The organism is Salmonella sp. SSDFZ54 (genome assembly GCF_004010735.1).
GTDB lineage: Bacteria > Pseudomonadota > Gammaproteobacteria > Enterobacterales > Enterobacteriaceae > Salmonella > Salmonella enterica.
Genome location: NZ_CP034820.1, coordinates 56,546 through 114,216 on the forward strand (window position 1 = coordinate 56,546; position 57,671 = coordinate 114,216).

General features: G+C 42.5%; 45 protein-coding genes and 2 pseudogenes (1 of these 47 cut by a window edge). 18 read left to right on the forward strand and 29 right to left on the reverse strand.

Annotated features, from left to right (window positions below):
• Positions 1-49: 49 nt before the first annotated feature.
• Positions 50-922, forward strand: a complete 873-nt coding sequence (locus EOS97_RS24805) for a hypothetical protein (protein ID WP_000771832.1) — start codon at positions 50-52, stop codon at positions 920-922.
• A 28-nt stretch (positions 923-950) separates the two neighbouring features.
• Here EOS97_RS24805 and trhN read toward each other — a convergent pair whose 3' ends face one another.
• From trhN to parM, 10 genes are all read right to left on the reverse strand, one after another.
• Positions 951-4,139 carry an IncHI-type conjugal transfer protein TrhN gene (trhN, locus tag EOS97_RS24810; RefSeq protein ID WP_000776705.1) on the reverse strand — a complete coding sequence of 1,063 codons (3,189 nt, stop codon included), beginning with the start codon at positions 4,137-4,139 and terminating at the stop codon, positions 951-953.
• Positions 4,140-4,157: 18 nt separating this feature from the next.
• On the reverse strand, positions 4,158-5,213 hold the full coding sequence (gene trhU, locus EOS97_RS24815) for an IncHI-type conjugal transfer protein TrhU (RefSeq protein ID WP_181196458.1): 1,056 nt from the start codon (positions 5,211-5,213) through the stop codon (positions 4,158-4,160).
• A 144-nt stretch (positions 5,214-5,357) separates the two neighbouring features.
• Complete coding sequence (locus EOS97_RS24820; protein WP_001256133.1) at positions 5,358-6,869, reverse strand: TrbC family F-type conjugative pilus assembly protein; 1,512 nt, start codon at positions 6,867-6,869, stop codon at positions 5,358-5,360.
• Positions 6,856-7,368, reverse strand: a complete 513-nt coding sequence (gene trhF, locus EOS97_RS24825; protein WP_001286759.1) for an IncHI-type conjugal transfer protein TrhF — start codon at positions 7,366-7,368, stop codon at positions 6,856-6,858. The genes EOS97_RS24820 and trhF overlap by 14 nt, the downstream gene beginning before the upstream one ends.
• Positions 7,369-7,645: 277 nt before the next feature.
• Entirely contained in the window at positions 7,646-11,950 is a 4,305-nt protein-coding gene (gene rsp / locus EOS97_RS24830) for an IncHI-type conjugal transfer protein RSP (RefSeq protein WP_001232107.1), read from the reverse strand.
• 119 nt (positions 11,951-12,069) lie between these two features.
• A complete protein-coding gene (locus EOS97_RS24835; protein ID WP_000235777.1) occupies positions 12,070-12,624 on the reverse strand; it encodes a hypothetical protein in 555 nt (184 codons plus the stop codon).
• Between the two features lie 8 nt (positions 12,625-12,632).
• The gene (locus tag EOS97_RS24840; protein WP_000836980.1) at positions 12,633-13,058 is read right to left on the reverse strand and encodes a hypothetical protein; all 426 of its coding nucleotides are present in this window, start codon (positions 13,056-13,058) and stop codon (positions 12,633-12,635) included.
• Positions 13,048-13,500 (reverse strand): H transfer determinant A, encoded by a 453-nt coding sequence (hdtA, locus tag EOS97_RS24845; RefSeq protein WP_000952689.1) that lies wholly within the window; start codon positions 13,498-13,500, stop codon positions 13,048-13,050. The genes EOS97_RS24840 and hdtA overlap by 11 nt, the downstream gene beginning before the upstream one ends.
• A 403-nt stretch (positions 13,501-13,903) precedes the next feature.
• On the reverse strand, positions 13,904-14,542 hold the full coding sequence (locus EOS97_RS24850) for a hypothetical protein (protein ID WP_001107537.1): 639 nt from the start codon (positions 14,540-14,542) through the stop codon (positions 13,904-13,906).
• An 11-nt stretch (positions 14,543-14,553) separates the two neighbouring features.
• The gene (gene parM / locus EOS97_RS24855) at positions 14,554-15,591 is read right to left on the reverse strand and encodes a plasmid segregation protein ParM domain-containing protein (RefSeq protein ID WP_000818955.1); all 1,038 of its coding nucleotides are present in this window, start codon (positions 15,589-15,591) and stop codon (positions 14,554-14,556) included.
• Between the two features lie 363 nt (positions 15,592-15,954).
• Between parM and EOS97_RS24860 the strand changes: the two genes are divergently transcribed.
• The 4 genes from EOS97_RS24860 to EOS97_RS24875 are packed head-to-tail and all read left to right on the forward strand — an operon-like array spanning position 15,955 to position 18,635.
• Positions 15,955-16,902 carry a metallophosphoesterase gene (locus EOS97_RS24860; protein ID WP_046788422.1) on the forward strand — a complete coding sequence of 316 codons (948 nt, stop codon included), beginning with the start codon at positions 15,955-15,957 and terminating at the stop codon, positions 16,900-16,902.
• A complete protein-coding gene (locus EOS97_RS24865) occupies positions 16,899-17,735 on the forward strand; it encodes a hypothetical protein (protein WP_042634275.1) in 837 nt (278 codons plus the stop codon). The genes EOS97_RS24860 and EOS97_RS24865 overlap by 4 nt, the downstream gene beginning before the upstream one ends.
• A complete protein-coding gene (locus EOS97_RS24870) occupies positions 17,728-18,249 on the forward strand; it encodes a hypothetical protein (RefSeq protein ID WP_000598516.1) in 522 nt (173 codons plus the stop codon). The genes EOS97_RS24865 and EOS97_RS24870 overlap by 8 nt, the downstream gene beginning before the upstream one ends.
• Entirely contained in the window at positions 18,246-18,635 is a 390-nt protein-coding gene (locus EOS97_RS24875) for a hypothetical protein (RefSeq protein WP_001572421.1), read from the forward strand. Before EOS97_RS24870 ends, EOS97_RS24875 begins: the two co-directional genes overlap by 4 nt.
• Before the next feature lie 61 nt (positions 18,636-18,696).
• Here EOS97_RS24875 and EOS97_RS24880 read toward each other — a convergent pair whose 3' ends face one another.
• The 13 genes from EOS97_RS24880 to EOS97_RS24960 form a co-directional block, all read right to left on the reverse strand.
• A complete protein-coding gene (locus EOS97_RS24880; protein WP_032192066.1) occupies positions 18,697-19,701 on the reverse strand; it encodes a ParB family protein in 1,005 nt (334 codons plus the stop codon).
• A complete protein-coding gene (locus tag EOS97_RS24885; RefSeq protein WP_032084678.1) occupies positions 19,698-20,951 on the reverse strand; it encodes a ParA family protein in 1,254 nt (417 codons plus the stop codon). The genes EOS97_RS24880 and EOS97_RS24885 overlap by 4 nt, the downstream gene beginning before the upstream one ends.
• A gap of 3,836 nt (positions 20,952-24,787) precedes the next feature.
• Positions 24,788-27,469 (reverse strand): TraC family protein, encoded by a 2,682-nt coding sequence (locus EOS97_RS24905; RefSeq protein WP_000387412.1) that lies wholly within the window; start codon positions 27,467-27,469, stop codon positions 24,788-24,790.
• An 8-nt stretch (positions 27,470-27,477) separates the two neighbouring features.
• Complete coding sequence (trhV, locus tag EOS97_RS24910) at positions 27,478-28,428, reverse strand: IncHI-type conjugal transfer lipoprotein TrhV (protein ID WP_001022587.1); 951 nt, start codon at positions 28,426-28,428, stop codon at positions 27,478-27,480.
• Positions 28,429-28,437: 9 nt separating this feature from the next.
• A complete protein-coding gene (gene htdT / locus EOS97_RS24915; protein ID WP_183079335.1) occupies positions 28,438-29,190 on the reverse strand; it encodes a protein-disulfide isomerase HtdT in 753 nt (250 codons plus the stop codon).
• A 118-nt stretch (positions 29,191-29,308) separates the two neighbouring features.
• The gene (locus EOS97_RS24920; RefSeq protein ID WP_000377633.1) at positions 29,309-29,791 is read right to left on the reverse strand and encodes a hypothetical protein; all 483 of its coding nucleotides are present in this window, start codon (positions 29,789-29,791) and stop codon (positions 29,309-29,311) included.
• Positions 29,792-29,798: 7 nt separating this feature from the next.
• Positions 29,799-31,154: an IncHI-type conjugal transfer protein TrhB gene (gene trhB, locus EOS97_RS24925; protein WP_000351841.1), complete on the reverse strand. Its 1,356-nt coding sequence runs from the start codon at positions 31,152-31,154 to the stop codon at positions 29,799-29,801.
• A complete protein-coding gene (gene htdO / locus EOS97_RS24930) occupies positions 31,144-31,605 on the reverse strand; it encodes a plasmid transfer protein HtdO (protein ID WP_000521240.1) in 462 nt (153 codons plus the stop codon). The genes trhB and htdO overlap by 11 nt, the downstream gene beginning before the upstream one ends.
• A 1-nt stretch (position 31,606) precedes the next feature.
• Complete coding sequence (locus tag EOS97_RS24935; protein WP_000592090.1) at positions 31,607-32,878, reverse strand: type-F conjugative transfer system secretin TraK; 1,272 nt, start codon at positions 32,876-32,878, stop codon at positions 31,607-31,609.
• The gene (locus tag EOS97_RS24940) at positions 32,878-33,666 is read right to left on the reverse strand and encodes a TraE/TraK family type IV conjugative transfer system protein (protein ID WP_000783153.1); all 789 of its coding nucleotides are present in this window, start codon (positions 33,664-33,666) and stop codon (positions 32,878-32,880) included. The genes EOS97_RS24935 and EOS97_RS24940 overlap by 1 nt, the downstream gene beginning before the upstream one ends.
• Before the next feature lie 11 nt (positions 33,667-33,677).
• Positions 33,678-33,995, reverse strand: a complete 318-nt coding sequence (locus EOS97_RS24945) for a type IV conjugative transfer system protein TraL (protein ID WP_000043357.1) — start codon at positions 33,993-33,995, stop codon at positions 33,678-33,680.
• A gap of 50 nt (positions 33,996-34,045) precedes the next feature.
• Positions 34,046-34,399: a hypothetical protein gene (locus tag EOS97_RS24950; protein ID WP_000423602.1), complete on the reverse strand. Its 354-nt coding sequence runs from the start codon at positions 34,397-34,399 to the stop codon at positions 34,046-34,048.
• A 1,148-nt stretch (positions 34,400-35,547) separates the two neighbouring features.
• Entirely contained in the window at positions 35,548-36,423 is an 876-nt protein-coding gene (locus tag EOS97_RS24960) for a RepB family plasmid replication initiator protein (RefSeq protein WP_000594612.1), read from the reverse strand.
• Positions 36,424-36,899: 476 nt separating this feature from the next.
• On the opposite strand from EOS97_RS24960, the gene EOS97_RS24965 reads away from it, so the two are divergent.
• The 4 genes from EOS97_RS24965 (at position 36,900) to EOS97_RS24980 (ending at position 39,975) form a co-directional block, all read left to right on the forward strand.
• Positions 36,900-37,955 carry a hypothetical protein gene (locus tag EOS97_RS24965; RefSeq protein ID WP_001065779.1) on the forward strand — a complete coding sequence of 352 codons (1,056 nt, stop codon included), beginning with the start codon at positions 36,900-36,902 and terminating at the stop codon, positions 37,953-37,955.
• 17 nt (positions 37,956-37,972) lie between these two features.
• Positions 37,973-38,173, forward strand: a complete 201-nt coding sequence (locus EOS97_RS24970) for a hypothetical protein (protein ID WP_000594931.1) — start codon at positions 37,973-37,975, stop codon at positions 38,171-38,173.
• On the forward strand, positions 38,170-38,886 hold the full coding sequence (locus EOS97_RS24975; protein ID WP_046788421.1) for a zinc finger-like domain-containing protein: 717 nt from the start codon (positions 38,170-38,172) through the stop codon (positions 38,884-38,886). Before EOS97_RS24970 ends, EOS97_RS24975 begins: the two co-directional genes overlap by 4 nt.
• A gap of 255 nt (positions 38,887-39,141) precedes the next feature.
• Complete coding sequence (locus tag EOS97_RS24980; RefSeq protein WP_001426339.1) at positions 39,142-39,975, forward strand: hypothetical protein; 834 nt, start codon at positions 39,142-39,144, stop codon at positions 39,973-39,975.
• An 8-nt stretch (positions 39,976-39,983) separates the two neighbouring features.
• On the opposite strand, the gene EOS97_RS24985 is transcribed toward EOS97_RS24980, so the two are convergent.
• The gene (locus EOS97_RS24985; RefSeq protein WP_001121575.1) at positions 39,984-40,796 is read right to left on the reverse strand and encodes a Dam family site-specific DNA-(adenine-N6)-methyltransferase; all 813 of its coding nucleotides are present in this window, start codon (positions 40,794-40,796) and stop codon (positions 39,984-39,986) included.
• Positions 40,797-41,165: 369 nt separating this feature from the next.
• On the opposite strand from EOS97_RS24985, the gene EOS97_RS24990 reads away from it, so the two are divergent.
• The 5 genes from EOS97_RS24990 to EOS97_RS25005 all read left to right on the forward strand — a co-directional run bounded on the left by EOS97_RS24990 (position 41,166) and on the right by EOS97_RS25005 (position 45,213).
• Positions 41,166-42,329, forward strand: coding sequence for a hypothetical protein (locus tag EOS97_RS24990; RefSeq protein WP_000114859.1), 1,164 nt, complete (start codon positions 41,166-41,168; stop codon positions 42,327-42,329).
• Between the two features lie 247 nt (positions 42,330-42,576).
• Positions 42,577-44,268, forward strand: coding sequence for a DUF4942 domain-containing protein (locus EOS97_RS24995; RefSeq protein ID WP_042634269.1), 1,692 nt, complete (start codon positions 42,577-42,579; stop codon positions 44,266-44,268).
• Entirely contained in the window at positions 44,265-44,441 is a 177-nt protein-coding gene (locus EOS97_RS26830; protein ID WP_000070863.1) for a hypothetical protein, read from the forward strand. Before EOS97_RS24995 ends, EOS97_RS26830 begins: the two co-directional genes overlap by 4 nt.
• A 60-nt stretch (positions 44,442-44,501) precedes the next feature.
• Positions 44,502-44,951 (forward strand): hypothetical protein, encoded by a 450-nt coding sequence (locus EOS97_RS25000; protein WP_094875903.1) that lies wholly within the window; start codon positions 44,502-44,504, stop codon positions 44,949-44,951.
• Entirely contained in the window at positions 44,932-45,213 is a 282-nt protein-coding gene (locus EOS97_RS25005; protein WP_000535422.1) for a hypothetical protein, read from the forward strand. The genes EOS97_RS25000 and EOS97_RS25005 overlap by 20 nt, the downstream gene beginning before the upstream one ends.
• 57 nt (positions 45,214-45,270) lie before the next feature.
• On the opposite strand, the gene EOS97_RS25010 is transcribed toward EOS97_RS25005, so the two are convergent.
• Positions 45,271-45,897 (reverse strand): hypothetical protein, encoded by a 627-nt coding sequence (locus EOS97_RS25010; RefSeq protein ID WP_000966519.1) that lies wholly within the window; start codon positions 45,895-45,897, stop codon positions 45,271-45,273.
• 396 nt (positions 45,898-46,293) lie between these two features.
• On the opposite strand from EOS97_RS25010, the pseudogene EOS97_RS25015 reads away from it, so the two are divergent.
• From EOS97_RS25015 to repHI2, 4 genes and pseudogenes are all read left to right on the forward strand, one after another.
• Positions 46,294-48,300 (forward strand): annotated as a pseudogene (locus tag EOS97_RS25015) (Ig-like domain-containing protein); the annotation flags it as partial.
• Positions 48,301-48,326: 26 nt separating this feature from the next.
• A pseudogene (locus EOS97_RS25020) lies at positions 48,327-49,127 on the forward strand (transposase); the annotation flags it as partial.
• 130 nt (positions 49,128-49,257) lie between these two features.
• The gene (locus tag EOS97_RS25025) at positions 49,258-49,674 is read left to right on the forward strand and encodes a hypothetical protein (protein WP_063101697.1); all 417 of its coding nucleotides are present in this window, start codon (positions 49,258-49,260) and stop codon (positions 49,672-49,674) included.
• Between the two features lie 1,107 nt (positions 49,675-50,781).
• Positions 50,782-51,870, forward strand: coding sequence for an IncHI-type plasmid replication initiator protein RepHI2 (gene repHI2, locus EOS97_RS25030; protein WP_000159529.1), 1,089 nt, complete (start codon positions 50,782-50,784; stop codon positions 51,868-51,870).
• A gap of 1,917 nt (positions 51,871-53,787) precedes the next feature.
• Here the strand turns inward: repHI2 and EOS97_RS25040 are convergent.
• From EOS97_RS25040 to EOS97_RS25055, 4 genes are all read right to left on the reverse strand, one after another.
• Positions 53,788-56,208, reverse strand: coding sequence for an Ig-like domain-containing protein (locus EOS97_RS25040; RefSeq protein ID WP_000681217.1), 2,421 nt, complete (start codon positions 56,206-56,208; stop codon positions 53,788-53,790).
• Between the two features lie 464 nt (positions 56,209-56,672).
• On the reverse strand, positions 56,673-57,284 hold the full coding sequence (locus EOS97_RS25045; RefSeq protein ID WP_001572415.1) for a hypothetical protein: 612 nt from the start codon (positions 57,282-57,284) through the stop codon (positions 56,673-56,675).
• A gap of 20 nt (positions 57,285-57,304) precedes the next feature.
• Positions 57,305-57,568 carry a hypothetical protein gene (locus EOS97_RS25050; protein WP_000149861.1) on the reverse strand — a complete coding sequence of 88 codons (264 nt, stop codon included), beginning with the start codon at positions 57,566-57,568 and terminating at the stop codon, positions 57,305-57,307.
• A 93-nt stretch (positions 57,569-57,661) separates the two neighbouring features.
• Positions 57,662-57,671, reverse strand: the final stretch of a protein-coding gene (locus EOS97_RS25055) for a methyltransferase (RefSeq protein ID WP_001167416.1). 752 nt of this gene lie beyond the right edge of the window; only the last 10 of its 762 coding nucleotides appear in the window; its start codon lies off the right edge, out of view; it ends in the stop codon at positions 57,662-57,664.

A 57,671-nucleotide genomic window follows, 5' to 3' on the forward strand; every position in this document is an offset into this window, starting at 1 on the left:
TATGGAATAATGGTTCCATCTCCAAAAGACATTACAAAAAGGGCTTTAAATGAAACTTTTACGTTTAGTATCTCTGGTCTCTTCTGTCGTCATTGGTTTTTCCCTATCGGGTTGTGCCGGTGACACCGGCACTACGCCAGGCACCGCTCTGAATGCGTACAGTCACGGCCAGTACTGGCATGCTAAAGCAAATGATTCTGTCGCCAAGAATGCCTATTCGTTTGCTGGTTTCGACGTTAATTTTAAGGAGCAAGAGGTTACTCCTGGAGGGGATGCCGACAACTTTCTTTCTAAGTATCTCATCAATAGTTCGATGGGCTACGTAACAGGCGGTCTAAAAGGTTTTGGGATCATGAGCCTCGGCTCTTTGTACAGTTCTTCTGACGCCGAATACATCCAGGTCAATCAATACCTAGTGTTCGTCCCCAATCCAAAAAAATTGCCTTACAATGATGAAAGTTTGGTACGTGAAGGAGCTAAGTATGTTTTTGAGCATACAAAAGCAACTCAGGCCTCATTTGGATACAACCCTGAAAAACAGAAAGCAGCTCTGGCCACATGTAAAATTGATATGGCAGTCGTCAATAAATGGAGTACCTGTGATCTGCCCTCTAAGCCTGATGCTGATGTTTTCCCTACAGATTCAATGTACAGCTTTCAGGCGATTCGCCCCGCAACAGGAACCGAAATTCCTCAGCTAAACCTTCCCGCTGGTGATTACGCTGTAATTCGTTATGTGTTCATCCCATTTAAAGGAAACGAAACAAGCGCTGATTTTTCGGGTATCATTTTCCGTTCTGATAGCCCAAATACAACAACTCCAGGGGGTGTTGCAGCCTCCATCAACGGAAAAGATTATTACCTCTTTACCGGTGAATACGGTAAAAAAGGCTTCCCAGAAAAAACATTGAAAGCCAAGTAATTAAAAAAGGGGCCTAACGGCCCCTTCTTCAATATTTCGGCAACTGCTTGCCCGTAACCGGATCCAGCGTAGTTGAACCTACCTCACATATGGCCGGTCGAGGTAAATAGCTACAATCTACATTTTCCTCTTTTATAGCCTGAGCATTTTCTTGTCTGGCCTTTATCATATTTTCTTCACCGCCCATTGCTTCCTTGGTACGTTCTGATGGAAGTTGATAGTTCTCATTCTGGAATGGTAAGTTTTCCACAATTGATTCTTCGGAGAATTTTGAATATTGATCAGGAACTTCTCCTACCTGAACTGCATCATTAATCCACTCCGTCAGATCAATTTTATCGAAATCCAGTTGCTGTATTTGCTTTATTGATAGCCCCACGCAATTAGAGGCGACAGGGTCTATTCCTAATTGCGGATAAGCTTGTTGCATAATAACGCGTGACAACATGGAATTATAACAGCACATGTCTGTTGCTTTTTTAACGCATTTCTTTGTGAAACCAACATTCAGATATTTGACGCATCGTTCCGTATCTAATGTAAAACAGGATTTTTGATTCTTATGAATAGAAGCTTCCATCTCTTTCTGGTCGCATGCTACCAACATTTCTAAAAGCATTTTAGTGACCTGATAGGCTGTATAAATCCAACCGATCACGTTTAATGCAAGCATAAAGTTTTGAACCGCAGCCGAGAAGACAACCTCTCCTCCGGTAGTAGCAACGTTCTTAAAGACAAAGTCTCGAACTGTATCTGGTAGCAATTCGTAGGCTTTCTTCATTGCCATCTGCTTAAGCTGACCTATACCGAAGCTGGACATTGTTTCCTGTGCCAACTGGCCAGCACCTCCTGCCCCTCCAGAAGTTGCGGAAGACCCAACTGCCCTGCTTAGATTACCAGCGACGTTTTCATATACGCTCGTTAAGGAGCTCGTGACATTGTTCCACATTTGCCCTACTGTTTTACCAGCTGATGCAGTCCACTCACCGACCGCATTGGACATAGAAGCCCATGTACCTGTATCACCGCCGGTCCATTTTATTAGCTGAGCATTAACTCTGGTCCAGTTAGTGTTTCTGATCATAGATCCGGCAAGCATGATACCTTCAAGTGCTCCTGCGGTTCCCTGCGGTGCTTCGCAGCAGTCCGTCTTTGCCAGGCCATTTACAAAGCCTACTGAACGACCACACCATTCAGGTTTTCCTTCAAAGACAGAACAGGAATTGGCATCGTTAGGGTCTTCGCATTTGGCTTCGCCCTGCATGTACTGAACCATGTTTGAATAAGCCGCAACTTTTCCAAAATCGTTGTTCTCTTCCTTTGGCCCAGTTTCGCATGTTCCTCCAGAACATGGGATCATGCCAACACAGGCATTTGTAGAAGATTCAACCTCACGAACTACATCCTTACCTCTGTCACAGGTGTATTTCTGTTCATACATGTAGCAGCTGTTAGTGCCCTCATCGAACCAACCCTCTGCACATGTTTGTTTATCGAGTACACATGCTGCATCATTTTTATAAGAACTACATGCATCAGGCATACTCTTAATTTCTTCGTAGTTGTAACAGAGGTCCTTTCCATTAGCGTCTTTCATAATTTTCCCACTGGCGTCATAAGAGCAAATCTTGTCTTTAGCCAATGGATCACAAAAATAGCCTTCAAGGTTAGTCTTCCAGGTAAGAAAGCCTTTATCGCCTTCATACAGCGGCTTTGCCATAGAAAGCACGCTTTCCGGAAGCCGCTTCGTGCCAACATCCATATCTTTAAACCGATCGAAACGGCAGAATGTATTTGGTGTTTGTACAGCATCGTAACAACCAGCTGGTTCCTGGACGTGCTTATCTTCGAGCTTCATATTTTCAAACGTCAGCTCAACCTCAAAGTACCCTTCACCTCCCCCACCAACCCAGACTCTGGATGCCATTGTCACTTCACGATCAGGTTCTTCATAAACTGATTTTCTGACCTTTTCAGTTACATCGTATACTTTGTCGAGTTTCCACGATTTTTTTAACTCCCAAGATCCCTTTGGAGCCGGATAGTCACTTTCTCGATATGCACCATCTATGTGAGCAAAAATCTGCGTGCCATCAAGTGTTACCCGCATGTGGTCATCCCACTCCGCGTTAACAATCTTTGCTGAGGCCAATTTTGCATCCGGATGGAATTTTAATGTCAGTTCGTTATCAAATACCCCGTCACTCCAGTAGTTGTCATCACGGCGACCAAACCATATACGCACACAATTATCGCCGCACATCGACATGTCTCCGTTTCCGCCTGAAATGTATACAGGAACAGAGAAGTCACGAGTTATCGTGCAGCTGCTGAAGTTATCTTGCTTAGGCGAGTTACAGTAGAACTCTTTGTAATCAGGATAGTGTGTGGTTACTGTTTTTTTGGAGGTCTCAACATTACAGTTCTGAAGCCAGTTTCCAGTACCAGCAACAGCATTGGTTATCTCATTTCTCCCCGCAGTAAACATGGGATCGTTAGGCTTTACAGACGATGCCGGGTTGTCCTTGTTAGCATTTACGAGGGTGCGGTAGGCAACGCCATCATAACTTTGAGCATCAAATAACTGGCTTTTCCGATTCTTTATATCGTTAACAAAGCCATCCTCATCCCCATAACGATCTGCGGCGTTGAACTTTATATCGCTGTGCTTTTGCTCTGAGCTGAAAATCTCTCCCGTATTTGTTTTGGTTCCAGGAGTAGTATTGGGATTACTGCTTATACCAATGTTGCCATTAGCATCACGAGAGAGCAGCTTTGCCCCTTCCTTGGTGTAGTTTGAATTGATTGTCCCTCCAGACATACTCGGCAGTTGTACGGCGCTACCAATAGACTTTCCATCGGATGCGGCATTTTTCATGACACTTTCATTAGAGTTCCCTGCCCCATACTTCCCGAGATTAAGATTAGCGGATTCGGCTTTACCCACGTATTTCTCGGTGATCTTCCCACTGACATTCTCGCCTGAATCCGCGTTCTTGTATTTCTCCACAATGTCCTGAGCACTGGTGGTTGCATTGCGATTTGCGTTAGGATTTGCAAGGTTAAAATTATTTTCGAGCTGGTCAAATATAGCGTCAGCAGCGTAAACACGTGGTGTCATTACCATGTTTATGAGTGTGACATAAAAAGCCCAACTCATAGTATTGGCAACCATTGATGCAATAATCGCTGAGGTGATTGTTTTTCTAAGTTTCACTTATTTTCTCCTTAGAAATCAAACGCCTGGAACGTAGCGAACACAACAGTCATTGTAACGCCACAACATATAGACATAATTATCGTTGCCTATTTTTTTGCGCCCACCTTTAAGGGTTGACCAGTCGTGTACCGAATCACCAAGACGATGACAGCAATCCGGTCCCTTCGCCTCAGGAGTAGGGAAAAGCATTGAAAGCCGATACTGGGAACGTGGTGTAAAGTATTCCCACGTTTTCTCACACATTGCGTCTGCTCCCATCGTTCGCATCAGCATGCCTTGGCGATGTAGTTTTGTCAGAAGACGCTGGGTAATCAGTGAACTCGTCCTTACAGCGTCATCATTTGCGTAAATGTGGCCGGTTAATGGGTAAAGGTTGCCATCGCATCCGGCACAAAAGTATGCAGCGAGATTATCCTTTCCTGCTGTTACTGCTACACAGTCAGCAGCGCACACCATTGAGGCAATTGGGTTTGCAAAAACTACTGCCTCGGGATTCAGGACGAGTGTAAGCAGATCACTTTCCCACATAGGGTCCACTTCGCTTATATAGGTCAGGCTGGCATCTATATAGGGTTCAGCAGTGCACTCGCCAATAATCAGTAATTTGAGCATTGTCATGATTGGGAACTCCCAAAGATGAACATCGTAAAATCCGGCTTCAGTTGCTGTCATTGGCTGATTAGTGTTGCTTTTACCAATATCAAACTGCGATTTTTGAAGCATCGTGCCTTCAAGAAAGGGGCTGCACCAGGGGCTCTTTACAACTTCTACAATCTTCACCGGCTGAAAGAAGCTCAATTGCCAACCTATTTCCGGTACGCCGTTCTGATCTGTGCAGTAGCAACCCGGACGTGAAGGTGCAGCGCCTTCTGGAGCAGCCCCTATGCCCATTATCCTCATGGGAAAAATGCAGCTCCAACAGATATTCTTAATCAAGCCCTGCCACACTCCAGCTGACTGACACATAGCCCCAGGGACTCCAGCATCTGCTGCCATAGCCATACCAGGTATAGAAAGCGAAAGCATAACTGCTACAATGAACTCTAAAAGTAACTTTTTGAATTTTTTCACCATCATGCTCACTTGGATGTAATAAATGTTGCAACACTTTCGATATAGTCGACGGCTTTGGTAAAATAACTTCTCATCTGGTCCGGATAATTTAGCGTCAGCCATGTTGCAAAGAGAGCGCCTATAATAAATCCGAGTTTCATATTATTTTTCCTCTGAAAGATTTGGGGCTCCGATTCCACGGACTTCTGCCTCGCTAAACAGGGTGATCCGGAATTTATCTTGGTCAGTAGTTATAAGCGCAGGTGTATTTTTAATCTGAAAGCGTGAGATAATCTGTTCGTTTACTTTAAACACCTTACCGTTAAATTTTTCACGTAAATCATTTAGGTGATCCCATCCATTATCTTTTTGGATACGGGTAAACATTGGCATTACTTTTCCACTACCCAGACGTTGTCGATACTGCTGCTCAGCCCATACCAGCTGGCCCGGATTGAGTGGATCGAAAATTATCATCGTCAGGTTTTGAGGAAATCTCGAAAGTGGATTAATCAACTCACCGGCGGAAGCTATTACACGGCCCTGCTTATCTTTTACGTCCTGAGTGACCCTCACTGTAGGGTCAATTAAAAATTCTTTGTGTTCCTGGGCAGGAGGGAGATCGACCATCCATTGATTTTTCCAGGTGTCCGCAACGGCCCTTTTTTTTGCACCTTCCCAGTCATATTTTTGTGCGCGTTCTTCCAGTTCTTTAATGATGCTCTTTTCTTCAACGGGATAAATCGTACCAGCAACAGGAAAAATGTCCTGATCGGGTTTTTTAGCAAGTTCTCGCTGAAAAAACTCAACGTTGAAGGACCCTACCATTTTTGCAAAACGAGCTTGCTCCCGAGAAATAATTGTCGGTACTTGAGTTACTTGATACTGACTGAAGCTATCAGGATCAATTGTAATCAAAGGAGATTCAAATTTTCCTTTGACAATCATTTGGTTTATTGCTGCCTGTGTCTCTGGTAGCCGAGTAGTTCCTTTCTTTAGACCATTGAAAACTACACGAGCTTTATGCTCTGAGGCCGTACGTAAAAGGTCTTCCAGTACATAATCCGGTAAGCTAAATGAAGCAAAGATCGTTATACCATTTTCAGTTGATAGTGCTTCTTCACGTGTGCTATCCATTTTTCTTTCGAAGTCAGCAGCTGTGATGCCCGAGGAACCAAACAATTTTTCGATATTTTTAGATTGTCCTCGCATGACTTCCGGCTTATTTTCCACAGCTTTCAGAGCCGCTTCATTAAGGCTGGCGTTTTCCTGAATTTCATCACGTCTTCTAATTATATCGTTGACAGCATCAGAGTTATTACTTTGGGCCCTTATAGCCTGGGTATGGTCTATAACTGCTTGAACACTATCCGCATTCATACCGGGCACGTAACCACGGTTTGTTTGCCTGCTCAGGTCCTGGTTTTTTTTGAGTGCTTCAGCTTGCGCAATGTACTTCTGCACATCTGGTGAATTTAGCGTAGCATCAAGGCTAAGAGCCCCATCTGGCTGCTGTGCACCTTTAGCCTGAGCGCCAAGCCCTTTTGCTTGCTGAGCGATTAGGTCAGCATCATGTTGATACTCAGTGCTTGCATTTGTATTACTTAAAACTGCACATAACGCAAGTCCAGGAAGTATTGGTAAATATTTTTTATTTACATTAAAAGATCGCATATGTTTTCCCAATTACTGAATTCAGCTTTACTGTTCCCCAAAAACGGGAATCCCATGAGTGATCGGTTTGCCCAATTAGGAAAACTTCGCCTTCAGGAATTATCAATTCTTTTTCAATCAAAATGGACGGAATACTGTATTTCTTTGAAATACGACGTGCATTAGCTTCAAAAAATTTGTCCCCGTTATAAACCCCATCCATTGTTACTTTGAGTTTGTCACCGCCCACACCGGCAACAATTTTTATGACTCGTTCATTTTCTGGGATAAAACGAACCGATTTCGGCATGTTGAAAGCTATGAGTTCACCAGTTTTAATAGTTTTATCCGAATGATCAATCATATAAAAATCAGCAGGCAGGCACCCATTCAATAAACCGTATCCAAATGTATAACGGGTGAAAAAGACACACATAACGAGAATCAGCAATAAAATATTAATGGGGACATACCAATCCAGTATAAGCAGCCCTCTCTTTTTAGGTATGTAGTCGCTCATATTTTTCTCACTAGCACTGAAGAATATTTTTACTAAGTAGATACACCTCTATCCAAGTAACTATTATCCATGTTTTTCAACGCTCGGAAGTCTGCAAACTAACCTAATATTAACCTATAAGGATGTTAATTTCTCAGCATGTAGACGCAGCCTTGTTAGCGGCCATGAAAGATACCTTTGTAGCAAAGTTACTTTCCGGTATTAATTTTTCAAAGGTCCAATTGTTGGGCATAAAAAAGCCGGGACAAAATGTCCCGGCTTTATATTTAAAAATTTATTACTCACTGCTTGGTATTGATACAGTGTTTTCAGACTTACTTGCCTCTTCAGCCGGTCCGAAAACTGTCACGTGCTGCGTTGCAAAGTCTCCACTATCATCATAAGCAATTACTTTTATGTCCTGCTTACCACGGTTAAGGTTTTTAGAAAGTGTAGCCGTACTACCGAAAACGTTCCTTAATTCGCCGTTGATGAACCATTCATATCTAACCATTTTTCCATCAGTATCATCACATTTATTGGTAAAGCTCCAGCTTAGGTTGGTTTCCGTGTAGCTCAATGTACAATTAGGCACTGCGTTTTTAACGACATCAAACTCAACAGATGCTGAACCTCTCTGTCCAAGTTTACTAACAACATCAATTGTGATCTCGTATTTCTTTTCTTTTAAACCCGAAATCAGTTGAGCCCAATAATTTTTGCCGCTGGGTATTACCTCACCGTTCACCTTGTATGTGACCGTATCTATCGAGTCCGCCGAATGAGATAGCTTGATGTTTGACCTTAAGGTTACATCGAGTGGAGCTCTCATATATTTGTTAGAGAACTTGGGTGTCATCTCAACGTTCATTGGCGTTTGTTCATCGACAACAAAGGTATTTTCGATACGCTGTTCATTGTTGCGGTTATCTTTGAAAACAACCATCAATGTATATTTGCCAGGATTTTCAATTGTAAATTCTTTGGTGTCACCTTCATCTTTAGTGATTACCAGATTCTCTTTGTCGTAAATCCATTCTCGGGAATAAGTAACACCAGGATAGTCTCCATCCTTAATACCGCTCAACGCAACGCGTAGGGTGGTCGGTGCCATGTCGTATTTAAGTTTGGAGCTTATTTTCATTTCGGGGAATTTATAAACCCACGATTTGACAGAAACTCTACGGGTAGAAACCGTATTCTCCTTATTGTCCGCTAACCATGCACTGTATTCAAAAGCAGCATATCCCTGTTTATCCAACATTTGCTCAGTAAGGGTAACAGACAGTGTAGAGCCTTTAAATGTCTGGCCATCCGGTGTTTTCCATTCTTCAACTACGTTATTACCATTCTGGTACTTACTGTTAGGGTTCGTGAACTTACCTTCCAAAGTAACTTTTTGACCAACCTCTACCTTAGAAACCCCCGTTACCGAGACAGAAAGGCGCTTGGGTTTTGCGGCTGCCAACCGAGCAGACGTTTCCTTCCATGAAGACTCCTCTGCCAGTTCATCGGAATCAAGGTAACGCATCCGGGCATAAATCGTAGACGGTAGGGTATCAGCTGAAGCCACAGTGTAAGTTGTATCTCCCTGCACCCAGTTGACTTTATCCTCTGACCAGAGAACCTCAGCGGTGCCTGCTGGTATAGGCTCATCGTTATCAAGCAGGGTTACAGGTACATCTGAGCCCTGAAGAATGTCTGTCACATCTATACTGAGCTTAGGCTGCTTGTAGGTAACTACCGTTAAGGCATCTGTGTAGGAAACCTTAGATGTGAATTTATTGGTCATTTTTGCCCTATAAAGCCACTTTCCTACTTCTGTCTTTTTGATACTTACACTTCTCTTTCCGGTCATGTCGGAAAGCATATTCCAGGTTTGACCATTATCAGAGGACTGCTGCCATTCGGTGGGGGCAAGTGCGTCAGAGTTAGCAGTACTGGCAGATTTGAAGCTTACCAGAGTACTAAGTGGGATCCTTCCGATAATAAGGCTTTTCGACAGGTTACCCTCCAGTTCCTCACCTTTATAGATTCGAATGCCTACAGCACTGGTCTCACGTTTCATTTCAAAATCAGAGAATGGCGATCTGACCTTAGCCACACCAACCAGACGCATATTACCCAGATCCATATTTTCAATTTTAATCTTGGTTTCGACAATGCCCGCATCATTGACCGGCAATGCTTCAGTCAGCGCAGTTCTTTCGTATGTAGTTTTATAACGGCCTGTTTCTGGATCTTTGCCGTATACACTTTTTTGCGAGTATATCGTGACGTCCCATTCTCCCATTGTTTTACGGTCAAATGCACTTTTACGTGTGGAGTTGTTATAACGCCCCACTGTTACCTTTAAGGGCACTTCAAGAGATGTGGCTGTTTTTCTGTCATCCACTTCCATCGATGCTCGAATATTGAAATCAGGCACCGTATATACGTTGAGTGTGTCTGTAGTTCTTAATTCTGGATCCTTTGAGTATTCTACAGCTATGTCAAAGACGTTCTTTGTCCACAATGGTGCAGCAGCAACCTTAACCCTTTGTACAAAGGTCGTTGCATCGTTGTTTGAGGAACGATTTTTAAATGACGTTTTGACAGCCTCAGAGCCGTTTTGAGAGACGATCATCGTAACGTCAGCTGGTACCACCTTCGCTAATATTCGAGCGGCCTCCCCCCCGGTCGTATAAGCCAGAGCAGTGTTCGGATTGATGCCAGCTATGACTTTATTCTTTTTGTAAGAGATGATCGGGTTGTATGGTAATTGTGTGGTCAGAGTACGGCGATTCCTTGCGGATACCGCTTTAGAGCCCTTCCCGTTAATCATATAGACTTGATAGTCGAGCAGATTCTCACCTGTTTTATTAAAGAATCCAGTTAGACCCGGGGTACGTCCTTTAAAATAGAACTCCAACCCATCAGGGACATTGTTCCACTGAGGGTAGCATGCTGTAACATCTGATTTTTCCCCATACCAGGCGAGGTAAGCATTCGCATTTTCCTCTGTGGTAAACAGAGTGCATTTATCACCAGCTGTTTGACTAAGCAGGTCCGTATACTGACGTACACGCGAGTAAAGAGTTACGTTTTTTTCCAGATTCTTGAGAGTGAATCCAGTAGGTTGATAAGTGAAAACGGTACTGAAATTAACGTTTTTTCCATAAAGGTTTTCAGCCACCACAGTAATCTCGTGATCCGAATTAACTGCTAAATCGTCTCCAACCGGCAGGTAGTAAATACCTCTATAATTTGTAGGTGTTAACGAAACTACTTTGTTGTCTATTGTTACTGATTTTATGTCAGCAACCCCAGCCTGCCCCTGGAAAGCTGCAACGATAATCTCGTTCAGGAAGTATACGGGTGCTCGTTTAGTTAATACCTGCCCATCTTTGAGAACCATAAGCGTTGGGTTATCAGACAGCATCAGTTTGCTTTCAGGCTCAGTGTACGTAGAAGAGTTTTTGCTCGTATTTTCTACTGTAAAAGTCGCTGCGTAGGACCCGTTTATAAGATCCGTTAAGTCGAAGATATAGAGGTACTCATCACCGACTTTTTGAGGTCCACTTACCGGCTGTAAAGTTCTACGTAAAGGGGTTGCCCAGGACTGTTTGAAATCAATCTCAGTGCCATCATCTAAAGTCACTTTAGTCGTCGGTTTAAACACGCCATCCGGAGTCATAGTGAGCGACATAGCTGTTGGGAGCCACCATTCACCTTCTGTTTCTTGCTGGGGTACCTTAACGGCCACAGCAACGGTTTTGGCTCCGGTATAGATGTCCTGGCCACCTACTTTGATTGTTTTAGCCTCATCGGTAAAATTCCAAAGTGTATGGTCTACTACAGGAGGCCGATAATCCCAGTTAACAACAAGCTTTTTGGATTCAGGAGGTGCGAAATAATTATTCTTAGAGTTTGCTGTAATTGTGATATCACGTGAACCCAAAAGTTCATCTGTATCACTGGCCTTAATGCTTCCAACTTCAATGGTACAGGAAGTTCCGCCAATAGGAACTTCACAGGCGGAGCCTGAACCTATTGAGATGTATTGAATATAATTGCGGGGCTCAACAGAAACAGCGATATCTTTGATCGCTTCATCCTTTAAATACGATTTGAAAGAAAAGCCGTCATAGACTAATCCGTTCAGGGATGATTTAAGACCGGTGATAGTAGGTTTTACCGGTGCCACACTTTTGATTGAATATTCACCTTTTACTATTTCAACTTTTTTCCGTTCAGAACCAGAGAAGTAAGAAATCTTGTAAGGTAGTTTTAAATCACCGGTGGTGTTGGGAACGCCTGAAAGAGTGAAACCGTTAGAAGTAAATCCCAAGGTATTGGGTAACCACTCAAAAAAACAAACGAGGTTATCAACAGAGGAAGTCGCTCGATCATCAACCGTTACATTACAGGCTGTGCCTGCACCTGAGGCAGTGATAGTGTTAGAATTAACGTATGCAACAAAGTCGCCCGGCCCCGGGTCAAAGGATACGGCTGGCAAATCAGCCTGTAGCTTTCCTGAAATCATAATCGCTTCGGCATAGACCGCTTTAATCGGAGCAATTAAAGAAAACAACAGGGCTAAACCTAAACCTGATTTTCTCATGACGAATACCTGTTTTTCTGAGCAAAATTAAACTCACTTTACGATGAAAAACAGAAATATCCGTTCGTATAATATTTAAAAAAACCTGTATTTTTCCATGTATTCCGTATGTTAATACGCTATTTTGAATTCTTGGCTTCAGATAAGCGAAGCGCGGTAATTATAGACTCGGAGCTTACCCAAGGCGTTTTTTGAGCAAGATATCCAAGTATGTAGAGGCCAATTTTAACGCAGTCCATTTGTGAGACGGGGACCATGTGCATGAAGGGTTTTAAGCCGTCTTTATCGACTGGAACTATCCCTGCTGATAACAACAAACCGCCCCTCTCGTTTGGGGTAACGCTTATATTTTTGTATACGACGTGGCCATGATGTGAGGTTTTCCTCTTATCAATTTTTAAAGTATGCATGATTCTAAGAAATACAGATGCCATCTGCATAACTTCATTCGTCGACAATTTTAGAAGTACAGAACGGTTTGAGCCCCAGTCATAATCTTTTTTGGCGTTCCTCGGAGCGACGTGCAATGTAAGATAATAATTATCAATCTCATTTGAAAAAGGTGAAGGTTTTGATGAGCTAACATCTTCATTGTTCATCTCAATGACAAGTGCTGCATCCTGACCAAAAGCTTTTACATTATGGTTTTTAAGAGAGAAGTCTGAAGTTGCCATATAAAAAGTCACTTTTGATAAAACCACATACCACCTAATGATTCATCATCGGCAAGATGCTTGAAATTTGAGAGTGTATATCCTGTTTTGGTTTCAGAAATCACCATGCTGTAAGATGCCGTATGTACAAGGCGAGAATTGTTTAGATCAAGATCATCACAAAAACCAGGGCTTTTGACGGGGTCAGCCTTTTCAACAAAAGTTACTTTTGAAGCGATGCCGTTGATCACGATTTTCTCGTTATCAGCAATTTTAATGTTTAAAGAAGGCGAGCTTTTATCACATGGCAGGAAGAGTGATGTCTTTTTAAATGTGTTTCCAGTGAAGTCCAAAAGGTCAGGTTTAACCGGAACATTGTTTAGGATTTTATAAACTCCAGCAAATGCACATATCACAACAAAACCAGATAAAACATATCTAATCTTAGACTTCATCCCCCAGTTCCTCTCCTAAAAGTTTTAACGCACTTACGCACATAAGCCTCAACTGATACAGTAAGTTATCAGCGGTTATTCCACCAACGAAGGTAACTGTACGTCGTATTGATGCTCCGCCAGGCTCGCACTGGATATGGCCGATACCAGAATCACGGAGGAAGTCATTTTCTGCACTTACAAGGTCTGACTCTACAGGTGGAATGATAACTTCAATGAGTATTGTATCAACTGGGGCCCACTCCCAATCGAACTTAAGAGAGGAAATTGGGGATATAGAAACAAGAAGCTCATCAATATTAAAAATTACGGGTTTTATTCCCATAACCTCAGACTGAATGAAGTGGCTTTCTACCATAACTACCGGAAACTCTGAAATAGTCAGAACTCCGATTAACTGGTCTCGGCGTAAACCATGTATTAGTGAGTTGCGAGATAGCATTCGATCAGCCTTTATTATAATAATCAAACATTTGGGACAAGAACAAAAGGGATTACAGAAACGAAGATTCTACATGAACATCGTTGTCAGTGACCTTAGGTCCATCGGGTATAAGGGTATCAAAAAATCCTTACATAACCATTAAAGCACAGAGACTTTATAAGTAAAATAATAATTAAGTACCAGATTTATTAAGATAATTCTTAGGTTTTTTACAAATTTAGGAAAAATCCGCACTTCCTGTAACAGCACCCAAATTAACCTAAAATACCGTTTCATTAACAGTAATTTTACATACCCAGGTGAAGCCTGAAATTATTATAACAAAAAAAAGGCCAGCAAGTATGCTGGCTTTCCTGGTAAGACAAGTTGGAACTCAGAAGTCGATTGTACTGTCTCTCACCTATCTTGCCAAAGTTGCCAGTCGCTTGTTTGCCTTAGCTTTAGATTTTATGCTTATGGAGGCGGTTTGATTTTCATCCGATACTTTTTCTAGCACTGGCACCACAGCGGAAATGGACTTTTCTTTTGAAATTTTGGATGCATCTGAAGAAAGTGGGCTTTCAGATGGTATAGAGGTATCGCTTCCCTCATTTTCAATCTTCACACCAAAGCAGGCATGTTCCTTTTGTACAAGGAAGGTTTCTTTTACAGAAACAGAATCCTGCTTTGAATTATCTAATTGTAGAGGTGTTAAATACTCCTTAAACTTTTGATCTAAGACATTCTCTAGCAATACATTAATAGGAGGCTTAGGTTCAGTATCTATAGTATTTCCATCATTCAGAAACCTATTAAGATCTGCAAGTGTTAATCTTTCGTTTAAACCATTTATAAAATTTGCCAAGTCAGGAAATAAATTATTCAATACCAACCCGGTACTAATAGCCGACCTAATTAAATCCAGTTGGTCACCCCTATGAGAAAGTTCTGTTTTTTTCAAGAAACTATAAACATAGGGTGCTTTTCTTTCGGATATCCAGAAAGACCGGATCTGAATCCGGTCGTTATCTGCCTTATTTGAGATAGGGTTTTTAGCCATGTTCTAGCTCATTATTCTGAATAAATAGTATCAGCAATTGCCAAAGATAATGCGAACTGCGGATTGTCTACCATGATAACTTTAGCCGTTTCAAAATGTTTACGAATAGCTGTTTCGATGAGATATGAACCTCCCCCAACAAGGAAAACATTATGAGGCCTCTCTTCGACTTGTGTAACCGCTCTGATTACTTTACTTTGCAACTTCTGTACCGCAGAGTTTACCGCATCAAAAACACCGTCACGCTTGTCCTCTGCAACCTTCAAAGCTGATTTATCATGACGATTATCAACAAGATGATGAATGTAAGCATTACTCGTATTCAGTTTCTCAGATTCAAGATACCTGCTGATCTCATCGTAAACAATAGAACAACCAATACGGTCAAAACCTTTTACTTTCGAAATCTGTTCTAATTGCCCAGTAATACTTGCAACATCAAGAGTAGTACCACCAAGATCAATTACCAAACTTGATTCAAATGAAGCAATATCCTCAATTTCATCTGCCCGGGTCACAGCTGGTAAAGATTCAGGGAAAACAGTCACAGACAAAACGTTGAAAGAATAGCGTTTACCGTCAAGATAACGCTCAACTGGTTTCATCAGGTTATCTTTTTTTCTCTGAATATTTTCAATATTCGTTTCCCCTAAAGCAGTATAGAACTGGCTAAGAGGTAAAGTAACAAAGAGGTGAACATCCTGAGGAACTAAACCAGAAGCATGAAGTGCATGGTGAACATTTAACCGGCTAATTTCATCGTATTGGTGAGATACATCAGTCGATTCCAGTGAGTTACTAGATTCGCTGTGATGCGAAAACCTTTCCAGCCCATCAATAAGATAGTTAAAAGGATTGAGACCCTCATGGCGAACACGGAAATCTGGAACAAAACTATTTTGTGTGAGCAAGGGAACTAATTCGTTTCTTTCATTAAGACAAACCAGTTTTGCAGCTTTACTTCCATCATCGACAACGATTTTTAAAGCTTCAGTGATATCCTGCAATGATTGTGAAACAGGACTTTCAGATTTTAATAGTTCAGCCATAAAAACTCTCTTTTATTAATAGGACCATATTAGATATTAACTTTATACATTAATGGTGACCTATTATCAACATCAACACTATTAAAAAAATACGTAACTCTATGTTATTTCAGCATCCTTCCATTTTAAATACATTACCGTTAAATATCCTGTATTCATGAAGTAAACATGTTTATAAAGGAGCCAATTATAATCAGAAAGTTACTTTGCATCCTAAGTATGAACTGTTTGAGAGCCAGGACTGGAGCCTTTACCAGTAAGTAACAAAGGTCCTTAGGCTTAGAATCCAAAATGACGCCTTTATGTAAAAAAATCATAGCTCGAAATACCGTATCATCGATGTAAACATACGTAGAGGAATTTATGGCAGCTGAGCACGTCCAAACTATAGACCTTACAAACTTCTCGGGAAGGATTTTCTTTCTGGCAGATCCTCATGGACATTACTCTGCGCTGTGCAACTTGATTCAATCAGTTACAAAGCCAGAAGAAGAGATAGTAATTTTCTCTACTGGAAATTTGTTTGACTATGGGCCGGAACCCATAGAGTTGATGAAGGCGATAAACAGTGGCTTTTTCGATGGACGTTTTGTGAGGCATTTCTCAGCTGCCGGAGCCGGAGAAGAAATGTTAAAAAAATTGTTACCATTAAACAAAGACCGGAGAACATTTTACCCCAGCACATACCTCAATGAGAGATGGTGTGTAATGGGCGGAAAGTGGCATAAAGCTGTAAATCGTTACTATTTAGAGGAAGAGATAAAAAAACTTCTTAATACCCAGCTTGGTACGATGATGCAGATTTTACTCAAAGGCGATATAAAAATTGGGGTTTGCCCTTCTGATTACGCCCCTATCCGCACATCATTCACTGATACTTATAATGCGCTTCAAGCATTCAACTATGCCAATGTGAATATTTTTCAGAGCCAGTTTCTATTCGGTATGGACCATGCCGTAATACCAATGATGATAAATGACGTCAACCTTATGGTCCTAGGTAGGAATCCTGTAAACAGCATTCGAAAAGCCCATGGTCGTACTCAAAACAATCTTCCAGTACTGATCGGTAATTGTTTACATATAAATACTGGATCACTCTATATGTCAAAATTAGAAGACCAGGTAATAGTTGCTCCGGGTATACCGCCAACTGACTCACCAGCACTTACATTAGTAGAAATAATCATGAAGAACAATCCAGTTTTATTGTGTCATCAGCTAATACAAACAACAAACAAGTTTTATTCACTTAAAACCTATCCGTTAGAACTCGATTCGATTGAAAACAACATTGAGGTAACAAGATGAAGATAAAATGGAAGATTATCTCAATTTCAACATTACTTTTGCATCTTCACGCAGCAGCTGCACCACATCAAGAGAAAGAGCAAAGAAAAGATGCTTTTTCTTCTGCCGCTCAGAAAAGTGATTCACTTATATCTGCTAAAGCGGAGCTTATAAACGGAAGGTGGTTTATAAATGGTAAATATAGGCCTGTTCTAAAGACCAGCATGACCAAAACCAATTTCTTAGAAATCATGAATGTTTCAAATAAAGAATCACTTTTTATGGTGATACCGAAACTTGAGTATAATATCATTGCCAAAAATAAAATCTTACTAAATGAAAAAATTGCATTAAGCGAAGGCACATCCGGAAAAAGCATTATTTGGGTCGAGCCTAAATCAAGTATAACTATATCGTTTATAAATGACCTTGCTAATACGCCCCTTCAGGCTATCGTTTCGATCACAAGAAACAACAAAGATGTAATTGCCATCTTTGGACCGGATCAGGGTAAAGGGTTTACTCTTCCCGGAAAGACATCTAATGATCAAGTGTCCGTTCCTGACGATTCTGATCTAAATATAAAAAAACTTAACATACCTCAAAGTGTTGGTAATTCAGTAACCATCAATCCTAAAGAGAAGAATTACCTCTTAGTTGGACAAGTAAAATATAAAATCTTATCTCTTCCGAAATATCAACATTTAGAATTTTCTGAACCGGTTTATATTGAGAAAAGAAAAGATATCCTCGGTGGTTATCGTTATTGGACGAAAGAAACAATTCTCTACCCCGGTGAATCATTATCTTTTATAACCAGCGCCAAAAACAATCTAAGGAAGCGGGATGATTAAAGTTATCACACTTTTATTGTTTGCATTACTGACTGGTTGTCAGTCAGTAGAAAGTAAAATCGAAGAACTCCCGACAGTTGGTTTTGACCCTATTCTATACAATAAAAGTGAGGCCTTTACTGACGGAAAAGTTACTTTACGTGTCGAAAGTTCAGGAACTGATGTTTGGCTTGTCGCCAAGAATGGAACCAGAAGTTTTATTGAGCTTTCAGGCCTAACGCTAGGTGGTAGTCGTTGTGCTTACAATGCCCGTAGTAAGCAACTTTTGCCCCCAGGCAGCGTAAGCACATTCGTAGTTCCTACGGTTGGAATGCTTGGACTTTGCTTCAACAATGAAGATCAACTTATGTTTATTAACCGTGCTTTTAGCAGAATCTCTCCCAAAGCAAAAGGAAAAGATTCTCTTTCTCTTTTATTTTCTGTTAGTTACGATTTTCCCGGAAAAGCGGACCTAATTAATAACCACGATTTTCAAGAGTTATATCTTTTATTTTTGAATGAGGATAATCTATGAAAAAAACATTAATTGTTATTTTATTATGTTTTTGTCACTCAGTTTTAGCATATCCATACCGTATCTATACTGTCCCGGAAGGGGCATTAGTAAAAAACATACTAACTAATGAATATCTAGGAAAAACCCCTGTGGTTGTGGACGTGAGCAATACCGAAGCTGGTTCTACTTTTGGGATTTCTTTATTTAGACATGAAAATGTTGCTATAAAGATTTTTACAGTAATGCCTTCAGCAGAAAATAATTTTGCTGTTTCTGGACCTGACGTTGCAACTATGTCATTGCCGGGCAAAGCACCTTTAAACGTAGTAAATGATGGGAATGGCGCTTCTGTTCATATAGAACTAAGACCTTATATGTCTGAACCTGCGCACACCCCATATTAATATAACAAGAAATTAAAAATATAAATCATATGAACTGCATCATAAAGATGCAGTTCAATATTTATTCTGATACTTTTAATTTTTCTTTTATGAACTCCTCTAGCTCCTTAATAAAACCCGCACTTATCCTATTGAATTCAATGCGAATTTTTCTTCCAGTATTGTTTTTACTGATTCTTGCATACTTATCTTTGTTATCAAAAGTAATAAGATCACTTGTTTCCCATTTTGTGGAATAAGATTTTTCACAAACACTTTCCACAGATTGTGTGATTTTCTCCATTACAACTTTTTGGGCAACTTGGAGATCTCCAATGTCTAAATCTTTTGTTTCCTCTTTAACATTATCTATTACTTCATCTAAAGGAAATAGATTTTTTTGCACATATTTCTGTAAACGAGACAAGCGACTATAATAGGAGTTCGGTATTCCTTCATAATCCGGGAATAAAGAGATCAATGTTTCGTCAATACGTGCCGCCTGGATTCTTTTGGCTACCGATACATGACTAATCCCAAGATATGCTGCGAGTTCTTCATTAGTAGAAAATCCCTTTTCTTCCATTTTCTTGATAAATTGAAACCCAACTTCTCTATATGAAAATTTTCGAGATGTTTGTGCTGCGGATATAATTGAATTTATATCATCTTCGGTTAGTTCATCCGGTAGTACCCACAGGGGGAGATCCTTTTCTGCCTTTATACAGCAGAAACGTCTGCGACTTCCTTCTATTAATAAATAAACCCCATCTCTTTTTACAGCGATCCCTTCGGTATCGACCCCTCTTTCTTCAATCTGCTTAAGAATATCTCTAACAGAATAATCTGTAAGGGCTTCTTGATTTCGTGGGTTTGCTGGATGGACTAAGGTCTCCTTCTCCACTCTCTGGGCTGGAACAATCACATGTTCCGCTTCAAGTCTTCGGCCCTTATGAAGAGTGAATAACTTTTTTATGCGAGGTGCTGTTTTCAAACCCGCAAGACCTGAACGGTGACCGACTTCTGTCCGCTTTGGTGCGTTTAAATATCGAGATTTATCATTCCCGATATGTTGCTCATCGCTCATGCGTTAACTCCTTGCTTAGCTGAAAAACTTTTTATTTCATTTATAAATTGTTGATATACCTGTAATACAGATTCTTCTGCGACATCAAGTTGCTTTGCGGAACAAAGTTCCTCTGATTTTTTGATATCAAGCACTGTACGCCCTTTGGAAGCAGCTGCCTTAAATGCTTCAGAATTTTTTATGTTAGCGGACATCAAAAGGTCCTGAACAGTTCTGATTAATTTATCCAAAACTATTCTTTCATATGGACTTTTGTCATCAACATTGACAGCAAGAACTTTGAACCATTTTAAATTATCGCCCTTACTTGGTGATTGTTTAAACCTTTCACTTATTGTAAGCATGAAGTCTGTAGTAGAGGCGTAATCATATTCACGTGGTGACACTGCGACAAGAATCCCATCGGCCGCTTCGTCAGCAGCCCAGATCAAAGGTGAATCTTCAGGTGGAGTGTCTATAATAATCAAATCATAGTTCTGCTTCAGTACCGGTAAGATAACTTCCTTGAAACGTAGTAACAAAGACGTTCGTTCTTCTCTAGAACATTGCCAGTATTTATCTTTAAAACGAGCATCTGTCGGAAATGCCGTTATCACGTCCAAGTTTGGCAGATGCGTTGAAAAAGGCATATTAGTGATGATTTCTTCTTCAGAGAATCCTGAATCTAAATATTTTTTATACTCAGAATTTTCTTCATAAATTCCAAGGATTGCATCAATTGCTGTAAGGAAGACATCATCTTCTGAGACACTTTGAATCATGCTGCTTCCAATCGAACCTTGTGGGTCCCATTCGATCATTAATACACGTGCATTCAGTTGTAGATCTAAAGCAGCTGCTACTGCTAAAGCTACAGATGTAGTGCTTTTCCCTGTACCGCCTTTATGATTCTGAGTAACAATAGCTCTGCTAAAGTAATGATCGCGGTACTTGGGATAACCCAGGGCATCCATTATTTTTTGAACATCCCAGCGGGTGTAAAGATGATTTTTGTTTTGATAAATAGGTGCACCAACAACTTCTTTTTCTTCTAAGTCCGAAAGTATTTTATTGAACGTTACTCGTGACTTCCCAAAAAAATCAGAGAGATTTTTTTTATTTAAACAGTGGTTGTAGATCAGTCTATCAACACCATCAACACTATCATCAGAAACAGATACTCTTGATGAAGCCATCAGAGATTCCTTAAGAGAAATCTGCTCGCTTTTCATGCGCTGACCAACGAGGGCGATCTTTTCAAGTAAATTCATGGTTATGACCTTTTTGCACTGAAAACCGACTTTTACGCATATATGTAAACTTTACGCATAATGCGTCCATTTCATTGTTATACGTACAATTCTATCCTTTGTTTCAATCCTAAGCTAATGTTTGTTTACTTTTTTATGATTTTTTGTGAGCTTAACTTGCAGATGAGAGCTCAGACTCTCTAGTCCATACCTAATGCTCATTCTTTTTAAACCACGATTCTTGTCGACTTCTCTACGCTTTGACGTTATGAGCTCCATTAATGAATCTTCACGCCTACCCTATTTCTTGCTTAGACCCTAAAATCTATCTCACCGGTGTGCTGATTTACGTTTCCTAACTGTGAATCGTTGTCGTCAGTCCAGTCTAAAGATATGAGGTGTTAATCTCTTGAGTAGGCCCACTACGAATTATGGGAGCAGAGTTAGCAACCTAGCCCAGAACTGAAACCCAACTTCAGGAGGCAACCCCAGTGTGGCGATTAAGGGGGTTAAATCTGCCAGCGGCTGACAGTGTCCTAGCTGCTGCTCAGTCACACCACGCCCTGATTAAATCTCCTGCCCGGTATTGTAAGGACCGAAAAAAGCCCGTGCATTTGTGTCGGCAGACCGGCATGAAGGAATATGACGTTAATCTGTATCAGCAGGCACTTTTCGCATGATGGGAGCAAGTGATAGCAACCCCGCCCAGAACGGAAGGCCAGCATCAGGACAAAACCCAAGTTTGGCGATTAAGGGGGTTAAATTTGCAAGCGGATGACAGTGCCCCAGCTGCTGCTCAGTCACACCACGCCCTGAGTAAATCTCTCGCCAGGTCTTGTTATGACCGAAAATAGCCAAAGCACTGGTGTCGGCAGACCGGCATACAGGAATATGACGTTAATCTGTATCAGCAGATACATTTCGCATTATGGGAGCAAGAGATAGCAACCCAGCCCAGAACTGAAGGCCAGCATGAGGACAGAACACCAGTTTGGCGATTAAGGGAGTTAAATATGCAAGCTGCTGATAGTGCCCCAGCTCCTGCTCAGTAACACCACGCCCTGATAAAATCTCCTGCCCGGTAATGTAATGACCGAAAAAAGGCCGTGCACTGGTGTCGGCAGACCGGCACGCAGGAAAATGACGTTAATCTGTATTAACAGACACATTTCGCATTAGGGGAGCAAGTGATAGCCACCCAGCCCAGAACTGAAGGCCAGCATCAGGACAGTACCCCAGTTTGGCGATTAAGGGGGTTAAATCCGCCAGTGGCTGTAAGTGCCCGAGCGGTGTATAAGAAATATTTCCCGAAGGACAATCTTTCGCTCGTACGATGAATAAAGTGTTCAACCCGGGAGCGGGGATCACTTAACCTGCTTAGCCTAAATCTTACGTCATTCTCTAAACGGAGTTTAAGCTTAATGGTCCTTAGAAAGTTAAAAGGACTACCCATAATGACGTCTTGAGATGGCGAATAAAGGGTTTTAATCTGCCAGCGGCTGACAGTGCCCCAGCTTCTGCTCAGTCACACCACGCCTGATTAAATCTCCCGCCAGGTCTTATTATGACCGAAAATAGTCCCCGTGCACTAGAGTCGTAAGACCGGCATACAGGAATGAAGCTTAAATCTTTATCAGGTTGCAAGGTTCGCATCATGGGAGCAAGGGCCTTGAACTGTAGGTTAACATCAGAAAATCCCAGATTGGCGATTAAGGGGGTTAAATCTGACAGCGACTGAAAGTGCCTTCAGATGCTGCTCAGGTATATTACAACCTGAAAAAATCAAGCGTCTGTTCATGCGAATATCGAAAAAAGCTATGCACCAGTTTCGGCAGACCGGCATGGAGTAATGAGACGTTAATCTGTATCAGCTGGCGCATTTCGTATCATGGGAGCAAGTGTTAGCAACCCTGCCCAGGACGGAAGGACACTATCAGGACTGATCCCAGTTTGGAGATTAAGGGGGTTAAATCTGCCAGTGGCTGACAGAGCCTTCTGATGCTGCTCAGACATACTATGCAACGATAAAATCACCCGTCCGTCCTTGTGATTATCGGAAAAAGCCATGCACCGGAGTCGGCAGATCGGTATGCAGTAATGTGACTTTAATCTGTATCAGCAGGCGCAATGGGAGCAAGTGTTAGCAACCGAGCCCAGGACGGAAGGACACTATCAGGACTGAACCCCAGTGTGGCGATTAAGGGGGTTAAATCTGCAAGCGGATAACAGTGCCCCAGCTGCTGCTCAGTCACACCACGCCCTGATTAAATCTCTCGCCAGGTCTTGTTAGGACCGAAAATAGCCCGAGCACTGGTGTCGGCAGACCGGCATACAGGAATACGACGTTAATTTGTATCAGCAGGTACATTTCGCATTATGGGAGCAAGTGATAGCAACCCAGCTCAGAACTGAAGGCCTGCATGAGGACAGAACACCAGTTTGGCGATTAAGGGGGTTAAATCTGACAGCGGCTGACAGTGCCTTCAGATGCTGCTCAGGCATACTACTCTCCCTGATATAATCTCCCATATGTTCTTGAGATCGTCGGAAATCGCCCATGCACCGGTGTCGGCAGACCGGTATGCAGTAATGTGATTTTAATCTGTATCAGCAGGCACATTTCGTATCATGGGAGTAAGTGTTAGCAAACCGAACCCCGCCCAGCACGGAAGGTCAATATCAGACCAGAATCCCAGTTTGGCGATTAAGGGGGTTAAATCTGCAAGCTGCTGACAGTGCCCCAGCTTCTGCTCAGTCACACCACGCCCTGATAAAATCTCCTGCCCGGTAATGTGATGACCGAAAAAAGCCCGTGCACTGGTGTTGGCAGACCGGCACGCAGGAATATGACGTTAATCTGTATCAGCAGTTACATTTCGCATTATGGGAGGAAGTGATAGCCACCCAGCCCAGAACTGAAGGCCAGCATCAGGACAGTACCCCAGTTTGGCGATTAAGGGGGTTAAATCCGGCAGCGGCAGTAAGTGCCCGTGCTGTGTTAAAGGAATATTTCCCTAAGGACAATCTTCCGATCGGCCTTTTGTATAAAGTGGTCACCCCGGGAGCGGGGATCACTTTACCTGCTTAGCCTAAATCTTACGTCAATCACTATCCGGAATTTTAGCTTAATGGTCCTGAGCAAGTTAAAAGGGGTACCCCTAATGACGTCCCCAGATGGCGATAAAGGAGTTAATTCCGCCTTCGGCTTACAATGCCGCAGCTGCTGCTAAGGAACACCACGCCCTGATTAAATCTCCCGCCTGGCCTTGTGATGACCAAAAATTGTCCGTGCACTGGCGTCGTAAGACCGGCATACAGGAATGAGGCGTTAATCTTTATTAGGTGGAAGGATTCGCATCATGGGAGCAAGGGCCCTAGAACTGTAGGCTAACATTAGAAAATCACAGATTGGCGATAAAGGGGGTTAAATAAGTTAAAAGTCTTCGGTGAGCAAATTGGATAAATTTTCATAAACCAAAGCGTTAATATTAAACTTTTAGAAGAATGATTAAAGGATATTAAGTTTTGTATGCAATATGACACCAGTGATCTGTTTTCACTAATAATGCCGCGCTCCTTTGATTACCTTTGGTAAACAAAAATGTAATTTACGTGAATTTCATCTTATAAAGTCAGTATTGATGTTATAAATTTTGTTTACTTAATGCGTACACAACCTAAATGCGATTTGTAATTATGTCACTGTTTTTAAGCCATATTAATTATAAAACCAAAATTTGCAGCACAGTGATGAACTCATTAAGTCATAACCTCATTTGTTTACTTAAGGCATACAATAAAAAACCAGATTCTTATGAGACATCTGGTTTAATTGTTTTTGCTTGAAGATATTTACTCTACGCGGCCAAACCCGCTGCTACTTCTTGAGCATAGAGAATTTCTATTGCCTCGCCATAGCTACAATTCTCGCGGCTTTGAATTTCCCATAATTTACTCCTGTCAGCACTATCCGTAGTAAAACAAAGCTCCATTTTCCGGTCTACGTATAACCGACAGATCTCTTGGAAGTTTTCGAACCTGACTAACATCTCTGAAAACACCTTTTTGACTGTACGAATATTTTTCATTCGTTCATATTCTGCATCTGAAGTAGAAAAATATTTATTAGCCTTCATTGCTTCAATGCTTTCTTTTTCTTGTTTCATGATTATCTTCCAAGGCGAGTTAGCAGTCAGGGCCCGGCCAACAGAAGAAGTAAAATAATCTTCAAACGACTGTGTGATACAGATGCCAGCGCAGTTTGTTTTCCTGAACCTACGCCATGCCGCTTCGAGGAAGGAAGAGAAGAATTGGTTTGATTGATTTCCGGCACCTGATGAATTATCAGGACGAATGTACTCCCAAGCTTCATCTAGGATGAACAAGCGACGACGCCCATCTTTTTTGATGAACATTGCATGCTGAGCAGCCTGAATGATAGACATTAAAACAACTGTCTGAAGGTGGGGGGTGCCTTTTAGCTCCTCCAGTTCCAAAACAATAAATCTGCTGTCGAAGTTGATTGGAGGCAACGTATCGGTAAACCGGTGCCCATAAATTCCACCTTCGCACCATGCTCCGAGTTGCTCCCCAATATCCTTTATACGTTTGTCTTCATGCTTCTTGCAACGCAGAGCAAAGCCGGTTATTGAACCGGTCCGACCTGATTTTCTGGATTCCTGGTACTCTTCTGCAATAAGCTGAAGCATCACTGATTGTTGATAATCATCGATAAGGCCTTTCTCTGAAGCCATAATTTTTAGCTGATTCAGAACCATTATGGTCTGAGCAACTTTGTCTTTTTCTGCATCGTTTGAAGTTGATTCACCGGTAAATTCAGGTGCTTCGTTAAATACATCGTCGTTAACAGTGATGTCAGTTAGGAAGGCAAAGGGATTTAGGGTGAAGTCAGGGGTTTTACCGAAATCAATAAATTGACTGTTTGTATATTGTTCCGCAATCCCCTGGTAAGAACGCCCCACGTCCACTACAAAAACTTGAGCACCATCAGGATCATCATCTGGGTATTCGTTTTCTAAAAAATGCTTAAATGTTGAGCGATAATGAACGAGGTTATTAGATCGCGGTCCAGCTCCAAGATAGTTATTGATTAGATATGCTGTCCAGAATGACTTGCCTGCACCTGACGTTGCACCAATAACCATGTTATAGCTTGCAGAAGTCTTGAAAATATCAAGTCCCATGAGTTGACCTTCACGAGAAACTAAACTCAGTACTGGTCTATCTGTATTACCTTTCCAGGGCCCAAAGATCGGCGTCATATGAGCCGCTCCGGTGTTGCTCACTACTTCGGATCGGTCAAGGTCGAAAATTGTCTTTGGGTCATTGCACATTGGCAGACATGACATAAATGACGGGAAAACGATAAAGGAATCATCTGCTACTTTGACCCGGCTTTCGAGGTAAAAGGATTTGAGATCGTTAGCTGCTGTCTGCACAGAATTGGCATTACTACCCATAACAGTGAAAGTAAGATACCCTCTTAAAAGCTTTGCGCCATCCTCAAGCTCGCGAGTTACGGCCATGTAGTCATTATCCATATCCCGCAGGCGAGGGCAGAATGTGACAACTGAAGGTATACTTGCCTGTTTATTAGTGATTGCTTTGTAGCGGACGTTTTCTTTTGACAACTTGAGCGGATCGGCAAACTGAACAGTCTGAGTGATCATAAATGGGCTGAAAATTGTCTTACGTCCATGCATCCAGTTAACTACTAACTCATACATACAACCGAAATTGACGTATTCAGGAAACTTTACAACGGAAAGTTGTTTGAAGTAACGATGCTCAGATTCGTCGTCACTTTGTGTGACTGATGAGAAATGATTTTCTGTGACTGTATACTTACGGCCGGGAACGTTAACTTGTTCATTAAGCCTTTTCATAGTGTTAACGTCTATAAAACCTTCAGCCCACCGAGAGTTCTTTCCGGGGTTTACGACCTTATCTATACAATAGAGCCAGTTTTCTGCATCGACCTTAAACGGATGCAGTCCAATCGTAATTAACTTACTTACAAGTTCAGAGTAAAGTGAATCGATACGCGAATGTTCCAGCTCGGTAGGAAGGGCAGACTGTAAAGGAATCGATAGCGAGATCCATACCTGAAAATCCCTCAACATAAGGTTATCATGATCAGGTTTTAAAGGCTTATGCATACTTCTGTCGTAGTAGTCCAACTGATAACCATTAAGCAGATCTGCTTTAAGCTTATCGTTCCCAGTCATACGCCCACCTCGCACAGCTGACCAAGCACTAAGCTGTAAAGTCAAGTCTGGCAATGCAGTCAGAGATATTTGACAGACAGTATCTGTAGGAAAATCCATTTTGAACATTTCAGCAAGAACATCTTGCTGATTATCAAAAACTCCAGGTGATGGATTACAGATAAACATAAACCCTAATCTGTTGCCATCAATCAAAAAATAGTGAGTCCCTGCTAATTGATCGTAAACAGGGATAAACCCACCTAATTGATGGCGATTTAAACCGCTATTGTAATTATTGATAGCTTCCATATTTGACCTTACAGTTGTCTAACAATGCCGTTCGAAGAGACAGCTTTAGTTGCTTTTTGTTGCTGCTGCATATTTTCCCGGGCCGCATCCTGTACTTCTAAAGGAACTATGCGAGCTGGGTTTGAGGTCGAATTCTTGCCAGCAATCCATGTTTGCGGTTTTACGTTGACATAAACGTAGCCGGGAAGATTAAGCGCATCGTTATCATCGGTATAAGGTGCAAAAGTAATTCTCATTACTTTCCCCTGTTGCAGAACAGCAAGTGGTTCAGGAGCCACTACAGCTTGTTTATAACCTTGCGAACGGTATTGCTGGATCTGCCCAGTGTTGAGAGTAGGGTTAACGGGCTGGCCATTGTAAAGAGAGTACATATCCTTGCCAGGGCTGATATCAGAATTAGGTGCAACGTAGCGTGGTGCATTTCCAGCAGAAACCGGATAGCTTGTTTGTTTAACGACTTCCGCAGCCGGATGAACGAAAGGGTTACCAGCTGAAGAGGCAGTGCTATAACTGCTAGTCATCCTTACGTTTGAATTAACCGGTACACCAGAAATAGGCCGTGGTCCAATGGATGAAGTAGGGGCACCCATTTTTAAAGTTTTATCGTACATGACAGGTAACTGACCAACTGGCTTAATTTCGGTTTTTGAATAAGCCACAGGCTGATTTTTAAGGGTTGTAGACTGTGGATATTTGACTTCCCCTGGAGGGCTAATTTCAGTTGGATAACGGCTGTCATTGACAGCCGATTTCTCCTTTCCCGATTCCGACTCTTCCCCCGCAAGTGCAGACAGATCATCTCGATTATTAGTTAACTCCATAACTTCGCGAGGACCTTTACAGATAACGCCCTTTTCAATGCCTGGACATTCGGATTCGGAACTCCCGATGGAGCACCCCGTAAGATATGAGGATGTACCTACAACCAGAGCACTGAGTACCAATCTTTTGATGTTCATAAACTAGCCTTAATTTGTCTCAAATGGATTTTTTAAGAGAGGTTCAACGCTTTGGTTCAACCAGTAGTCGAAATCTTTTGGAATGCCATTACCAGCCAAACCATCCTGTCTGACAACTGAAGGTACACCCTGCAATTTATAAATTCCTGCGAGCATCAATGACGCTACCAAAGGTTCCGCCGGACATTCTTCTGCTTCTTTTTGAGAGAGCAATCTTTTTTCAATGTCGGATTTGCTTCCCATTAGCCAACGAAGAATATCGAGGTTGTTTATTTTTCCTTTTTCTTTACTACACCAGAGCCTTCTAAGCTCTTCTTTTGGCTCACCGGGTGAGGGAACTAAAACAATATCTATCCGATACTTGTCCCGATCTGCATAAAATTTCTTAACAAGTTCCATGCAACCGTCACAATCAAGTGTTAAGAAAATGGCTGCTTGTCTCTTAAGCTTTGAATTTCCCAGATGAATGGACGCTACAGTTTCCAGAGGGAAGGGGGCCTCATCAAGACTAATAAAATAGGAATTTCTGATTTCTTCTACAGTCAGAACAGGTTTACGTTTAATTACATCAACAAGGCTTCCCCCAGTAAGGGAGTATCGGCCATCGGTCGTTACTGCCATTAGCTGCGAACGCTCGTCCTGAAAGAGGTATAGCCCACCAGAAGGAATGTATATGGCATCCTTAGGTTTATATCCTTTCATTTTTGATAACGCACCCGAGATCTGACTGGGTGAAACGCCGCCTTCCTTTGCCTTTGCCATTAACGCAGCAGCATCACTATTAGTTAGGACCTGCTCTGAAGCATAAGTGACCGTATTCGCCATAATGGCGAAAGCCGCCATTAAAGGGAAAAGTAACTTTTTCACTATTGGGTGCCCTCTACTTCTTTGCATTATAAGAACTTGATTGTACCGCTTCAGAGCTATCTTCAAGTTCCATATAAGTGACGATTTCAACACTATCCGGTACAGTAACGGCAAGCGTTGCATCAATAATTAAATAGCCACGGTCACGGTAGATCTTCATTAATGTTCTGAAATATTCTTCGAATTGAGTTCTATCATTGTCAGCAGTACGGCCTCCGTGATGCTTGAAAAATTCCTTACGTAATTCAGGCATGTCAAGCACTGCAATCTTGTACGAAGGCTGTGATTGTTTATTGAAGTAATCGTAAACATTCATAAAGCCTTTATAACCATAAATAATGACCAAAACGGCAAAGGCGAAGAAAAATAAATACTTCAATATTTTTTCAATATCAATTTCGAAGGTAATTTTTTTTGTTGTCCTTTCTCGCACCATTTTTTTAGTGATTTCAGGTCCAGCTGATTCAGTCGATTCTTTTTTTTCTAAACTATCCATTTAAACCTCAGCGACTGGTCAGATTCGTTGGAATTGTAGTTCCGGTCTGAACGACAAATGTAATAGCTCGGCCAGGGCTAATTTCTACGATTGGCCACTGTTGTTCTGCAATTGCGGTGTAGTAATCGACGAGTCGATTAAGGCCACCTTGAGCTGCACCAGCCCCGGCTAATGCCCCAAGTGCACCAAAATTAGGGGACTGATACTGAGCCTGTGAATTAGGGTCGATGTTAAGTGAAGATACCTTACTGGGGCTTAAGCTACCGGCAAGTGAAGAAAGTCCACCGGCAAATGCAGCTCCTGCAATTGCGTTACCATTTCGGCTGATAAGCGTGCCTCGGATCCCATTTTTTCCGTCATTTTCACTTACAGCATATGCTTCCAGTTTTACGTCAAAAGCTTTCCCTTTTGAATTAACACAAGAGATAGAAGTGGCACGTATGTAAGCACGCTGTGACGCCAAATCACCAACAGCTGAACCCAGAAGGTTACAGTCACGCAAATCCATGGTGAAATTATTGGGCATGATGACATCTTTTTTAATACGCATTGTTACTGGCATTGGTTCTGATTTGGAAGAAAGGCTTGTAGGCGCTTCAAGCCCGGTAATCAGAACACCAGTGATAATAGATGTTGCCGGAAGAAACATTTCATCTTTTCGGGCAGCATGCCGCGCTTTGCTATCAACTGGCGCAGTACCATCACCTCGTACAGTCCGAGTAGGCGCTTTATCTCCTGCAATGACCTCTCTGCCTTCCTTGATTCTGTTTTCAGACACGGGCATAACCTGAATGACACCATCGGTACCATTAGTCTTAATGGAACTTTGTGTGATTGTTCTCATCGGGCTATTACGCGTAGGTGTGATAGACGCGTAATTAGGGTTTACGCCATTAATCGGCGCATTAGCATTAAGCTGATAAGGAGCTGCCGGTGCCTGCTCATTAATCGTTTTACGCGAACTACCAGCATCCAAGTTACGATTGCCGTTTCGATTAGTCTGCATATCATTAATTTGCTGAGACAGTTGCTGAAGTTGAGAAGTTAAACTTGCAACTTGGGCTTTAGTTTCCTGTTGGGCTTTTTCTGCTTTTTCGCGGTCCTCTTTCGCCGCATTTTGATCAAGTCGGTTTTGCTTAACCATTTCCTTATATACTTTCTGGCTTTCTTCATTACTCAATTTGTTCATTTGCGAATCATCTAACAACAAATTGGTCTGCATGTCTTTTTTCTGTGTTTTCTTTTCTTTCTTAACTGGTGTGGAAAAAATAGACTGGCTAATAATATAAACAATCACTACCAGCAGAGCGCCAATAACAGAAAGTCTGACGGTCTTATTTTCCCAGGCCTTTTTAATGTCCATGATTAGCTCCACTTGTAGGTTTCTGGAATCGTTTAATTTTTAGATTTCGTTCGCTGTCAGACATCTGAGGAACGATATAGGGATCACCTGCTCTGGCCCAGTTTTCACGAACAGATGGATGATTCATTTCAGCTTTATCTATCTGGCTCGTTCTAGATATTTCATGTTTGTAATTAGGTTCCAAAACGTTACTTTTGTGATAGTCAAAAGCATTCTCCTCATTAATATTGTCCTCTCCTACAAATTTATCAATAAGAGTTGGATCGTTCATTATTACTGTCTGAACGGGAAAAGCGTTACTGCCATCTTCGATACTAATGGGTGCGTCCGGAACGATTAATACACTCCTTTTTGGTATATATTCTGACCTGTAGTAAAAGCTGGTTAAAGCAAATACGACAAAACCAATCACGGTGGCCCCAAGCAGAGCAGGCAAAGTAACTTTTCCCATATTATTTTCTGATTAGACTTGGTCTGGTTGTAACCCGGGCCTCGCGTTCCTTGAACAATTTATCCCGGACTATGTAAAGCTCTGTTTCTTCTCCCGGTTGCAGGTATGCTTTATCAAATAAAGCACTTGCAATAACGCCTTCTGCCATACACTGCTGATCAGCAACGATTTGACCGTATGGTTTATCGTTTTTCACAAGAATTACATCAATAAGTTCACGTGAGCCAACCAGTCTCTGACCGAGCTTTGCATACATATTAAAGTTACATGGGGACTGCTCTGACGCAGGAATACGAGAAAGTCGGTCCTGTTGTAAACTGAATCCTGAAGGGACCTCACCAAGAGCCACAGGAGTCAATAAATCAATGATTCTTTGTTTATGATCGTCTTGTTTTGGATCCGATGGAGCCAGTTCTTCTGACTGGGAGCGGGCCAACATTTCCTCATAGTTTTGCTTATCCAATGAGGTTTCACGTTTGGCTTGCATAGATGGGCTTAAAGATGTAGTAACTGAAATCATCGCACCGGGAACATCAAGCGGTACCAGGGTCAGGTTATAGGTCGATTCAGGTACCTGATCTTCCGACAACATAATCCCGATTGGTTTATCGGTATTAGTTGAAATAAAGACATCGCCACCATTAACAAATATGCTTGCCTCTTCAGCAGGGGTAGAAGTGCTGACAGAAGCATTCTTGAAGCTGGTCGATATTCTGTTTTGAAGTCCTCGTGAAACTGGCAGTACCACATTCCCACCAGGCGGCACATTTACACGCTGAACTTCTTTATATCGGTTACGAGCTTCGACATAAAGTTCATCGGCTTTTGACGTGGCGGTCGCATTGGTTGCATTCTGCTGGGAAGAGGTACCTGTTGGTCTCCCATAGCTATCAATTGCACCAGAGCGGGTCTGTGCGTCAAATCCGGGGAGACTAGGATTATTTGATAATGCTCCAGTAATAGCGCTTACCGCAGGCGAAGCATTGCTGGCTGGGGAAAGTTGCACGGTAGGGAGATCAGTTGTAGGTTTTTGTCCCTGCGCATTACCGGCTTCACTAAGGTTTGTTTGTGCACCTGACTGTTCAGAACCAGCTTGACCCGGAATAATGGCTTTTGCAGCTCCATTCTGAAATCCGTCAGCACCAACTGGCATTACAACCGGGTTATTAATTGTTGCTGGCAATTGGTATTCTTCAGCGATTACGCAGTTCGAAGTCGTGAGCATGATCAATGCGGTAATTGCGTTGAACCCTAAGCCCTTTTTTTTAATCATCACTTGTTACCTGTAGACGGTGGCGGATTATCCAGCGTTGCCAGTTGCTCTTTGCCGTTTATCGTAATTTTTTTAATATTCGGTGTTCCGGAATATTGATTTACATATGCAATTCTTGGGCGACCATTTTTCATCCCGAGAACCCATTCATAAGTCCATTTCGATGATTCAGTTTTGTCCGGAACATTTACAAGTCGAGTCGTTTTGGTACCCCAGACATAGACCATGTCATTTTTTGGATCAAAGTAAATATCATTAGGCTTAAAGGTCTGCTCAACACCACGAGCCTGCATGATATTTATCTGCTCCTGTAAAGACTCACTCGTTTTAGCCTGTAGTTCAGGTGAAAGGGCATCGAGGACATAGGCCGTCACAAAGGAAATATTAGTTGGATTAATATTCCCTAAAAGGGTACTAAAAAAGAGAGCCCATTGTGTTTTATAAGATTCCGATGCTTTGTTACCAACAACCGTGATCTCTTCATTCATGTTTGGAGGGGTAACAATCGTCACTGGGTCAGTGAAAAAAAGAATCTTTGCAACCAATAACCCAATGACGGCTATTGAAACAGTATTAATGCGGATAAGTTTTGTATCACGATTAATCAGGGCGCTGTATGTAATTCCAGCACCTGACGCTTCAGCTTGTGGGCTAAATCGTTTTTTAATGTCCAAAAAACGTCCCTTAGCACTTTCATCTTTCTTTACGTATGACTGTTCAAGATCACCGTTTTCATCCTTTTTAGATTTTTTGAAAAAAGGGATGTTAATGCCACTTAGCATTTTCATTCATAGCTCCATCAAGAATACAAATCTCTGATAAATGGATCGTTGAAATAACGGCTACTAAAAACTGCTTTACCTGGCAAAAAACCGAGCCACCAGAGTCTGTGTTTTAGCAATCCTCTTATTCCTGACTCAGCTGCTTTGTTATACGCAATCCAATATACAACCGCTACTACAACAGAAAACCCGAAGCATTCGAAGATATTCCCAAATGCAACCAGAATGAATGCAAGCCCTATTTTTTTTGCATCCCAAAACAAAATCAGTAGAGGCATGTTGATCCTGAAAGGGAATCTATAGGTATGCTGAGGAACGTCGTTCTGCTTACTCATTAAAAATCCAGAGAGGGGGATGAACCCCCTCATGCATGATTAACAATAAATTACAGCGGTACGCCAGCATCCATAAAGGTGCTGATAATTTTCTCGCCGTTGGCCATTACCAGCATCATGAATAATGAAACCAGTGCCAGGCCCGGGTTAGGCTTAAGGACAGAGAAATATACGCTTGAGATCAACATCGCGGCTGCCAGAATTTTGCCCGGAGCTCCAGTCATACTTTCACTCATGTATGACCAAATATCTCCCAGTGCCCCATCATCTGAACCCGCATATGCCAGACCGCAAAAAAGCACGGTCAGCAGAACAAACAAAATCACTTTTGCGCTTTTTGTTTTAAAAAGTGCAGCCGTGTTAGATTTCTTTTCACTAAGGCCAATATTTAAAGAAAGTTCCATAATTACTCCGTGTAGATTTGAGTTCACGTAAACGCGAATGAATAATACTTTTTTATTCCGATCCTTCCGTTCGCATAAACCCCCTTTTTTTAACGTTTAGCGATTGGTGAATTTTTAAGCAAAGGGGCCTAAAGCATAATCTTTGAAAAGTACCAGTGAACGCTTAGTAAAAGTTTGAAAGAGGGGAGGGGGTAAGATTACGTTAAGCTCAATCCTGAAGCTGATGAGACTCCTCAAGCATAAAAGTCACTTTTGATGGTTTGAAAAGCTCTAACTAGATATCGGGCAGGTAACTAAGCTTCATATCTAATCTTTTTTGTTCCCTTAATATCTATCTCTTGATTCTGAGAAGGCCGCATATCACTGTGCTCCCTGGTTCGGCAACTATCAGTTGGAGAAACTACATACAATCCTCGGCCGGTGCGTCATTCATCTAAATGCCTTTTACACCTCTGGGCGTGAGTGGGACTTTGTCTTGTCCATATGAACATCATTCATTCGAATGCTTTTGGCCAATGCTATTTAAGCAAATGCTTTCTGGCTGAGTCCTTTTGCGAATGAGTCTTTGATATAACTGCATGAATTTTGGGTTGTTTGGTGTACTAACAAAACAAAGGCATTTCTTTGAATGCCATTGGAGTTGTGATGCTTCTGATATTTTTTTGATCTCATATCAAACACATAGTCCTTCTGATGCCCAATGTCATAGATGTCTTGGACCATTCTCGCTCTTAACAAAGCTGTACTGTGTGTCATTCGACCTAATGCCATTCACCAAAATGCCTTTTTATACCACTGCATAGCTATGCTCGGGATACAGTGGCAAACAAAAGCATTTCAATGAATGATTTTTTGGGATACCGACATCAAAAGCATTTGTATGAATGTAAGAGGCGTAATCCACAAAAGGCATTCACGTGAATAGAGTGCGCACGAAACCATCTTGCTCCACGGCATTTAATGAATGGGCTAGCATGTACGCTTGAGCCAGAAAGGCATACAGATGAATAGTCAGGAGTTCGTTTGAAAAGTTACTTTTTTGCACATTAAGCCGAGATGTAAGACCAGTAGTAAAAGAAGCACTAAGCATAGCACTGATAAATAACTTATTTTTCAGCATGTTATAACCAGTGCATACCTGGTAGCTTTCAACCTTGTTTGGCGAGGGCCAGCTTAGGGCTTCTTTTGAAGATCTGAAATTGTATGTCGCGACCTTTCTTAACTTCTTGATAATCGAGATATCCGATAGATTCAAGTTCCCGCATTGCTTTACGAATTATCTGGTTTTGCGTACGAATAGGGGTTGTAAGAAGCAACCTTTCCCTCAACCGTTTCATATTAACGAACAACGTACCAGCTGGCATTGCTTCAAAATAAATATAGAGAGATTGCGCAGCTTCTTTTTTAGCCAAAATGTATAGAACCTGAAGGCTTAACAATGTCTTATGGTCGTAACGATACAGTTCCCACATAGAAGGATCCCCAACCAACTCAACAGTATCGCTTTTTGGATCAATCATAGCCTTCTGCACCAGATGCGTTACTGTGAACCGACCACTCCGAGAGTCTGAGAAGGCAAGCACTACCGATGCAAGGTTCATTAATGACTCTTTAAAGCGCGCACGAGTTCGTTTGTTGATGTTTGTTGAACTGATACCACACATCTTCGCAAACTCGTTAAAAGTCAGGGTAATCTTCTCGGAAGTAAAACCATATTTACTGAAAGCCATGATGATCCCGAGCCAGCACTTAAAGTCGGTAGACATAGATAGTTTGACACCAGTTATCTTGATGTCGTCATAACCCTCCGATCTTGCAATTTCCATACACGAAAGCTCATCAGAGGCATCAACTTCAAAGTTTCGGTCGCGGTTTTCTTTTGTGCCGACAGGGGTAAATACACTCAATCTCAACAGGGCCACGGGCTGAACCGACTTGGACGAGTTAGGCGTCAGTTGATAAGTCTTACCTGATTCATTACTGGTTACGTCAAAAGGATGGATTAACTCGTTGTTTTTAATCATTAACTTAACTCGTCGGTGATAAGATTTTCATTTGGCAAACTGTTTATAACATATTCTTGCAAATGCTTTTTACGCATTAACCTAAATGCCATAAGCATTCCAGTAAATGCCTTCCTTATTCATTCAAATGCTTTTCGCATGCATCCGAATGCCGGATCCTTTCATAAAGTCACTATAATCAATGAGTTAAAGATGCCGTGATCTTTACTTGAACTCTATTGATCTTTAGTGATCTAAAGAATTGATCTATCCTGTTGAAAACAATGATAAGTCCATATAAAACAAGGAATAGCGCTCCTTTAACAATATCTACAGATCGCAAACGGAAATGAACGAGGGTCTACTATCATTGTTTTATTCAAGACAGTTTTTATTTTAATTTTATTAAGCAAATTTTTTGAGTTTACCTTTTAGATGTATCAGCCCTATTTGGCAAATTTGAGGTTCATGTATCATGTAGTAAACAGGAGGAAGATATGAACAACAGCAAACATACAGTCATTGAAGTGGATACTAATCTAGTTGAAATTGAAAAGGGATTTAATCCCCGAGAGGCGGTAATCGGAGATTTGTGTTACGAACAAGAACCTGTCAAGTCGATGATTGTGTCAATCAAACAAGCCTTTAAGGAAGGAAGGCAGGTTGATATGATCAAGGTCGTAAAAAGAAAAGGTAAATATTTAGTTCGTCAAGGTCATACTCGTTTTCATGGCTTAAAATTAGCAATTTCTGAAGGTGCTAATATTCCAAAATTATCTGTTATCCTAATCGATTATAAAAACGAAATTGAAGAATACCTTGAGAACCTCGATGGTAACAGAAGCAATGGGCTAAATCCGGTTGGGCAAGCTCATGCATTAGCTCATGCTGTTAGTCTCGGGTATTCGGTTGAAGAACTAGCAATGCGATATCAACGATCAACTACCGCAATTCGTAATATGCTAAAAATCCTTGATATGCCATTAGAGCTTCAACGTTTGATTAGCCTAAATCTAATCAAAAAAACGCTCGCCATTGAAATAATGTTAAAATATTCCAACGATCACAAAATGGTTTTAAAACATATAGAAGGTTTCTTACCTGGCGTTAAGAATATTGAGACTACAACGAGCAAAATTGTAGGCATACCTGAACACAATGCAGCTGGAGCAGGACCAGACACCTTAAATAAAGGCGGACCAGAAAAGAAAAATTCGGCAGTCACTCGTAAGACTTTGGGTATTAAGCGCCTCTCGCATAAGAAAACAGAACGGCTAAAATCTGAATTTCTTGAGCTTGTGGAAAGTACACATACGGAATCTATAACGAATACTCAAACAGAACTAAAATTTGGTAGAGATAGTGCACACTTGTTCAAAAATGTTAATAGTAATAATGTAATATTTTCCAATGATGGTGTTCAAATAATCTTGAATGATGAAAAGCTAAATATTTTATTGTCTTTACTTAACGACGAAAATACAGCAATCATTGTTTCTAAACCAAAATTAGAAGAGCTTCTGGAAATTCGAGATCTCCTTAAGGAATATTAAAAACGAGGATTAGTTGAGTGATTAAACCTATAAAGCTGACTCTTATCGATAATTATAGTGATTTGCTTCTAACTCATGAAGTCCTTAAACGCAACATGGAAGAGTTAGAACACGGTAAACGTTTTGATCAATTTCCTGAAGGGCATGACCACTATGAAAAAACTGTGAAAGAAGCTGTAGCAATCGTAGAGGCACGTTTGGAGGTGTTTCGAAAATGAAATCTCTTTTCTTTACTCTTGATGGTCATATGGTACCAGCCTCAGTGAATGTATCACTTAACGGAGATGGAAATTATTATGCACCTATCGAAAGAGAATGTAACGAATGTGCGGGCACAGGCCACAAAGGGGCTGATTTATGTGAAAAGTGTCATGGGGTACAAACAGTTGGACCCATTATTGAAAAATTAGTGGCACTAGAGCCAATTACCTTTCTCGATAACATTCCGGAACTGCGTGTTAACCCAACACTCGAAGCATGGAAATCCAGAAACCACGTCCTTATTGAGAAAGCAAAAAAGGCTAACACTAAGTTTTCTAATAGTATATTGGCGCAATTAGACAATAACCGTTTCTTGACAGAACGCCAGCTGGATTGTTTATTTACAACTTTTGATGTGATGTTGTCTGAAACTCCGGAAAATGAACAAGAAATTTTAAAACATAGCTACAATATCGGCCAGGTCATAAGCATTGAACTAACATTTACTGAAGTCAGGGCCGCGTACGCAAAAAGTAAAGGGAGTTATTTTTTTACATTTACTGGTAAAGTTAGAAATGACGGGATCGCTTTAACGGCCGATAAACAGGATCACATTTTATTGGGTGAACGTTATCATTTGACTGGAAAAGTCAGAAAATTCTATGAATTTGATTCGAAAAATTATGCTGCAATAACAGTTTTTAAGTTAAATAAACTCCAAGACAGTTAAATGTTTTTGCTGCTTAAATATAGAGCCAAGACTTTAACTGTCGTTAGGACTCACTCACGTAATATTGTTGCTTACGCAATGGGTTTTATCCCTCATAAAGATCTGCGAGTATAAATCTTTTACATTTAAATTCCCCTCTATCAGAACCTTTTCTATTGTAAAAAAATGATAATCTTATTAATTATAATTTTAATTTTTTGTATACCAATACCATACAGTTAAGGCTAAAAGGTGATGATGGAGATGGACTTTAAAATGCACAATGATCTGGGTCTCGGTTTCATTTGTAAAAATGCAAGAACATCGTCAAAGCCAACGTTAAGAAAAGTTACTTTTCCGGTAAGCGCATATGAAACGTCTAAGCTTTCTTTAACCGGTTTTCAATGCCCCACAGCCTGCCGTTTTCCTTTTTTTGTGCTATGCATGATAATCCATAACCATCTTTCGTCTGCATGCCCTATCACCCAAAATGAATGTTCAAATCATATCTCGCAATTTTCTATCGACATTAAAGTACAAGATTGGCTTAGCCGTTCAAGAGTAGCGTTTATTGATTTCCATAATCTTAGAAATACAGATAAAACCACTTTAATAACAGTGAACCATCTTGAAGCTTTACTTACTGTTATGTCGACTACTCTTGTCGCTTATGTTCCATATTCAAAAAAGAGACTAAACTTTAGCTTTCTAAACTCATTCACTTTGTCTAAAACTTCTCAAAGTTACACATTAACTTTCCCGGTAGTTCTCAGTCCGCTTTTAGATGCTCTTGGCGACTTCATTCAGGAATGCATAACCGAAAAATTGTTAAAACGACGAAATTCGAATTTCATGGTTTACGAGTATCTTAAACGTTCAGGCCAGAGCTCTCATAAAGTGGAGGACATTAATAACGACTTACAGCTTAAAAGTCTAAATATAAGACTTATGAGCGTCCTTACTGGCCTTTCTCAGCAAGGACTCATTTCATTTATTTGCGAAGGAAAGAGGGGCGACCGGAGAATAGAAGAGCTTCAGTTTATACCTTATGTTCAACGAACTTACCCTGAGGTATTAACTTTTGAGGAATGGATTAGCCTAGTTGATTAGAATTTACTCTATTTCAGCACGGCCAGTATTTCTGTTTCCGTTTTCCGTGTATTCGGCTTACTTCCTACGGATCGGTAAGCGCTGAGTCTGTGTATGACGAATCCACGCTCTTCATAGAGGCCCAAAGTGAATGATGTCAGGCTATTTGATATCGCAACAGCAGCGCCTTTTCTGTGAGCGTCAACGAGCATATTTGCTAACAGCACGTGGTCGCTTTGGCTGAACGGTTTACCATCGTAACTGACAAAACTAGTTTTGCTTGTTTTGTCATATGGCGGATCACAGTAAATCTGATCTCCTTCACCGGTTGCGGCCAGAGTCTCCTCAAAACCAGCGGTGATCAGTTCAATACCTGAAAGACGAAATGAAAGGTAGTCTATTTTATTGAGGTCAAGCTTCAGTTCTGTATGTTTCCCCCACGGCACTGAATAGATTCTTTCTGAGTTATAGCGGCACATACCGTTATAGCCCAGGCGATTCAGGGAGTAAAACAAAGCCGCTCTTTGAAGCGATTGACCAGAAATACAGGTTTTGTTGAAACGGTCCCTCATCTCATAGTAGTCCTTTTCGACAAAGGTTTTATCCGCCAAGTTTTGGACCTGATTTATAAAGTTAGTTTTCTGTCTTTGAATAGTCCTGTATAGGTTGATCAAGTCTGGATTGCTATCTGCAAGCAATGCATTTTGTGCAAACATGTTCAGAAAAACGGCACCACCGCCTATAAAGGGTTCTACCCACCGGCAACTATGATCGTGTGGGTAGTGATGGCTGATGAAAGGCATCAGTTTCGTTTTTCCACCAGCCCATTTGATTATCGGCATGTGTCTGAGATGTCGAGTCAAAGTGTCTATACCTGAGAGAGAAATTTAGGTGCTGGTATCGTACCTAACCACGGGCTTTAACTAATAACTTAGGGAGCAAAAAAAAGTTGTTTAAGACGCACAGTTTTGACTTTCAGCATTTCGGATTTATAAGATTTTTCCTCACTTATACCTGAACTTTATGTTTTGGATTTATGTATTTGTTTATGAAGCGATTTTTATGCCATCACAAGTAATGGGGAGCCACCTTTTTTTGTAAAAAATCAGAATAGGCTCAAAAAGTACCTTTTTTGCGAAAAATTATGAATTTTTTTTTCGGTAGTATCCCCGCTACGCAGAAAGTAAGCAGAAAAATGTAACGGAGCCCCTATGAGTGTTTTACTGACAGAACCTACACAGCAAGCTAATGACAAGGTCTTTAAAACGGCCCATGTTGCCTTTTCAGTAGTTACTGGCACAGGCCGTTACGTCACTGGGCTTAAACAGTTCCGTGATGCAAACCCTGAACTTTGTACTGAAGTAAGTGACCAGAAAGCATGGGCTATCCACCCTTCAGTAATTCAGGTCACGCCAGGCTTCAACTCCCGCGAAATGGGAATGGGTGACGATTACTATAAGCTCCCTGAGGTTGAAGAACACATCTACAACATCAAGAATGCCTACATTCGAGGTGACTATGTAGACCCTATCCGAGTACGTGTCATTGATGGGGTACCTTTTGTTCGCCAGGGGCACTGCCGTTTAAAAGCCGCAATGATGGCATGTGATGAAGATCATGACATCACAATCCTTTGCGTTGAGATTAAAGAAGATGAAATTGGCTGTGAGCTCGCGACCATTGATGGTAACCGTGGTCTTGCGCTTTCTCCTGTTGCGCTTGGCGAGTCCTATCGTCGCCTACATTCTCTTGCTGGCTGGTCACTCGAACGAATTGCTCAACGTGAAAATAAAAGCCCGACGACCATCAGTTCTCTTATCCGCCTGACAACCTGTTCTGTTGTTATCAAGAAATGGATTCATGCTGACGCTATTTCGTATGTTAACGTGCTTTCACTGATCGATGAGCTCGGCGAAACAGAAGCAATTTCACGTATCAAGAAGATGATCGCAGAACTTGAGCAGGCCGATGCGAATGGCATCACGGTGAAAAAAACCCAACATGGTCAGGTACGAGTCAGACCTTCAGACTTCAAGCCAGCACGGATTCCGCCGGTTATTGCCACAAAAGCCGTAGAAGGCGTCAAACTCATCACCACCAGCTTATTACAGAAACTGGGGGATATTGAATTGCCGGAGCTGACAGATTCAAGTGCTGACGAAGAAATCAACATTACGTTGAACCGCAGTACTCTGGAGATGTTGAGAAATCTTTCAAAAGAGATCACAGAATCAGAGAACAAGCAGCTTCGCCGTGCGGAGAATCGTCAGGCAAAACTTAATGGTGAGAAGCCAAAATACCCACGTAAAAAAAATGCTAAGAAGGCAGGGGAAGAGACCGATCAGGATACTGACCCACAGCCGGACGCAGAATAATTTACTTTTGGCAAAGTGCTGGTTTTGTCAGAGTCATTAAGGATTCAGGCTTTTTGCCCGCCTTTTTTAAACCTCCATGTATCGTTCTTGCCCCGTTTATGCGGGGCTTTTTTTTTGCTTCTTTCTATGAGTTGACATCTTTAAGTTTTATTCAGAGACATAAAAAACTTTTTCGTGTCACTGAACCTATTAGGTTACTGAGCGACGTTGCTATCCTGGTAAAAGTTTTTTCTAAAGGACCGGTAAAATGTCATCTCTTGATTCTGAAGCTAAACCCGATAATGCAGGTCACAGCGTACTGGCTTTAACAACCTCTCATAGCCTGGTGGTTAGCTCTCCTGAAACATTTCTTCCAGATATGCGCAAAGAGCTCGGCATTATCGCGGATCTTGTTGAGTCCTATAATGATGAACTCTGCTTGTTGAAACTCATGGCTGTCCAGTTCAAAACCCACAATCACCAGAAACTTTATTCTTATCTCTCAGGCTACAACCACAGCATCTCAGAAGCGGATGCTTTGTTCGCAGAAAACGCTCTGAGATCAGAATACTGGAAATGCGTTATGGCACTCACTGATGTTTTGCCTATCATGTCGGATGCCAAACGTAACGAATGGGATAAGCAGTTTACGGCCGACCGTTATATTATGCCGCCTCAGGTGATCCCTGATTTCACAGCTGACGCTGTAGTGGGCACAGTCGTTGCTTTGCTTAATGACCGCAATCAATTTATTAAAGAAAGGGTTTACGACGTCTTCCAGTCTCTGAGCCGCAGTCACAAGACAAACAAAGCTTTTGGGTTCTCCACCCGCATGATCACTACCGGAGTTTGCGAGCCGTCTAAATACCCCTGGCAGAAATTAAGGGTGGATTTTAAAGAGTCTGGCATTTCACCGCTGAGCGAGCTCCGCGTTATATGCGCATTCTTCCGTGGCGAACAGGTGAAGGCGATCCATAACACCAAATCATTGGTTGAGGCGTTGGTCGAACATGAGGGGTTCAGAAAATGGATCTGCATCGATGGCAACAGTATTCGTTTCAGGGTTTACAAAAATGGATCAATGCATATTGACGTCCACCCTGATATCGCCGAGCGGCTTAACAATATTTTATCAGCTATCGTACCGCTGGCATTACCTGCCGACCGTATGGCTCATAGCAAGAAATCTTTGGAGGCATTCCCTGTACTTAAGCAGTGCATCGACTTTGATACCCGGATGCAGCTTTCTGAACTGATGTTTAAAAATGACGGGGACAATAAATGGAGTTGCTGGACATCTTTAGGGTCTCTCGCCGAACGCAAATCTTCGAGTGTTGCCGCTGACACCCTTCGGTTCTTAGGGGCAACAGTAACAAAATACGATGTGACATTTTCCTATGATCCGTGTGAGGTTATTCGTTACATCGGCCAGATAGGGGAGATGCCTGATATTGTATCGCATCAGTTTTACCCTTCATCTTGCCGAATCAGCGAATATGTATCTTCCCTGCTTGGTGCAGGGGAAGGGGATACCCTCCTGGAGCCTAATATTGGCCATGCGGATTTGCTTAAATCATTCCCTGCCGGTGTGATCGTTACTGGCATCGAGCTTGATACTTTGAATTGCCTTATCTCCCGGGCTAAGGGATACGATACGACAGAAGCTGACTTCCTCACATGGTCTAAGTCTAATCAACAGAAGAAGTTTGATTATGTCGTGATGAACCCACCTTTTGCCGATAACCGGGCCAGGCTGCATCTCCAGGCAGCTGCATCTCATCTCGCAGCCGGGGGATCTCTAGCAGCCGTTCTTCCATTATCTCTTCAGGGGCTCGATAACCTTTTGGGGGAAGAATTCCGGACGGAATGGATGGACGTTTTTGAGAACGAGTTTGAAAACACGACCGTTTCGGTTCGCATCCTGTACGCCGAACGTATTCAACAAGAGGAAGTCCTATGAGCAACCAACCCACCAGCCTGCCAGAAGAAGATATTGAGTTTGTTATGGATACCTTTCAGAGGAGCATGGGTAAATCCAAGCCTGTCAGGGATACTCAACTAGAGGGTGAGAAACCGCAAAGTAAAGAGTCCGCAAACTCAACTGAAAACCCCGGTTATGAAGAATTCTATTAATTACGCTCATGATATCCTGGTGCAGTTATTTAGAATGATATTTGAGGGATGGGGGACATTGTGATTAAAAGGCGTAACATTCGACGATCAGTTTATGGATTGCTTATTGTTCTTATCGCCGGAAATGTGTGGTTAGGCCTTAGAGCTGATAAAATTCATAAAGTGCGTTATCAGGATTTCTGGTCACCGGCAACTGTGATTAAAGTAACTGTAATGCCTTCAACGAATGAAACCCAGCTCAGTGGTAAAATCCCTAAATCGGTAAGAGTTTCAAACAATTATGTTGAGTACTCGTTACCGGGCACACTCTCGGCCAAGACCATTTACCGAAGCGTGTTAGAAGATGAGATGCTCACTTTGCTTAATGCTGGAGGTCAACTTGAAGTTAAATACACTCTGGACAAGCAGACAAATCGAACTAAGGTATGCACTAAGTGCTTACGGGTGATTAAAGATATTAACCATCAATATTCAGCCACTGAGGTAAAGCATGGGCAGTCCAAAATTTGAAATTGCTGAGCAAATTAAAATGTGGATCGTTGTTTATCTAGTTTGCTTTTTAGCACTTTACTGTGTGTTAAGCGCTCTACATGCGCTTTATGATCCGCTAAATTTACCAGCCCTGACGTGGCCTATCAGCTGGTTCCTGGTGCCTGAAATGACAAGTTTTGGCAGTGCATTATTAGCTTTTGTCCTAACGCCAGGCCTTTGCTCTATAATTGCTGTTTTATTCGGTAAGTCTATCTTTAAAAAAGCTAAAACAAAAATATAGAGTTAATTAGATTGGTGGCTCAGGTTTATAAAACCTCTCACTAGTGAGGTTTATTTTTTATTTTTGGCTGAGATTAACAGCGTTTTCCATAAATGTATCAATAACAACCGTAAGAGACTGGCTGGTACCATGGCTATACTCAGGCCAGGGTAAAAAAGGATATGAAGAATACGCCATCAACATGATACTGGTTGGGCAACGCCAGTCCGTTGGAACACCTTTACTGTAATGGACAATCATAGCCGGGCGACTACAATCAATATCTCCAGCGTTTTTATCGAGTACGAAAGTAGCCAGAACGCCGGTGTCCTTCTGGGATACGAAAACAAGGCTGTCAGTAAAAATAAAGGCCATTAAGGAAGAGGCCAGGAAAGCGCCAGTAAATAAGGACTTCTTCTCTTTCCAAACGCGTCGAGCATATAACCCCATTAGCGCTACCGCTGAAACCATTCCGTACCACTGAGCACCCAAAGAAAAATCTGTTACTGTTTTAGATGTCATACTTTCATTAATAGTAATCATTGCGACAATGAATGGTGATGCGATTCCAAGTGTTGCTAGGACTATCAGCGATATTTCAGACCGGTTTTCTTTAGCGGATCCTTTACTTATTGCAGACATTGCTCTGAACATAACGAATGTACTGTTGAGCATCAGAAAACAGCATAAGAGCATGTATAACATTGGGTTTCCTCAACCTAGAAGTGATGGTTTCCCTGTTATTTTACATAAATTTGACTCAACAGATGCTTTTAAAATCTCGCTTCCTTGAATTTACAAACATATCAGCACAATTGGCAAACATAAAGGAGCAGCGTCTATCAAAAGTTACTTTTATGATTGGTTGAATACTCATTTTGAAGGCTAAAATCCAAAAAAGTGGATACAAAAAGTTACTTTTGCGTCATCCAGATGCACTGCCGCCATTTTGCATTCTGTACGTTGGTTGCTTTCTCACTTGATGTCTCTTTTAACAGGCAAATTATCACTTTATCCGACCGGACCTTGTAGGCTGAATCCGTAGAATAAGGCTATAACCTATTCCCGGAGCATCATATGCGTAAAACTCTAATTGGCTGCATGGTTGCAACTGCCCTTGCTACTGTATCTTCGGCACATGCTCAGGTATTTAGCTACTCATTTACAGATACCAATAAGGCTGTTCGGAATATCAAACCTGCAACACAAACATATCTTAATCCCGCTGGTGTTTTGACTCTGAACTTGATATCGGGTCTTGATCGGTACGAGCGAGTGACGGTCACACGAGACAGCGATAAAAAGGTTATGTATTCCTCCGTCTCGACCAAAACGAGCGTTGCAGATCGTATCGTTGCTGCCGATGGAACAGAATACTATGGAAAGGATATGGTTCTACCGGCGCTCGGAGAAGGGACCTTTACTGTAGTCAATGAAACTCTGGATATTCGCCAGACTGTAGTGAGCACATCTACTTATCATTTCATCGTTGATACAACTCCTCCACGCTATAAGAGTATTTATCCGAGTCAAAACGCAGGTTACGACATGGTACTTTCTGGGCCACTTTGGGAGTTGGGCCGAGGCGGTAGTGGCCAGTTTTCTATATTTGCAGACGGTATTGAGGATGCTAGTGGAATTGACAAGATCCGTCTTGTCATTAAACGAAGTAATGGTTCTGTGGTCTCCGACAATAACCTGAGTTATGACACAGCCAATAAACGTGCGTTCTATCCGTGGATTAAAGATATGAACACCCAGGCTGGCATGCCCTCAAGTGATCTTGATGAAGAATTCACCTTCAATTTCATCGTTACGGACCTGGCAGGAAATACGCTTAACATTCCTCCCCAGCGGTTTTTATATGACGATCAAATGGGAGAATTTACGCCATTTGCAGTTCATGACTCACGTGTAAGCACCAGTGTTGTACCCGGCATTTCTTCGGGATACGTCCCGTTTAAACGAGGCCTTACAGTGCTGGAAAACCCCTACAAGTTGGTTATACGTATCCCAAGAACTAACTGGAAGCCATATCGAAATGGTGGCATGAGCATTACCAATAACTATGGCGGAGTACAGGTCCTTTCCGAAGATGCCACCTATGTCTACGTGGAAGTTAAGCTGCCACAGGGTGCCTTAGATGGAAACTACTATAGACCTGTGAATACATATCAATGGTCTGGAGGAGATCTTGGTCAGTATGCCAGCTGGCTCAACTGGGATCCTGCCTCTGTAAAGAGTCCGGCTTGGGGAAGTTCACCCATAGAACGACAAAAGGCTGATGGAACATGGTTCAACAGCGTAAACTGGAACCTGTTCAAGGCATCTGATATGCCTATAAAACTTACTAATATCCGATTCAATGTACAGGCCAGGCCATATGATCAAAAAATCACTGGCGGAGCAACATGCAGTATTCCAGCTGGCTCAACAACCTGTACCGTCTCTTTGCCCCAGGATATTATAAATGGCACTACCGGTTATCTTCATAGTGGCTATGAAGTAAGGTCAACCACCGAAGCAACCTTCTTTGCCCCTATATGGGAGAATATAGCCTGGCATACACTGGGTCCCTCCGTCACTGGATTTGATTACAATGAAACCACCAACATTCTCCAGGTTTACGTGAATCAACCTGGAGATGGTTCATATTTCGACCATGTTTATGTAAATCGAGTTTGGTTGTCAGATAAAAACCGTAACAACGCAGAAATAAGCGTAACCGGCAAACAAACAGGTAGAAATATGGCGTCTGGGAACTACACGTATGAGTTCAACATGAAAGAGGTACCAGAAGGCAGTTATAACGTGGTGATTAATGCCCAAGATACATTCAACAATACCGGTAACCTCCCTTATCAAACAGTTGTCGTTGATAATACAGCACCATCTGTAAGTATTAGCTACGAAGGAAAACCGATCAGCAAAAACGTAACAGTATATGGGCTGGAGAACGTCCGTATACAGCTCACCGATGCTCTAACTAAACCATCCTTAAGCCGTATGACTCTTCGCGGTGGCCCTGTTTCTGATGCGGTGGAATTGTCTTGGGTGAATCTGGGAAACAACCTGTATGCACCTAATTATCCCAAGATCTTTCCGTCTCTTAATGAAGGCGAAACATACACTCTCACAGTTCAGGCCAAAGATGAGATGAACCCGGTATCTTCTGCGCCATCCACACGTATGGCCGTCGTCTCAACTGGCATCCGCATGTACATGTGTCTGTAACCTGTGGAGGTCTGAATAAGCATGGTCAGTGGAAAAAGCTGAGCTTCCTGAAAGACGCGATGCGTTCACGGTGGATGTGGAATATGCGGCAGCTGCTTCTGAAAGCGTGGTCAGAGGGGATGGCAATGCCGGAGTCGTTGTCACATATCACGACGGAATCACAGTGGAGAAGCCTGGTGCTGAAATCCGGCGGAAAATACTGGCATGTGTACATGTCGAAGAAGACAGCCGGAGGGCGGAATACGGCACGCTACCTGGGTCGTTATCTGAAGAAGCCACCAATAGCGGCTTCCCGACTGGCTCATTACAACGGAGGGGCAAGCCTGAGCTTCCGTTACCTGGACCACAAAACGGGAGAAACGGCGACGGAAACGCTGACACAGCGTGAGCTGGTCGCGAGGCTGAAACAGCACATCCCGGAGAAGTTTTTTAAGATGGTGAGGTACTTCGGGTTCCTTGCCAACCGTGTGTGTGGAGAGAAGCTGCCGCAGGTGTACCGTGCACTGGGGATGGATAAACCGGAACCAGTGGCGAAAGTGTGCTATGCACAAATGGTGAAACAGTTCCTGAGTCGTGACCCGTTCGAATGCGTGCTGTGTGGCTGCCGGATGGTATACCGCCGGGCCATTGCGGGGCTGAATGTATCAGGGCTGAAGAAAAACGCGCGGGATATCAGTCTACTGAGGTATATGCCGGCCTGACACAGGCTAAGTGTGCCCGGGAATCGGTGAAAGTATAAAAAACAGCCTGTTACGGTATAAAAATCGACCATACAGAGAGGGAAACCACCGGAGTGGTGGGAAAAGCAGAAAGGCTCACGTGGCATAAGGCGTGGACAATGGTATCGACTGGTTTTTCAATTTCCTATACGTGAACAACGTTAAAGAAAGCTCAGTCGAATTTAACTACCTTCCAAACAATCTCGTCAGGCTAGAGAATCTGAAAACCTTAGCTGTCAATGCTTCTCTCAAAACATCTGACAATACTGCTCTGGCTGTTCTGTATGCCAGCCAGCTGCGTAAAAAGGATGGTTCAATCGCTACAGGGCTTCAGGACGCAGTGCTTACTGTCCGTAAGGACGCTGCATTCGGCGTGACTGTAAATGGCGTTTCTGCGATGCCAGGTGAAAGCAAAGAGCTTCAACTGGATTTGGGGCTCGGGGACAGCCGTAGCTTTCCTATTTTCCCTGCTGTATCCGGCCTTACTGGCAGATCTGAGTTCATGATTAACATTGAAGAATTAAAATAAAGCAGGGCTGTTTTGCTGAAGCACAACGGCCGCCTTCTGATGCGCCGTAGCCCATGTTGTTGCAAATCAGTCCGACGTTCATTGCGTAAGTAACGCTTACTGCGGACCATGGTAGTGATTAGACTCACTACCATGGTCATTTCACCACATATCTTCTCTGCATTGCTCTTGTTGGGCAGACTAGTAACTCGTCACTAAATTGCAGCTTTTGTCTTGCTAAGTCGCTGGTATAACTGCACTACGAAATCGTCAAAAGATTTTATCCCTCATGTAGATCCAATAAATGATCCCAAAGGTGCCAGAGAGTACAAAGAAGATCCCGGTACGCTGTAGGCCGCATGGTTACTGGGCTGGAGCATTGTCACTGACAACAGTAGCGACATAAGTGACAACGGGAGTGACTTAAAAGACAATGGTAGAGACTATTTCGACGTTGGTAATGATTTTAAGTGACAATGGTAGTGAGGTTAGACTTAAACTTCCACTGTGAGGTAAGGTGACTCGCATTATTTAAATAAATCATTACTTTCAATTACTTGCGACACGAGTCTGCATGTATGCTTCTATTTCTCAAAAATTTATCCACCGAAAATGCCTGTGGCTGTGATTTAGCTTTGACGACAGTTTTTATCAGGGAGGCAAGTTGAGACCTGTATAAGAACTAAGCATTTATTTATCCCCATTTTCCACAAGGTAGTTCCAATAATTAGTACCTTAGTGTTCCTGATAGATCAAAAGAGATCCCCGCTGCCTCCAGGCCAGACGGCACAAGGCCTGAGACGTGATCAGTGACAACAGTAGTGATTATTTTGACATTAGTAGTGATTATTATAACGTTGGTAATGAGTTTTTTGACATCAGTAGTGATCAGAGCGACAATAGTAGTGACTTTTCATTAGATCTTTTTAACTTGATCTGATCCGTTGTTGATAAGAGTTGCAGGTCATTGTATGCAAAGAGTTTTTGCCAAGTTTTAATGAGTGGAGTCGTTTTTTTAGGTAGAACTTATGCACAGATATGGATCATCACAATGATCCATCCAGTGACATAGAGTTCGCTGGGGCTTACTATTCACCAATCTGTTTACACATTCAGTGATAACTTATTATGACTAAAGAGAAAGATACTGAGCAGCAGGACCTGGTCACCAGGGCTTTCTCTGTTAGAGAGAAAGAATCAGGTAAAGACATCATTTTGCGTCCTAACAGCAACCGTACGGTGCAGTCTATTGCTTTGATGCGGCTCGGGCTGTTCGTCCCATCACCAAAGAGTGTGGGGCGTCAAAATCGGGAATATAAAACGGTTGGCTTTGACGCAACGAAAGAGTTACAGACGCTCTCTTTAATGGAGAGCGAGGGGTTCACCAATATTTCAATTGTCGGTGAGCGTCTTAATATGTCAGTAGATTTTAAGACGTGGATGGGCATCATTCGAACCTATGCCAATCATCCGATTAACAATGACACGATAAGCTTAAAATTCACTGAATTCCTCAAGCTATGTACGCCTGAAAATTATCGCTCATCTACAGCGTCCAGAAAACGTATAGACGCCTCCTTACGCAGGTTAGCATCCGTTACCTTGTCGTTCACCAGTAATAACTCGTCCAAAGTCTATACAACGCATCTGGTACAGTCTGCCCTGTTAGACCCGGAATCAGATCAGGTTGTCCTTCAGGTTGATCCTAAGATTTTCGAGCTCTATCAATACGATCATAAGGTTTTGATGCAGCTGAAGGCAATTAAGGAGTTGGCCAAGAAGGAAAGCGCCCAGGCTCTCTATACGTTCATAGAGTCATTACCGCCAAATCCTATACCGATATCCCTTACTCGGCTGAAAAATCGTCTGAACCTCAAAACACGAGCAAATAGTCAGAATGCTACCGTGAGAAAGGCTCTTGAAGAGTTGGCATCGATAGGATACCTCAAGTACACCGAAATTAAGAAAGACGGAAAAGTATACTTCCAGATTCATAAGCGGGATCCCGATCTGAATTTGAACAATACTCAGCCTCCTTTAGAAGTGGTTGAAGATGAAGAAGAGAACTCAGGGTCTTCTGTTTTAGAAGGTGAGTTATGCCCACCAGCTGACCCGATTGACGGCGATGATGTTCTTACCGTCCATGATTTAACCGCTGAAGAACTGCGCTATATTCGTAGTCTTCGAAGCCAGAAAAAGAACAGCAACGCCAGCTAAAGTTAACCCGGCGGTTTAGGCTCCGGGTGCTAAATTACTTCTTCGATTTTCGTTAGTCCCAGCCCGCTCTTTCACGTCAACGGTAATGAGTCAAAAGTCATTACCGTTGTCATTGTTCTCTACCACCCTATGTAGATCGAGATTGCGAAATTCAACGCTTTCTCCTGAGTCACCTGTTAACACCCGGTTTCTACGCTTTACTTCATTGGCCAGTACATCCAACGGAAAATATCGTAACGGGGTGACAATGGCAGTGAGTTGACCCACTCACTACCATCGACATTCAAATCCCGGCTTCTCTGGTAGCTATAGTGACAATGGTAATGATGTGTACCTTACTGGCATTGTCATTGTCCTCCGAGTGTGCGTTCAGCTTTGGGAGGACACCGGAACTTAATGCGGCGAGTCACGGCCATTGTGAATCTCGATTGGATTGGCGAATACGGCTTCCGGTTGGGCCAGATGTCAATGGTTATGCTTCATCCAGCTCATTACTGTAGTCATTGCCGTTCAGTTGAGCTGATGCTCCTCTCATTCTATATGGCGACAACGGTAGTGAGCCCAGAAAGTGACTACCGTTGTCATGGCCGTCCAGTAGAGCGGGTCAACCTCTTAACTCACAGGGTGACAACGGTATTGAGCCCAGAAAGTCACTACCGTTGTCATGGCCGTCTGGTTAAGCAGATCATCCTCTCAATTCACAGGGTGACAATGGTAGTGAGCCTATTAAGTCATTACCGTTGTCATTGCCATCCAGAAGAGCGGATGATCCTCTCAATTCATACGGCGACAATGGCAGTGAGCCCAGCAAGTCACTTCCGTTGTCATAGCCTTCCAGAAGAGCAGATGAGCCTCTTAATTAACAGGGTGACAACGGTAGTGAGCTCATTAAGTCATTACCATTGTCATGGACGTACAGCTGAGCTGCTCATCCTCTCAATTCACACACCGACAATGGTAGTGAGCTATTAAAGTCACTACCATTGTCATATACGTCCAGTTAAGTGGACCATCCTCTCAATACACACGGTGACAACGGTAGTGAGCCATTAGAATCACTACCGTTGTCATTGCTTTTCAGGTGCACTGATAAGGCTCTCAATAGACACGACGACAATGGCAGTGAGCCAATCGAGTCACTACCGTTGTTAATGCCGACCAACCGAGGGAAGGGTCCGCTCAAAGAACTGAGTGACAACAGTAGTGAGATCATCCAATCACTACCATTGTCAGCTTAAACCTGTAGGACGAAGAGGCTTGTCCGATAAAATGACGACAATGGAAATGAGCCTATCCATCACTACCACTGTCATTAAAGTCCAGCGGTTCAACGTTAATCAGTAGCTCCGGATGACAATGGTTGTGAGTCAGGCAATTCCCAAGCATTAGGTGACAGCAGCGTAACACCTCTAAGCTCACTTCTGTTGTCAGGGGTTAGGGTATTGAGTCTCTACCGTCGTCAGTGTTTCTGAGACACCAGTATTGCAGATCACTACAATTGTCACTTAAATATCGACGGGGGAGTAGATGCAAGTGACTGGCTAACCAGTACCAGTTTAGATTCAAAACGATCCCATCTTTGTGGATGCGCTTGAGTAAGCTCGTATGACGATATGTCAGAGAAGTGACAACAGGTGTGAGTTGCCGGACTCACTCCCGTTGTCATCCCCGGTTGAAGGAAGAGAATCCCCGGGGCTGTATATTTACCAGGTATCCTTACTCAAGGGGTTCGACACTCACTCCCATTGTCGTAATCAACGAGTATGCATTGTCTTTTGAAAGCATCGCTGGAAACGTACGATTAAAGTAACTTTTCTTTCGGTTCTTCCTTGCGAATCTCTGAAGACGTACTGGCTGATCGGAGTCGAGGAGGGCAGTAAAATTGAAGCCGTCAGTTTTACTGTCGGCTCCGGGTAGTTACTTCAACTCGTCGATCTGAATCATGAATTCTGAGGTGCCAACTTTCCCATTTTCGGAAGGATAAACGGGTAACAGAAGATTATCCCCCTGGCCCATATCTATTTGCACCTCAACTGACTCGCCTGGAGCCGCCTGTGCCCCATTAAATTTAATACCGAAGGCTGCATCCTTCCGCACAGTCAGCGTTGCGTTCTGGACCCCTTTAGCAATTTCTCCATTTGTCTTACGCAGAACGTTAGTGGACAGGTACGCAAGTGGTACGCCATCTGTCGTTTTGAGAGGTGAACTGACCGACAATGTGCGTAGATTATGTAACTGCACAAGGTTATTCGGTAGATAACTGAACTTCTGAGTATAGGTTTTGGTATTCGACTGACTATCGGCAACTGTTACGCTAATTGAATAATTTTCAGATGGTTCGAAATTTGGGAACAGCCTCGGATACTCAGGCATGTATGTATCTTTGCCTGCCGGTGACCACGTAAGCTCAACGTTATCAGCTGTGGGGCCACCTACGAGCTGAAGACGGGTTATCCTCGGGGTTGTCAGATTATCTGCCAGAGCGATCCTGAGGTTCTCCAGGCCGTACACTACCGTATCGTCTTTTACCGGCTTTCCGTCGAATGTTATGGCCACTGTCGGAGGAGTGTTATCCAGAGCAATTTCTCCGAAAGTTTTATTGGTCTGGTTCTGGAAGAAGTCCCTGATGTTGACCTCAACGTTGTATTTTCCTTCAGACTGACGGGATAAATCATAAGCAATCGTGTAGTTACCTGAGATACGAGATTTGATTACGCCTGTTGGTGACATCCGGGTACCGGTGTTCTTATCGGAAAGATAAAATTCCCTCAATGAGACCGAGTCGAACCAGTTACCATCGCCTTCAAGTGACGCCAGTACATCCAGCTGCTTGTTAGTCTCGTCATATGATATCGAGTTTATTACCGGCAGTTGTTTATTGTTCCAGCGTGTCATAATCCATTGCTCAGACCGCAAAATGGGATTGCTGATGCTGCGAACGAAGTAAAGGATTCTATTGTAGCCCTGGGTACCCAAGGCCATATCAAACGTCTCAGGCGCTTCACACGAGGTTTTTCCTGCCGGAATGGTGCAGGTCGCCTTACCGCCGATCTCCTGTGCAAAGGGCCGGGCTTCAACGTTAAAACGAAGTCGGGAAATTTTAATTGGCAGTCGTGATGAAGCCACACTCTCAAAATCCTTCCACTTAACCCAGTTCCCCTTATCATCGAGGAAATCTACCCAGGTACCCGCAAATGCAGGCGTTTGGTTTGCAGATGGGTTTAGAACGAGGCTGTATGACGGATAATACCCTCCCCACTGGCCAAAGTTCGCCATACGAGCCATATCCCCATTAATTGAGCCATAGGGAAGAGTCATTTCAACATAAGCATAAGTGCTGTCTACAGCTATCTCTTTGGGGGCGGAATATTGATTGATGAACTGAAGCCCACCTTCTGAATAAGCACGGTAGTTAGATTTTGGGATCCGGTAGACTAATCGAATAGGGTTTTCGTTAACGACCATACCGGCTTTGTAAGCCGGATAATTAGAAACCCCGGGTACGACGCTGGAAGACGTATTTGGATCATGAACGGCCCACAGTGTCATCTCACCCAGCGTGTTGTCGTAGCGAAATTTTTGAGTTGGCAGCGTTCGGCTATTACCTGCGTTATCGAAGATAACAACTTTTGCAGTAAAGTCTTCATCCAGGTTGCTGTCTGGTATTCCGGTTCCCTTAACTGAATTCTTAGAGTAAGTGTGGTACATCTTTTGGCCGGATACGTCATACTGCATCTGTGTAGTGCTGTAGAGGCTACCGTCCTGCCTGTAAATATATATTAGGCCCTTATCAATACCATTTGCATCACTTACGCCCGAAGAGGTGAAGTCATACTGCCCCGTTGCCTCTAATCCAAGCTTCCACACGTCACCAGCGGTAGAGCCAGAACCAGTATTAGCGGTAAGAGCATTTGCCGCTGGAGGGGTGACATCAATTAGCCAGTTATAGTTATAGGTCGCTACAGGCTTCTGATTGAGATCTAACACGTTTATCTGAACGACAAATTTGCCTTCACCCAAAGCAGGCAAAGTTACTTTTTTGCCGTAGAACTCACTACCGTCAGCAGCTGTTAGTCGGTCTGATACACCCGTCCGTGTAGTCGTAGTATTAAGAATGACAGTTCCAGTGTCTTTCGTGACTTTGACATTAACGAAACGATCAAGACCTGAAATAAGTGTCAAAGTTACCGGTGATGCCGGATTAAGCATAAGACGAGAAGACGGGGCGTGGATCTCAATACCGTTCGTGTCCTTAAAGGCCGATTCATATATCTGAGCTGGGGCCTGAACAGACATACCGAGTCCGGCTACAGCAGTAATAAAAGCGAGATGTTTCATTCTTATTCCCCTTTAGGTTTGGTGTTATTTTAAGCTTTTCCTAAAGGTCACTATGTTCGTAAAAGTATAAAAAACTTCTCCATATGGTGCTCGAAATTACAAATCTATAATTTGCCTTTCGACAAACCTTATTGTGCGTTCAGGACGTAAATCTTTCTTTTTGGAATTACATCTGACATTGCTGTGGTATCCAAACTGGCAACGATTGCAAAACTTATAACATTAGCCTGAAACTATCGGCATCCACATATCGCATTAAGTGATGCTTTTACTTTGTGTAAAAAAGAATCAGGATAAATTAGGTATGACAGATATAAATGCGTTAACGGACGGCATATATGAATCAAAACCTGGCGGTATTACGCCACCAGTCGAGAGGGGAGTGAACCTCAGTCAGTACGTCTACCTTCGTTCCGCAAGGCGCTTCTTGTTGTGAATTACAAACTGCCCTGGCGAGAACTGCATCATTTCACCCCCAGCAACACACGTGCCTCTTCAACGGTTTGCCACGAAGGCATTGCTACGCCAGATTGACTGCCGTTGCCTCTGCGCTCACCGGTGTCACATTCTACATAAAGACGCATCAGCATCGCTTCTATTTCAGCGGCCCGGCTATTATCCATTACCAGTTCTGCTGCGCGTCGTAGCTGTTCTGGAATGTCATTCCACATTCCCGCACCACTTCTGTCTTTGTTAGTGAGCAAGTCTTCAATAGCAGATGAAGCCATGTTAAGCAGGTCAGCCGAAACTAAAGGCATCGGCGGGGCGGTATAGAGGATTCGACGTCTTCCGCGTCTGTCTGGATCGTATTTATCATAAAAAGCTTTGTTCACATCTTCCCAGTGCCACTGAAGTTGCCCGGTTGCGTCATGGTGGCAAAACTCGCACTGATAAACAGGCGCAATCGACATAACTGCCTTTCCAATACGTGCCAGTACAGCAACTTCGTCAGCTCTAAGACTCATTGCTTCGCTTGGGTTACTACCCTCGGAAAATTCCAAAATTTGTTCAATACGTTCTGGTGTGAAAGTGGTCATAGGCTTTGAAAACATATTTTTTCCAGTTGTGCTTACCATATCATCAGGCCTTAAGAGCGTTAGCGAATAATTAACAGGTCAGGACCAAAACTAAATCCTTCCCCCATACGGTCTTCATGACGGGAGACATATGCCTTACCGTATTTCTCCAGATCCTGTAAGCGATCTTTTGCCAGATTCCACGAGTATTCCTGGCCCCACACGGGTCCGTCACGCCCGTCAAAGCGGTCAGGTTTACAATTTGCTTTCAGAAGTGCGTAGACATGCTCCAGCGTGGGTAGCTGCAAAGCACTATTAGCCTGAGAAACGGCAGTATGCGTCATTTCTGTTCACTCTTTATTGATTTAGTCAGTTAAGCCGGTCAGGTAACTTTAACCGGCTACTCGTATTAAGATTTCTTTCCGGTTGCTTGTCAGTTAGCGGCGA

Bases quoted from the DNA above. Each gene is read 5' to 3' on its own strand.
- EOS97_RS25040 (WP_000681217.1), bottom strand. From the start codon at position 56,208: ATGAAACATCTCGCTTTTATTACTGCTGTAGCCGGACTCGGTATGTCT.
- EOS97_RS24945 (WP_000043357.1), bottom strand. From the start codon at position 33,995: ATGAGTAAGCAGAACGACGTTCCTCAGCATACCTATAGATTCCCTTTC.
- htdT (WP_183079335.1), bottom strand. From the start codon at position 29,190: ATGGCAAAGGCAAAGGAAGGCGGCGTTTCACCCAGTCAGATCTCGGGT.
- EOS97_RS25010 (WP_000966519.1), bottom strand. From the start codon at position 45,897: ATGTTATACATGCTCTTATGCTGTTTTCTGATGCTCAACAGTACATTC.
- hdtA (WP_000952689.1), bottom strand. From the start codon at position 13,500: ATGCTATCTCGCAACTCACTAATACATGGTTTACGCCGAGACCAGTTA.
- EOS97_RS26830 (WP_000070863.1), top strand. From the start codon at position 44,265: ATGAGCAACCAACCCACCAGCCTGCCAGAAGAAGATATTGAGTTTGTT.
- EOS97_RS24875 (WP_001572421.1), top strand. From the start codon at position 18,246: ATGAAAAAAACATTAATTGTTATTTTATTATGTTTTTGTCACTCAGTT.
- rsp (WP_001232107.1), bottom strand. From the start codon at position 11,950: ATGAGAAAATCAGGTTTAGGTTTAGCCCTGTTGTTTTCTTTAATTGCT.
- EOS97_RS24870 (WP_000598516.1), top strand. From the start codon at position 17,728: ATGATTAAAGTTATCACACTTTTATTGTTTGCATTACTGACTGGTTGT.
- EOS97_RS24885 (WP_032084678.1), bottom strand. From the start codon at position 20,951: ATGAATTTACTTGAAAAGATCGCCCTCGTTGGTCAGCGCATGAAAAGC.
- EOS97_RS24820 (WP_001256133.1), bottom strand. From the start codon at position 6,869: ATGCGATCTTTTAATGTAAATAAAAAATATTTACCAATACTTCCTGGA.
- EOS97_RS25050 (WP_000149861.1), bottom strand. From the start codon at position 57,568: ATGACGCATACTGCCGTTTCTCAGGCTAATAGTGCTTTGCAGCTACCC.
- EOS97_RS24880 (WP_032192066.1), bottom strand. From the start codon at position 19,701: ATGAGCGATGAGCAACATATCGGGAATGATAAATCTCGATATTTAAAC.
- EOS97_RS24935 (WP_000592090.1), bottom strand. From the start codon at position 32,878: ATGATTAAAAAAAAGGGCTTAGGGTTCAACGCAATTACCGCATTGATC.
- trhF (WP_001286759.1), bottom strand. From the start codon at position 7,368: ATGAGCGACTACATACCTAAAAAGAGAGGGCTGCTTATACTGGATTGG.
- EOS97_RS24920 (WP_000377633.1), bottom strand. From the start codon at position 29,791: ATGGATAGTTTAGAAAAAAAAGAATCGACTGAATCAGCTGGACCTGAA.
- EOS97_RS24995 (WP_042634269.1), top strand. From the start codon at position 42,577: ATGTCATCTCTTGATTCTGAAGCTAAACCCGATAATGCAGGTCACAGC.
- EOS97_RS25005 (WP_000535422.1), top strand. From the start codon at position 44,932: ATGGGCAGTCCAAAATTTGAAATTGCTGAGCAAATTAAAATGTGGATC.
- EOS97_RS24860 (WP_046788422.1), top strand. From the start codon at position 15,955: ATGGCAGCTGAGCACGTCCAAACTATAGACCTTACAAACTTCTCGGGA.
- EOS97_RS24990 (WP_000114859.1), top strand. From the start codon at position 41,166: ATGAGTGTTTTACTGACAGAACCTACACAGCAAGCTAATGACAAGGTC.
- trhB (WP_000351841.1), bottom strand. From the start codon at position 31,154: ATGGACATTAAAAAGGCCTGGGAAAATAAGACCGTCAGACTTTCTGTT.
- EOS97_RS24950 (WP_000423602.1), bottom strand. From the start codon at position 34,399: ATGGAACTTTCTTTAAATATTGGCCTTAGTGAAAAGAAATCTAACACG.
- repHI2 (WP_000159529.1), top strand. From the start codon at position 50,782: ATGACTAAAGAGAAAGATACTGAGCAGCAGGACCTGGTCACCAGGGCT.
- EOS97_RS24940 (WP_000783153.1), bottom strand. From the start codon at position 33,666: ATGAAAATGCTAAGTGGCATTAACATCCCTTTTTTCAAAAAATCTAAA.
- EOS97_RS24840 (WP_000836980.1), bottom strand. From the start codon at position 13,058: ATGAAGTCTAAGATTAGATATGTTTTATCTGGTTTTGTTGTGATATGT.
- EOS97_RS25045 (WP_001572415.1), bottom strand. From the start codon at position 57,284: ATGGTAAGCACAACTGGAAAAAATATGTTTTCAAAGCCTATGACCACT.
- EOS97_RS24805 (WP_000771832.1), top strand. From the start codon at position 50: ATGAAACTTTTACGTTTAGTATCTCTGGTCTCTTCTGTCGTCATTGGT.
- parM (WP_000818955.1), bottom strand. From the start codon at position 15,591: ATGGCTGAACTATTAAAATCTGAAAGTCCTGTTTCACAATCATTGCAG.
- EOS97_RS24965 (WP_001065779.1), top strand. From the start codon at position 36,900: ATGAACAACAGCAAACATACAGTCATTGAAGTGGATACTAATCTAGTT.
- EOS97_RS24960 (WP_000594612.1), bottom strand. From the start codon at position 36,423: ATGATTAAAAACAACGAGTTAATCCATCCTTTTGACGTAACCAGTAAT.
- EOS97_RS24985 (WP_001121575.1), bottom strand. From the start codon at position 40,796: ATGCCGATAATCAAATGGGCTGGTGGAAAAACGAAACTGATGCCTTTC.
- EOS97_RS24980 (WP_001426339.1), top strand. From the start codon at position 39,142: ATGCACAATGATCTGGGTCTCGGTTTCATTTGTAAAAATGCAAGAACA.
- htdO (WP_000521240.1), bottom strand. From the start codon at position 31,605: ATGGGAAAAGTTACTTTGCCTGCTCTGCTTGGGGCCACCGTGATTGGT.
- EOS97_RS24850 (WP_001107537.1), bottom strand. From the start codon at position 14,542: ATGGCTAAAAACCCTATCTCAAATAAGGCAGATAACGACCGGATTCAG.
- EOS97_RS24905 (WP_000387412.1), bottom strand. From the start codon at position 27,469: ATGGAAGCTATCAATAATTACAATAGCGGTTTAAATCGCCATCAATTA.
- EOS97_RS24835 (WP_000235777.1), bottom strand. From the start codon at position 12,624: ATGGCAACTTCAGACTTCTCTCTTAAAAACCATAATGTAAAAGCTTTT.
- trhV (WP_001022587.1), bottom strand. From the start codon at position 28,428: ATGAACATCAAAAGATTGGTACTCAGTGCTCTGGTTGTAGGTACATCC.
- EOS97_RS24865 (WP_042634275.1), top strand. From the start codon at position 16,899: ATGAAGATAAAATGGAAGATTATCTCAATTTCAACATTACTTTTGCAT.
- EOS97_RS24975 (WP_046788421.1), top strand. From the start codon at position 38,170: ATGAAATCTCTTTTCTTTACTCTTGATGGTCATATGGTACCAGCCTCA.